This window comes from Gordonia aichiensis (assembly GCF_039946255.1).
In the GTDB taxonomy this organism is placed as follows: domain Bacteria; phylum Actinomycetota; class Actinomycetes; order Mycobacteriales; family Mycobacteriaceae; genus Gordonia; species Gordonia aichiensis_A.
In genome coordinates this window covers 1-52,411 of sequence record NZ_JBCDWL010000028.1, presented here as the reverse complement: position 1 = coordinate 52,411, position 52,411 = coordinate 1, and the positions used below count along the sequence as shown (strand labels likewise).

The following is a 52,411-nucleotide window of genomic DNA, read 5'->3' as shown; positions in this document are numbered from 1 at the left end:
CGCCTCACCCTGAACACCGACACCAGCCCAACGACGGAGGTAGCCACAGACGACCTGATGCAACTTCCCGCCTGATCACCAACGAAGGATCAGAAACGAGTTACACCACTACCAGGGACTTGACCCTGGAATCGACACCCACAAAGACACGCTGCACGTTGCAGTCATCTCCGCGGTCGGCGGCGAGGTAGCCGACCGCGAGTTCCCGGCGACCTCGGGCGGCTATCGGGCGGTGACCGAGTTTCTCGACAGTCATGACGTCGGTGTGGTCGGGGTGGAATGCACCAGCAGCTACGGACGGGGAATCACCAGCGCGCTCCAAGCGACAGGCTTGTCGGTGGCGGAAGTGTACGGCGCCCGTAAGGACACGAAACGCATCAAGGGCAAGTCCGATCCGCTCGATGCCGTCGCCGCAGCCCGCGCGGTCCTGGCCGACGACGGCATCGCGACCCCGAAGGACGAACGAACCAACATGGTCCGCACCCTGCATCTGGCACGGCGTTCGGGTGTGAAAGCCCGTACCGCGGCGATCAATCAAATCAAAGCGATCCTCATCGGCGCACCGGTCACCCTGCGTGAAAAGTACAGTGGCACAACAGTATCGACGCTCGTCAAGGCACTGGTGTCGTGTCGTCCTAACGCCCACACCGACCCGATTGTCGTCACGGCGTTGTCGGCACTGAAGGCCCTGGCCAAGCGGGTGCAGTTCCTCGACGAACAAGACCGTGACCTCACCGGCCAGATCGATGCTCTGGTCAACCAGATGAATCCAGCGTTGCGTGCGGCCTACGGCGTCGGCCCGGACACTGCCGCCCAACTGATCATCACCGCCGGGCCCAACCCGCAGCGCCTGCGCAGCGAAGCCTCCTTCGCCGCTTTGTGCGGAGCGGCGCCGGTGCCGGCCTCCTCGGGCAAGACCACCCGTCACCGCCTCTCTCGCGGCGGGGATCGAGCGGCGAACAACGCGCTGCACCGGATCGCGCTGGTCCGCATGTCCAGCCACCGACCCACCCGGGAGTATGTCCAGCGACAACTCGCCAGTGGCCTGTCGAAGAAGGAGATCCTCCGCAAACTCAAACGTGCGATCGCCCGTGAGATGTTCAAACTCCTGACCCGCGTCCTCGAGATCGACGACTACAGCGACCTGCGACCGACGCGCCAGGCTAAGAACCTCACGCTCACCGCAGCAGCCGGCCACTTCGGTACCTGGCCGAACGACATCTCACGCCTCGAACGCGGCCTCAAACGCGACGACACCCTCGCCGACGCCTACCGCCAATGGCTCACCGACGCCGCTTGACAACAATAGGAGCATCATCGACGGGGCGTGTAGATCTCGGCTGAACACACAGCTGATGGATCCGGTCGCAGCAGCCCTGGATCGAGCCAGTTCTAACCAGCCTCCTGATCCCGATATGTGTCGAGGCGGATCGATCGCTCGCCGACCACGCTCCAATCGCTGGAACCGGCACTGAAGACCGTATGTCCGGCAAGCCTCGATTTGACGGTGGCAGCGGCGACTGCGGCGTTTCTAAATTTCCTTCCCGACAGCTTGCGATGCCCAGGAATATCTCCAAGCGTGATCTGGCCCGTTGCCGGGTCGAATGTCGCCGAAATATCGACCTCGTTCAAAGTCACCTTCACTCCGCCATCAGCGCAGTTCACATTTACCCGGCCCGGCGCAGATGGTTCCGACCCGGCTGCCGCGGAGAGTTGCGATGCCGCCTTCGGTGATGCTGGAAGCTGTGACGGACGTACTGGCTGTGACTGCTCGGTCTCGGTCGAACGACGGTCGTCCAGTGACGGAGCCTTCGCAGCTGCACCCAGCCTGAGCTTGTGCCAGGCGCCTTCGGCCGACGTCCACTGAGTAGTACTGATCGACTCGACCGGCTGGTCGCGACCGTCTCTGCTCGTATTGAATAGAAAGAAACTCGGTGATGCCTTGGTGACGTCCACCAGCACACGCACCCCGTTCGGATGTCCTTTGGTGTGCCCCCTGACTCCGGCGACAGAGACTGTGCGCTGCACCCCATCGCGCCCCGTCACTGCGAAAGCGGCACCATTGCGCCTCATCTTGCCGCCGCGTGCTGCGACAGCCACCCTCACAGCCGCGGTCAACGGATCGTCTTCGTCAGCCTCGATGGGATCGATCCCACGTTGACCGCCACTCGACGCGACCGGCTTCGAAATGCTCCGATGGGTCGGAGATGCTGCCGCGCTGAGCCGTCCGCCCAGTTGGGTCCATATGGCCTTCATCCGGGGAAACTGGAGATCCCCCAGAAGAGTAGCCGACTCCAATTGACTGGAGAGATCAAATACAAGCACCTCGCGATCACCGAACCGGTCCACGGCTCGCGCGAGCGCAGACAGTGCTTCGATTCGCTCAGACCGCGTTGTCTCACGTCCTCCGGCACCGACCAGTTGGCCGCCGATACGCATCCAGTTCAATTGAGGCATCCCGCCGCGCAGCGCCTCCTCCGCCTCCATGTCAGGAAGCACCTCGCGCAATTCATTCCAGAGCGGGACGCCTTCGTACTCATCGACAACGTCGAGAATCGCGTCACGGATCGACCAGTCATCGGAGGCAGCGAGCATCACCCCCTTGTCGCCGACCGCTTCAATCGCCGACAGCTCTGCATCCTCTCGGCTCCACTCCCTGATTCGGCCGACCGCATCATCGATATCGACATCGACGAATGTCGAAGCGACGACCTTGAGCGCGGTGATCCCCGCCGACTCGCTGACAACAGGGTCCTCGACCGTGCCGTTCACGTACAGATAGATGATCATGCCCGGGCGCAAGGAGCCCGCAGGGCCCACGATGCGGCCCAGACGATGCCGCATCTCGTCGTCATCCTGCGCCGGAGAGACGACGATTCCGAGACCCGCAGCGGGAACGTCGACATCTTCCAATGTCAATTGAGAGGTCGAGAGGATATCGAGATCGAAGGCTCTGAACCGCTCGACAGCGTCACGGGCCGGGTGATTCACCAGAATCGATGCAGCTTTCAAACCCGCCGATGCTGCGGCCCGCTGCGCCTCCTGCGCGCTGCCGTCGTCGTTCGTGAAGACGAGAGCCTGTGCACGCGATCCGGACTCCAGCCCGGAATAGAGCTGCTCCAATGCAGAGATCTTGGCTTGACACCCAGCCAACACCTGACGGCGACGACGTTCGGCGCGAACGTACTCTTTCGCGTACACCGATGCCTGACCAGACTCTACGTCCGACGCAAGTTGGCAGGCCGTCGGGTAGACGCCATGCGAGAGATCTGCACCCGAATCGCGAAGTTTCGCCTCCGCAGCCCCAACTCTCTGATTCGCGACCGCGTACTCTTCGCGTTCATGCTTCGTGAAGCCGACCCCGGCCGTGACAACCGCAACCGGCGACAGAACTCGTTCGTCAATTGCCATTTCATACGTACAGCCGATGATCTCGGCACCGAACATGGGCGGGATCGGAGGCAGTCGCGGATTGTCGCTCCAATGAATGCTGGATGTGAGTCCTAGTCGCTCCTTGAACGCACCGACCGCTGCAGTCAGACCAGAGACGTCAGTGGCACTCAGACGTTGAACTTCGTCGACGATCACGAGCCCACGCGGCCCTATCAGGGAATGCCCACTGCGGACACACGCTGAATGCATGATCACCAGACCGGCGTCCGAACGCAGACTATGCGTCGCCGTCACCATCCCGAAGGCGACGCCGGGAAATGCGCCCGTCACGGCGGCGCTCCAGTGACCGACCATCTCCTCACTCGGCACCACGATCAGCGAAGGCAGTCCTCGAACACGTGCGTCCGCGATCGCTGCGAGTCCGACTTCGGTCTTACCCGCACCAGTCACTGCGGACACCATCCCGGTCCGCCCCTGCGATAGCCACCTCTGCAAGGCACGCACCTGCCACGTGTGCAGAACCCTCCGCAATCCGAGTGCATCGGAGAACGACTCCGCACTCTTCAATGCCCAGCGTGACACCATGCCGTCCACGGGCTCGAAGAGTCGCGCGTGCGCAGAGAGCACCCGTTCGACAGTATCGGCGCTGGTACGGACTTCAATGGCCAGATCGGAGGACGACATCGATCCACGATCTTCGAGCACATCCATCAATGCACTCGTCAGTGCCTCAGTCACTACGACTCCTGTCACCGCCGTCGGATAGGTTCTAGTGGGATTAGATCAGGAGACACCGACACTGGAGGCAGCACCCGATGAAAGCCGAGGCTCAAGAAGTCCGCGCACTGTTCGAGCGCGAGCAGTGTCTGAAGGTCCCGGTGTTCCAGCGCCCCTACGTCTGGAGTCGCGCGCGCAACTGGGAGCCGCTCTGGGAGGACATCACCAACGTCGCAGACAGCCTCGTCGACGACTCAAATGCCGCGCCCCACTTCCTCGGAGCCGTAGTCCTCGACGGCACTGAGAAAGACAACGACGACATTCGGGTCTGGCAGATCATCGACGGTCAGCAACGGATCACCACCCTTCAGGTGGTCCTCTGCGCGATACGCGACGCACTCTCGAACGCTGGCGCTCCGCGTAAGTACGTGCGGACGCTCGAGAAGCTGACAGTGAACGAAGACCAGTTGTCCGATGCCCCTTTCGCCGGCTATAAGGTGTGGCCGACGTTCCGTGACAGGACTCCGTTTCGAAGCATCGTCGACAACTCACCCAAGCCCGACCTCGAGTCAGGTCTTCTCGACGCATATGAGTACTTCCACGATGCCGCGTTCACCTGGCTCGCCGAAGTTGATCTGGCCGACGATCACATCGACGCCCTGGTCAAAGCGATGCGCAAGGGTTTGCAGCTTGTCGTCATCGAACTCACAGACACCGACAACGCCCAGGTGATCTTCGAGAGCCTCAATGACCGCGGAACTCCGCTTCTGCCAAGCGATCTGGTGAAGAACTCACTCTTTCAATCGCTGGAGTCACGGGAGGCCGACGTCGAGCAGGTCTGGGAGGTGTACTGGCAGAGGCTCGAAACGCCGTACTGGCAGCAAGAGATCCGTCAGGGACGTCTCATCCGATCCCGCCTCGACGCGTTCTTCTCTCACTACCTCACCATGCGTACCGGCACCGAGGTTCTCAGCGGAGCATTGTTCACCCGCTTCAAGGATCTGACTCGGGGAATGTCACGCGACGATCTGATCGATCTCACCCGCAGCATCGCGGAGGCTAGCGACCGCTACCGAACAATTGTCACGCCGTCGGCAGCGTACGACCACAGCCGTCTGATGGCGGTCGCCGAGTCACTGGACACGAGCGTCGTCGCACCGATCGTCCTGTTCCTCGATACCCACGCCGACTCCGACGACCGCGTCGCGGCGTATGGGTACATCGAGTCGTGGCTGGTGAGACGTGCGGTCCTGCGGTCAACGAGCAAGAACTACAACCGAATGTTGCTCGACTTGCTGCAGGCTCTTCGGCGATCGTCCAAACCGTACGCCCCACAGGTCGAGGACTTCTTCCTGTCAAACACCTCAGAGTCCGGACGGTGGCCCACCGACGACGAGATTCACCACGCCCTCGTGCGCACGCCGATCTACAAGAGCTTGACCAGGGCACGGGTGCGACTTGTGCTCAGCGGATGTGAGGCGGGCCTACGCGGAGCCGACTCGTCGATGCCCGAATCCGTCGACGTCGCGCTTCTCGCCGACAGCGGTACCGCACAGATCACCGATACCGTTCGAGGCTCAATCGGAAATCTCACTCTCGTGCGGTCGCCTCGCCCGCGCAAGCTGTCGACCACCTCCGACTGGCGGGAACGTAGACCACTGCTGTTCGACCCGGAGCTCGCGATTTCGCAGGACCTGCCGGCGTTGCTGTCCGACGTCACAGTGTCGAGCCGAGGTGGATCGCTCGCGGAATCCTTCTGCCGCCGTTGGCCTCACCCCGTGGGGGCGGGCGCCCACGCGGAACATCCGAACGACGAACCCGAGACGACGCAGTCCACAGTCATCGCTGAGCCGCACGCATCAGCTCCCCCGGAGCAGAGCCCGGTCGTTGGAATGCTTCACCACTACTTCTCAGGGCTTCCAGTCGGCACCGTCGCGCGGCTGGACTCCATGTTCGAGAATCAGACGATCGCACCCTCGGAAGGAGAGCTGCAGACCCTGCGACAGTCGCCCCCGCCGGAATATGCGGTGATCGAGATGGCCGACACCACGTTCATCGAGAAGGTTTCGCGAACGCCTCTCACCGGTCCTCCGCCGATCGCGACCGATGCCCCTTCGCAATCGCCTGGAGAGCCTGGAGCCCCGATTATCGCAGCCGTGGTCCCCGGCCCTCGACATTCACGGAGCCGCACCGTACATGCGGGGACACTCACCGACCTACTCAGGGGCGGCTTGCTCGTCGACGGCGACGAAGTCCACCATGAACAGCGACGAAAGGGCCTGCGCCATTCCGCACGGGTGGCCGCAGACGGCACCTTGCGCATGGGCGGCCGCAGCTATTCGAGCCCGTCCACTGCCCTCGTCGATGCCACTGGAACCAGCAGAAACGGCTGGACTGACTGGATCGTCACGCGGACCGGAGAAAGCCTCGCCGACCTGCGAGACCAACTGCACCGCTGACCTCCCGCCTCACTCCGGAACCACCAATCCGGTGAGTCTCGGCACCAACCAAAGTCCCGAACGGCCCATGCCTGCGGCCTCGGTGAACTGCGGATCGCAGGCCACCGTCTCGACGGCGGCGAGCCTGATTCCTCGGACCGCGACACCGTCCCAACCGGCGGGATATCGGTAGCCGAACTCTGCGGCGAGCAGTTGCCCGAATGTCGGCTTGGTGACACCGATCCCCTCGCCCGAAGGCGTGCGCAGGGCGAAGATCGGCACCTCCATGTCGTCCGACAGTCGCTCGAACACGGCGTCGACCTCGGATCCCGGCTCCAGCGACCTGAGCGCATTCGCCACATCCGCACCTGCCGCATCCATGTGGAGAGGTCGGCGGTCCTCGACGTCGTCGCCGATCATCTCGACCGCCGCCGTGTACTGCGTGCCCTGCTTGCTATTCTTCCGTTCGCGCTGCCGGTTCGCTCGCCGATCATCGAACCAGCTGTACCGGCTGGGGAGGTCGATGACCGAGATGTCCTCGCGCGCGCGGCTCATCGCCACGTACCGGAGGTGCACCGAGTCCCAAGGGTCGGTCCCTTCAGGTTCGTAGCCCCGGTGCACGAAGAACACCCGATCGAACTCAAGGCCCTTCGCGCGATGCACCGTGGACACTACGACGTTCGCGGTGTCCGGTTGAGTGAGGGTGAGTGGAACGGCTCCCGACCGGATGCGATTGCGGAGTCGCCCGAGGTCGAGTTGGTGCATCGACCGCGATGTTCCCGCTGCACCCTTCAACAGGTACCACGCGTTCTCGCGCAGGTCTCCTTCGAGCCGATGCTCCACGGCGGACTCGACGTCGGATCGACCGACACTGGGGCCCGGAAGATCCTGAAGGACATCCGTCAGCCAGGCAGCGGCACCATAGCTTCGGGCCGGGCGCCGGACCACATGTCTCACACCAGCTTTCGCGAGCAGTCGCGAAACGTGGAGCACCTCGCCATTGGTCTGGCACAGCACCGCGGTGGTTCCCTCGCCTGCCCCCAAGAAGCTCCAGTTCCGCACCACTCCGGAGTGCGGCAGGGTGTCAGTGAAAGCACCGAGCACCGAGTCGGCTCGGTCACCGGTCGATTCCTCTCGCAGTTGATCGCCGATACCGACCACTCGCCTCGGGAAGTCCCCGGTCGCGCGATAGCTCTTCTCCAACGCGACAAGCCCGGCATTGAGATCCCCAGTCAAGGCCGCGAAGAACTCCTCCGAACGGCACTTGCTCTGGGAGCTCTCGAGCGTGAAGTCATAGATCCCCTGCAGTGGATCGCCCAACGCGGTGAACCCCACCTCAGAGTCCTCGCGATGCAGTCGCTTCAGGAGTTCCAGCACCATCTCTGCACGATCGCCCACAAGATCCTGGACCTCGTCGAGGATCACGTGCCGGATACCGCCAACGCCTTCGAGCTCACCCTCGTGGTCGCGGATCAGCCGAGTCGCCTGCCGGATCCGGCTGTCGAAGTCGCCGAATGGCTCTTGATCATTCTCGATCAGCACGTACGACGCGAACGAGTCGAAGGTTCGCACATTGCACTCGGCCATCTCGTGGCCCTCGATACGCGAGCGGACGGCATGCACAGCCGCACGTGAGAAGCTCAGGACCATCAATTCGGTCGACGACGACAGCATCTCCTCCTCCGCCAAGTAGCGCAGGCGGGCGGCGACCACCTCGGTCTTGCCCTGGCCCGCACCGGCTATGACCAGTCGCCTCGCGTCCGCAGGCGCCTCCGCCACCGCGAGCTGCGCGGCATCCAGATCGAGGCTCACCGTTCACCGACCATGTCTGTGAGAGCACCTGTGTACGTGACCGCCATGCGTTCGCGAGCACGCGAACCGGCGACGTACAGAACACTGCGGACCTTCTTCAACTCGTCTCGACGGCGCTCTCCGACCGCCTTCTTGACGAAGGCGGGTGGGAACTCCGCATCGCCGAGACGTGCGAGAACGACGCCTCGGTACTCGAGTCCTTTCGCGCGGTGCATCGTCATCACCCGGACGACGTCTCCCATCTTCTCTTCGGCTGTGTTGGGTCCCACCACTGCGGCCTCGACGCCTGCCGACACCAGTGCGTCGGCAATGGCGGTCACGAAGCGCTGTTCGTAGGCGAACACCGCGATGTCGGCCGCGCCGAGGCCGTCCTGTCGCCACTGCCGCACGATCGCCGCGACACCCTCGTTCTCGTCATGCAGCGTCTGAAATCCGTGGGCCTCCGGCTCGGGACCACCGAACACCGACCGCGCACCCTGCAGCGAATCGCCCTCGGTATCGAGATCATCGACCTCCGGGTCCGCGACCCGAATAGTCCAGCGAAGGATCTCGCGGCTCGTCCGGTAGTTGATCGTCAGCCTGCGCGACCTTCCGCGCGTCTCGATGCCGTACCGCGACAACGGCGCGGGCCTGCCGTAGATCCGCTGGTGGGCGTCGCCGACGATGAACAGATCGTCGGTGCCGCTCTCGATCAGCGCACGCAACATCTTCCAGTGCGCGGGATGCAGGTCCTGCGCCTCGTCCACGACGGCGTGTCGATAGTCGAAGAGCGTCCGCAGCGACGGGTCCGCTGCCAGGGCAGTCGCCGCACGGGCCGCCAGCTCGGTGTACGTCATCAGCCGTTCGGCACGCATCAGCCGCTGGAACTGCTCGACGGCCCCCCAGATGTCGGCTCGCTGCCGCCGACTCAGGCGCTGTGACCGTCCGCTGCGTGCCACCCGCAGGTAGCTCGCCTCGTCGCCGATCGCGTTCCCGAGGACGACCAGCGACCACTCGTCGGCTAGGAATCCCGGCTCCCAGTCGTCCGTGCACGACTGCGCCGCACCTCGCCAGAGCTCCAAGACTCGATCATGCGTGTCGGACACGAGCGTGGACTCGGCGACCTGCCGCCGCCCGGCGTCAGTGGCGGTAAGCACCGCCCGCGCGACCGAGTCGATGTTCTGCACGTCGACTCGGTCGGTGATCGACTCGCCCGCCAACTCCACGAGCTGCGCCTCGATGGCCCGGATCAGGTTGCGCGTGTAGGTGGTGAGCAGCACCTTGGCCGTACTGCCGGAGCCGTCCAGGCGCTCGGCGAGATGACGTGCCCGATGGATCGCGGTGACCGTCTTGCCGGTCCCCGCGCCGCCGGTGACGCGGAAGGGTCCGTTCCATCCGTCGTGGTAGACGAGGCGCCGCTGGAGCGGGTGCAGCCACACGCGCCACGCCGCGAGATCACCTTCCAGTACAGCACGCAGCTCGTCCTCGTTCCCCGCCGCGGCGGCGGTGAAACTGAGCCGGGAGATCGGCCTGCGGAGGGCGGCGGCCACATCGTCGACGTCGACGGGCCCGGTGTCGGCCATGCCGTAGTCCTGCCACACCTCGTCCGGATCTTTGCCGAAGGCCAGGTCCAAAACTGCGCTGCCCTGGGTCCCGGGCAGCGCCTCGGCGATGGCCAGGAACGACTCCTCACCGGGGACCTCGGTCAGGCGCTTCGCCACTTCGGGTGCGACGCCGAAGCGTTCCAGGTCCTTCTGTCTGACGGCCGCGGGAAGGTAGGCAGGCGCATCGCCTTCGTCCGCAGCAGGCTCCGCATTGACCAATGCGGCCTCCAGATCGGCGGGCTTGTACAACTCGGCGGCGCCGGTCTTCGGATTCACCTCCAGCTTCAACGAGTTCGCGACCTCGTAGGCGTCGTCGTGCGAGCGCACCGCCACCAGTGACAGGAATTCCGTGTCGCCGTCGACGCCGGACGTCACGAGCACGGCGCGGTAGTGATCGTTCACCCTGGCGGTGCGCACGTAGCTCGGCGCGCCCTTGGGGTGCTTGAGGTCCAGACCCGGGGTGTTCGGCTCGCGCTGGAGCCGCACCATGAAGTTCAGGACTTTGTTGCGGACACTGCCGTCGAGCTTTCCGTAGGAATCCTCGAACTCCTTATGCATGAGGACCTTAGTCTCCATTGCGGCCTCCGCTCATCTCGGTTTCGATCTCCCCGGCGACCACCTGTGGATCGCTCTCCGTGTCGACGTGCGCCACCCGCCATCCGTTCCTGCCCAGCCAATCGTCGCGCTCGTCGTCCTCGTCGATCACGACCGCGACGTGCTCCGATTCCCAAGCCAACTCGACCTGCCACACCGAGTCGTCCGGTCCCACTTCCATACCGGGCTCCGGCACGCCGATCTTTCGTTCGGCGAGTGCCTTCACGACGCCGTCCAAAGTGGGATCGGTGTACTTACGCACCAGGTCCCATTCGGGAGACGCCCGGAAATCGAAGTCGGTCCGCTCCTGTCGCCCGCTTGCAAGCGGGATCGGCGCTGCCGCGAAGTCCGGTAGCGACCGCACGGTCCACACCGCGGACATGCGCCTGGGCAGCAATGACCCGTAGTGGGGCGAGGCCACGAACTGCAGCACGTTGGACCATCGCAGCCAGCCGCGCCACCGTTCGTCGTGATCACCGCCGCCGACCTCCGAGGCAGAGTCGTCGAGGACCGTCAAAACGCCCAGGGTCGCTTCGAAGTCGGTTGGGTCAGCACAGATGAACAGCGGTATCCCGCTCAATCCGTGTCTGGGCACCACGACGACCGAGCCCGCCGGATCCGAGGTGACGGTCTGGCCGGACGCCAGGGCGACGAGGGTGTCTCCGAGTTCGGCAGGCGAGGTCATGGTGAAGGCCGCCGTGCCGTGTTTGGGAGCCGGGTCGACCATGCCGAGGACGAGTGCCTGAGCTCCCTCGCCCCACACGGCGGCATCGGGATCGGCGACATAGTCCAGGAGGAAGTCGATCGGATTGCCCCACATCGAGCGGAGCCGCTTGTCCGCGACGGTCTCGCTCGCCGTGTTCTTGAGGTGCTGGTGGACCATGTCGGCGACGACGGCCTTGGCCGAGGCCTTCTCGAAGGCGGCCACGTCCTCCCAGGTGATGGACCAGACCCGCTTGTCGCCGCGCCGAAGGGCGTCGCGTTTCACCGCGTCGTCGGCGGTGCGATTGTGCTGGACGCTCGCGTGGAACTGCTTGCCGTCCAGGTAGATCGCGACGTCGGCAGTCTGGGCATCCACTCTGGTCAGAAGGAAGTCGGGTTCGGTCGCGACGCCGTTCTCGACGAGCTGCACCAGCGGCCGCATCCGCCAACGGCGCAGTTCGCCGCCGGGACCGGGGAGCCGGATGTCGAGCTCCTCGCCCTTGGCTCCGAGCGACACCTCGAATGACGCACCGTCCATCCCGGCGAGGTGGGATTTGAAGGCGTCGCGGAACCGGACCTCCAGTTCGCTCAGCTGGACCGAGCCGATGTCGATCGCGGCGACGGTACCGACCGGCTCCACCTCCCAGTCGGACAGAAACTGATCGAGAAGACGCAGCGCCGCTTCGCGGCTCGCGTGCTCCATCTCTCGTGGCGGGAGCGCGCCGTACAGGCATCGGTGGCACGCGGCGCGCTCCTCGGTGCGGCAAGGGCAGGCTGCCAGCGTGTCGCGCGCGAGGGTCAGGATGTGTCGGAGGCGGTCGGGATCGCCGAACCGGTCGAGGTAGCCGGTACCCCCGGGAACGGTGTCGTGCAGCACCAGGAAGCGTCGGACACCGCCACCGGAGTCGGTCATGCTAGACGCGACCACCGACAGGTGTTGAGGGTCGCCGCCGAAGTCCTTGCGCAGACCGAGCAGCAGGGCGCCCTTGAACGAGGTGGACGTCGACTCGAAGTGCAGGAGCGATACGGGCAGCAGAAGTCGCACCGCCTGGGTACGCAGTTCATGGCTGAGCAGCAGCTTGACCCATTGCTCGTCGGTGCCTCGACGGGTGGCGCAGTATCCGCGGTGGCGGACGTCTGCGGTCAGGGCCGATGAGGAAGCGACCACTCCGCAGTGTGCACACGTGGTGAAACCGGGCGCGGTGCGAGTCTCCCCTGCCACCACGAGCTCTTCACCGGGTTGATCGCCGAGCCCGGTGTTGACGGTGCGGACGGTGGCCGTTCGCGCGTACTCGGCGCCGAAGGCGTGATCCTTCAGCCGCCAGGCACGGTCGATGGCCTGCGGTTCGATGTCGACGCCGGTGACGGTGCCGAAGAAGGTGCGGGTTCGATCATCGGCGTCCTCGTCGATGAGGACATCGTCGAGACGGTGGACCGCCGAGACCTTCCGCAGTTCGAGGACGCGGTGGACGGCGCCGGAGTCCGCGGCCGAGCCGGAACCGCATCGCGGGCACGCCGTGATCGGGCCGGAGTCGGCGGCGCCCCATCCGCAGTCGGGGCACAGGCGAGTGGGACGCCAGTGCGGTCTGCTCGGCGGCCCCACGTCGACGGCGTCGACGATGACGCGTTTGCCGCCCGCGTAGAACGCCGCGCCCGGAGCGAGCTCGGTGAGTGCGTTGGCGCTGCCGCGCTCGTATGTGAGGTCCAGTGCCTCGGTCTGCGGCTTGTTCCCGGTTCCGGTGTCGGCCGTCCACCAGAGGTGTACGTCGAGTGTGGTGGCATCGTCGAGCAGGTTGTAGTTAGGCAGCAGGCCGACGCCGGACAGGCCGGTCAGTGTCTCGATCCGGCCGCGTTCGTAAAGTTGATCGCCCAGCGCCTTGTACTCGCCCGCACAGCGTTTGCGGTCCTCACGTTCGTTTTCGTCGAGGTGCCCGTGTTTGTCGAGCTCCTCGATGGTCTTGGCCAGCTGATTGCGCCTGGTCCGCAGGACGTCGGACTCCTCGGCCCACTGGGCGGCGGTCTGGCCGATCCGCTCGCGCATTCCGTGAGCGGCGAAGTCGCGGAGTCGATCGGCGGAGTCGACGGAGACGTGCTCGCCGAACAGTGCGAGGAACTCCGTCACCAGCGAGTCGGCGGCGGTGCTGCATGCGTCCACCACCGAGCGGAGCCACCGGCCGTCGGACAGCCCTCCTTCCAGACATTCGGTGAGACGCGGCGGCATGGGCTGCGCCACGGTGATCGCACCGGTCGACAGTCTGTCGAGGCAGTAGGCGAAGTACTGACGCTGGAGCAGTTCGGTGGCGTCGAGGTAGGCACCGGGCGGCAGCACCTCCCCGGCCAGGAGGTGTTCGGGCCGGGCGAAATAGTATAGGTCTCGCGGCGAGGTCGGCACGGCCGCGAGAATGAAGGCGTTTCCAGTGGACCGGCCCGCTCGTCCGACGCGCTGCAGGTAGTTGGCAGTGGAGCGCGGCAGAGACGCGAGCGCGACGGTGCTGAGGTCGCCGATGTCGATGCCGAGTTCGAGTGTGGGTGTGCAGGCAAGGATGTTCGGGTCGGTGGCCGAACCGCCGACCTTGAAACGGGCCTCCACCTGTTCCCGTTCGTCACGGCTCAGCAGGCCGGTGTGCTCGGCGCTGACGATGCGGCGGATGCGTCCACTGCGATACATGGTGCGGTAGAAGTTGACGTCCTCCACATCGCTCGGCGTGAGGGTTCCGACGCACCGCATGCGCGGGCACCGCGCCCCGTCCCAGGTGCGGGCGCGTTCCGCGGTTGTCGGCTGAACGTGATGGCAGACGGGGCATTCCATTCGCGCGACGTCTTCGGTGTGCAACACGATCCGACGCGGGTCGAGTCCGTACAGGCGGGCGCCGCGGTTGCCGCTGCGTCGCCGGAGCGGCCCGGCGGCTCCGGCGAGGTCGTCGATCACGGCGAGCAGGAGGGCGCGGGCCTCGGCCGCGGTCACGTCAAGGCAGCGCCTGGTCCAGTCGGTGAGCCATGATTCACCCTTGGGCTGCAGGGACTGCAGGTCGCTGTTCCCCGCCTGACCGGTGGTGTAGAAGCTCGGCGCCGGGCGGGTGTTGGGGAACTTGGGCATGCCGTCGGCGCTTCCGCCCCAGATCGACCACCGGTTGCCCTCCTCGGCCAGATAGGTGTGCAACCACGGGTGCAGGATGCCGCCGTTGGTCCGCAGGTGCTCCAGGAGGCCGAGCAGCCACGGCCGGTAGCGGGCTGTCTCGGGTGGCGAGAGCACGCTCAGCTGCGGGAGGTTCTGGTGAATCTCCCGACTGTGCACCGCGAACAGGTCGAGGTCCACGACGATGTCGGCGGCCAACGCCGAGGTGAGCTCGAGAGTGCGACCGGTGCGCGAGGAGAGGCCGAGTTCCAGGTGGGACTGGAATGCCAGCCGTGTGGTGAGCAGGTCGCGGAGCCGGCCATCGGAGTCATGGTCGAGCCAGTCCGCGTCGGTGGCCAGGCGGCGCACGAAGTCGGGCGGCGTGATCGCGTACAGATCGGCAGTCGAGGTGGAGTCGGCGAGGCGCTGCGCGGCGTCGGCGAGGGTGGTCGGGCCGTCCTCGGCGGCGGCGAACAGCGCCGAGCGGAAGTTGAACGCGAAGGCGCGACCCTCGATGAACGCGGCCCGGTGTGCAGCGTCCTGGACGGAGTCGGTGAAGACCAGGGTCTTCTTCTCGTCGGGCGCCAGAACGCCCGAGCCGAACACGGTGGTCAGACCCACGCTCAGCAGGGTCGCCACACTCGATCCCATGAAGCGGACGGCGTTCCGGGCGCCGCACGAGGGGCAGACCTGTCGGACCGCGTCCTCGTCCGAGTCCGACATGTGCACGGGGAGACTGTGTTCGCCGGGCGCGGTCAGGATCTCGAGTGTCTCGGTGTCGAGGTGCCGGATGTCGGTCTCGTCGTCGCGGGCCGCCAGCAGCGCGCGAGTCTTGGCGCGCTGGGTTCCGCGGGCAATGTTGCGCCAGACGGTCAGTGCCTCGTCTGACAGGCTGTCGCCGAGTTCGGTGGTCGCGGCCATCCATCCGGCTCGGCCGCAGACACGGCAGTAGACGGCAGGGAGACGTCGGCCGGTATCGGCGGGTCCGTCGTGCCACCAGCCGAACTCCGGCCTGTCGGTCAGTGTCCGCATCATGCGGGTGATCTCACGCACCCAGGTCTGAACCTGCACGTTGACGAGCGGCCGGACGGCTCCGCGGTCGTCCCGGACCCGCGCCACCGACAGCAGCGCAAGGAACCGCAACAGCGCCGCGCGAACCTCCTCGGGTGCGGTGGTGTTGTGGACGCCCCACGGAAGGACACCCGCCTGGGCGATGGCGATCACCGCGTCTCCGATGGTGCGCGGTTCCCCGCCCAGCGCCTCGATGGCGACCCTGGTGAGGAAGTGCTTGCGGAGACCTTCACCGATCGTGACGGGATCGGTGAAGTCCAGACCCGTCGCACCGCCGGTTCCCAACACTGTTCGGGCGAGCGGCACCCACGACTGCGGGTCGTCCGATTCGGGCAGGGGCGCGGCCAGGATCTCCTCCACGGTGGGGATCTCCAAGGCGAAGTCGACTTCGGGTACCACGGCGGTGGCGGTGAGCGAGGTCTCCCCGACTATCGAGTCCGGGCCGAACGGCGTGCCGAACACGGTTTCGGCGAAGCGGCGGAGTTCGTCGGTTCCCGAGCCGCCGCCCAAGGTCGCGGAGGTTGCGACGGGAGTGACGCGTCCCATCGGGCGACCGTCGCCTGCGACACCGATCTTGGCCCCCAGCCGGCGGATGAGCATGGCGACGTCGGTGCCTTGCGCGCCGTCGTAGGTATGGAACTCGTCGAGGACCAGGTACTGGAGACTGGTCGCTGCGCCCACCCACAGCGGGGTGTCTGCGGTGCGCAGCAGCAGTAGATCGAGCATCCGATAGTTGGTCAGCAGAATGTCGGGCGGGTTCTCGCGCAGGGTCTCGCGGTGGTCGGTCAATGCGTGCGGTGTGGACCGGCGGCGCTTGCCGTGGCCGCCGATATAGACCCCGGCGGTGACGTCGGCGAGGCGAGGATCGTCGTGGAGGTACTCGGCCAGGCGGCGTGCCTGGTCGGTCACCAGTGCGTTCATCGGGTACAGGATGATCGCCTTGACGCCCGTCTCGCCGCGGGCGCTCGCCCGGCGGGCGTGGTCCAGCAATGGGATCAGGAACGACTCGGTCTTGCCCGACCCGGTCCCGGTGGTGACGACGGTGGGCTGAGCCGCGCTCCGGGCCGTCGAAAGCCGCTCGAACGCCTCGGCCTGATGCTGGAACGGACGGAACCCCTTCGGGATCCAGTCCAGCGGCGACACCCAGCCCGTCCCAACGGGCTGATAAGGCGTGCGGATCTTCAGGTACGGACCGCGAAAGATGCCCGAGGACGGATCAGCCAAGAAGTCCCGCAGAACGCACTGCGCGTTCGGGTCGGCGAGTGCGAAGGTGGTCGACAGGTACTCGACGATCGAACTGCGGGTCTCGTCGGCCAGCAGTGACGGGAACGTGGACGATGACGTCATTCGCCGCGCAGCCTCGCTTCGAAGTCCGCGTAGGCGGCACGCATCTCGGCTTCGCGATCGGGTTTGTAGAACCACGGCTGATCGTGATCCTCGTCAGGCTCGAAGGGCGTGTAGCGGTCCAGGAGGTCGCCGCTGTCGGAACCGTCCATCCACGCCTGCAGCAGTTTGAAGTCGTCCTTGCGCTGCCGAACGCCGTGCGCGTGATGGTCCTTCGCGATCTTGCGGCCGTCGGCGTCGAAGTACATCTCGTACTCGTACTTCCTCAGGACCGGGAATTGAGCGCGGAACATCAGGGCGAGGTGTTCGGCGGTGAGGCCCAGCATCAGAGCCGCCAGCGCATCGATCTCGACCAGCGCGGCCCGACGTTCGAACTCGGTGCGCAGGGGTGTCTGCATGGTCCACTCCGAGTCGGCGACGGCCAGGCCGCGGGTGTACGGCGCAAAGAGACTTGTCCAGCCGTCCGCGCCGAACTCGTTTTCGTACAATCCCTCCCACAGCGGCGCGAAATCGCGGGTCAAGCAATTGAGACGGAGGGTACGGAGCAGGAGGCGGCGTGCGGCTGGGTGGTCGACCGGTGCGGGGAAACGATCGACCAACTCGGCTTGAACGTCAGACTTGCCGCTTACTTTCACTAGATAGTCGAATGGCAGCGATGCCCAAAGACCGGCAGTCGCAGCGGTCTGCCACATATGGGAGGACACGCCTGAGTCCGACTCGTATTTACAGGGGCTAGCACATGTACATACGGTCAACGAGTTGACCGTATGTACATGTGCTACACCCGGAACCACAAGCGCCGCATGAAGAGACCGCTCCAGCCCTGGTTGCGTCATCCTTCGCCACGCCACCCGCCAATAGTCGGTGGCGGGACGATCGCCCCACTGCGGGATTCCGGCGTCGTACGTGTCGCGGTCGCATGCGCGCTGGTAGTTGGTGCGCGGGATCACCTGTTCGGGGAGGGCTTCGAGGTCCCAGGTGGTGTAATCGCTGTTGTTCTTGCAGTTCTCGTTCGGCTCCCGCGCGAACGGCGTTGCGACCGTGAAATGAGGTCCTTGGAGAATGACCTCGGACCAGTTCTCAGAGAACTCAGTCCGCCACTCGAAGTATCCTTCTTTCTTTCCCTTGTCCTCATCAAAGCATCGCGTCCACCGGTAATCAAGATCACTCAGGCGTCGCCCCTGCGCAGATATGCGCCCCAAAACTTCCACATGCTCGCGGGTCAGCGGGCGAACGAGCCGCGCTTCCAGCGCTTTCGTTCCGGGCGGGTCGAACAATTGCGCCCACTCCGCGAGTCGCTCCTCGTCCACGACGACAACCCGCGATTGATGTGGCCTGACATCCCAACCACCAGAAACGAATTGGATCGACGGGATAGTTCCTCGACCGTCATCGCTCAGCGACGGGTCAACGGTTCCGACATCCTGTAGGTACGCCATCTGCAAGAAATTCGCCTCTCGCGGACCGCCATATACGTGAACCCCGAATATCGCCTTGTCGTTGACCTCCTCGAACAAGAACAAGCCATTGAGAAACTGCCAATGCCGTCGCAGTCGCCGATAGGTCTCATCCCGCAGCCTGCCAGCCTTCGGGTCCGTGAAGTGGCTTTCCGGATGCAGCAATCCACAGACACCTTCTGGCGCCATCTGCCGCCATGTGCGCTCCATGAAGTTGGTATACAAGTTGGTCTGAATACCTGTCAGAATAGGATGCTCGACAGCCGAGCCCAAAGCCCCAGCGGTACCCGCCCACTCGGCCAGATCGGAGAGGTATGACTCGCGCCGCCCAGCATCGTCGAGTTGCTGTGCCCGCCGAGCCTTGAACACCTTGTCCGGAATCTTCTCCTGCAGAATGAAGAACGGATCGTGCTCGGCCAACGTGACGTCGTCCTTCCAGGTCGGCCGCACCCACGGCGGGTTGCCGACTTGGAGGTCGAAGCCACCGCGTTGGAAGATAGACGCGAAGTCGAGTTCCCAATGGAAGAAGCCCTGCCGCTGCGCGATCTCCCGGGCGGTTCCCAACCACTCGTGTCGCATCAGCAGGCTCGGGATGGAACGCATGCCGGAGAACTCGCGGTCCTGATCGTCGATCTGGGCGAGTTCATCAAACCCTTCGGCCAAGTCGGTGAACATGCCCTGACCGTCGTGCACCTTGGTGACTCCGGCCGCGCCCAGCAGTTCTTCCAGGGTGCCGATCCACTCGTCCATAGTCGGCGGCGTCGCTGGCTCTGAATCATCGCCCTCGCCCGTCACAGGCCAGAACCACAGAGCGCACCAGGCGTCCATCGCCAACCGCAGCCGCTCGTACGGCCCCTCCGGGTCGTGAAGCTCCTCCTCCACCCGTTTGCGGTCGACGGCATCCCCGGTCGATGAGATATCGGCGCCCCAGACGTCGATCTGTCGGGAGATCTGTTGTTCGCTGATCTCCAAGCGCCGCAGCACCAGCGCCCACAAGCGTTCGACGCGTGTGGCTAATGCACGTAGGCGGGCCAACTGTTTGGCGTTGGGCTTCGTGGTGACCTCTTTCCGCCACTCCCGCAGGGCGGCGGCCTGTTCCGATACGAGTTCTTTGGCCTGCTTGGCGTCAGCGACCGCGGCCCAGCCGGCGGCGGGGAGCAGGAAGTGGTGGATCTCGCCCTCGCCGATCGGTCCTTCGGTGAGCGGACGGTCGGTCGGCGGCGTCTTGAGCCAGCTCTTCTTGGCCCGCCCGAGCGAAGTGAAATCGTAGGTGGCCCGGCGGGCACCGATGAGCGAGTTGCCCCGCCGTAGGTGAAGGCCGAACCACGGCGCGTGCAGGCCTGTGTGCATCACGTTGAGCCACAGCGATACCTCGGCGAGCTCCACTGCCGTCGCGTTGAGGTCGACGCCGTAGGCGCGATGCAGCGCGAGGTAGGCTTTCACCTTCTGCAGTTCGCCGGTGTAGTCCTCCGGCTGGATACGCTCACCGAGCTCGTCCTGAGCGCGGGTCAGATATTCGGCGGCCAGCTGGTTGATGGCCTCGTTCAGGAAGGCGCCGCTGCCCAGGGCCGGCTCGCAGATCCGATACTCGAGGATGTCGGCGGCCGTGGTGTCGTCGGTGATGAGCTCGGCCAGCGCGTGCTTCACCACGCATCTGGTCAGTACCTCGGGGGTGTAGTAGGAGGCGCTGCGTTGGCGGTCCCGGCCGGACAGCCGGAAGACGAAACTTCCCTTGGGATGGCGGACGATGTCCTTGCGGCCGGTGAGCCGGTCTTCGCGCCAGACGATGTCGGCGTCGTCGTACTCGCCCGAGCGGCTCGACGGCACCAGCCACGAGCCCTTGTCGGCGTCACCGCCCTTGGCGACCTCGACCATGTCGTCGTCGGCGATCAGACCGGAATACGACATGAGCCCCTCGTAGACGGCGCCGAGCTGGTTGATCCCGAGCTGGGCGTAGGAGATGTAGCCCCGCTGAGTGCCCTTCCGCTTGGACGGCTTGGAAAGGAGCAACAGGTTGAGCACCTCTTGCATGACCCGGTTACTGATGCGGAGGTCGGCGCCGTCGATCAGCGGTGTCCGGGCCGGGTCGAACAGGTCGGAGCGGAGCGGCTCGAAGACCAGACCGTCACTCTCGCTTAGTCCCGCGTTGTGGCCGGTGTTCACCAACCGGAACAGTCGGTCGAGCGAATCATGCAGGTGCGTGCCGCCATCGGAGCGCCCGGTCAGGGGCACCTGGACCAACTCGCGCAGACGGTCGAGTCCGTAGCCCGACTCGTACTCGGGTGCCCCCGCGGGCAGCACTCCCAGCTCCTGGCGTGCCTCGGCGAAGAGCAGGAACAGGATTCGGTACAGGAATCGCAGCGACTGGGTGGTGAGATCGCGAGGCAGTTCCGGGTCGCCCTCCACCGGAAGGCCTCGGGCGCGCCGGTTGTCGAGGACCTCGTTCGCGATCTTCTCGATGGAGATCCGCAGACCCTCGCGGAGGTCCTCGCTGACGCCGACGGCGTGCTTCTCCGAGTCTTCGGTGTAGCGGTCCAGTCCCGCCTTGCCGTCCTCGTCGGGCAGCAGGGCGTCCGACGACCAGAGTCCCGCGTGGTAGGCGAGTTCGCCGGTGGCCTTGACGTCGCGGCGGTCGAGTGCGGTCGCGACGTCGAATCCGAGGTACCGTCCCTCCGACCAGCGAGCCGCGTCGGTCAGGAGCGCTGTCCCACCCGCCACCACGAGCGCGTAGCGCGGCGGGTCGTCGCTGATGAACAGCTGTGTGAGGGACTCGGTGACGCCGTTCAGCGTCTCGGTCTTCTCGCTTGTCAGATGCAGCAGGAGCGGCTCCATGAGTTCGGCGTCCGTGCTGCACAGTGCATCGGTGCTCTCGGCAGGAACGGCCTGCAGCACATGCAGTGAATCGGTACCGGAAGCGCCTTGGAATCGTCCCAGCAGGGGTACGTCGATCGGAGTCTCAGCCTGTGCGGTCCGGAGCGTCTGAGCCCCTACCGACAGCCCGACCGCGTCGAGCAGTGCGGTGTGGAGCTCGGTGACCCGGCGCGTGTAATCCTGGCTCGCTGCGTCCGGAAGGTCGCCGAGAGATTTGAGATAGTCGCTCGACAGTGACGCGAGCCCGCGGACCGGCGTCGCCTTGTCTTGCGCCGCGAGTTCTTTCCAGTGTTTGTTCAGGTCCCGGAGTCGGGCCGGGAACACCTCGGAGAGCCAGTGCTCCGAGAGGAAGTCGTTGACGTTGTGGATCGAGTCGAACATCGGTCAATGACCTGCTTTCGGGACGATGACTCCGACGACCCGGACGAACGGGTCTCCGGAGGCTGCGACGGAGTCGATGATCGCACTCCAGTCCTTGGTGGTGTTCTCGACGACCTCCAGGTGAGAGTTCTTGCGACTGCCTGCCTCGGTGACGACGGCCAGCGCGGTCTGCTCCCATGCTTTGAGGTTCGCCCGGTAACGCTCCACACGGTCGAGGAGGTCGGACTCGAACACGTCTCGCCGGCCGCGGATGTGGTCGACGGCGGCGTCGATCGCCGCTGGGACCAACGCCTGGAGCCCGGTGATGTCCTGAGGTCCCGGATTGGTGGCGTTCTCGTTCAGCCCGGCGGCGGTGACCACGTCGTCGAAGTCCAGGACTTCGGGATCTGCGGGCAGGCCGCGCACGGCGCCCCAGTGCGCGATCGCCGGGCGGCCCGCGTCGTTGGACCACACCGCCTGGGTGAGGAAATGCGGCTCGCTCACGTCGCCGACAACCAAGGGGACCTCGTTGCGGCCGAGCCGCGCGACCGCCCGGTCGCCGGCCCAGTCGAGGACGGGATGGACTGGCGCCAGGAAGCCGACGTCGGGCCACGACGTCTTCTCCTCCTTCTGCGCCTTGGCGAGCCGTTGGTGAGCCAAGTCGGTGCTGCCGGTGAGGCGGAGCCGCTTCTCGATCCCTTGTTCGGTCAGGTAGTCCGGGGGAAGGTCGCGGAAACGGGTGACGAGGTCGTCGGGCGGGACGAAGGCGATGAGGTCGTTGTCGGCGTCGCGGTGCACGTCGAGTGCATGCGAGCCCTTCTCGGCGGCGAGGTCGGCGAGCTCCTCGGTCAGGAAGTCGTCATCGTCATTGAAGAACGAAAGGTGCGGTGCGGTCTCCGGTGCGTCGTCGGAGGCGTGGGTGCCGCCCTCGACGATGAGGCGTGCGAACGGGTTGAGGGCCTGCGGCTCGGCGGCCGGGATCGCGTCGTCGAGGTCCTGGCCCGACCGGATGGCCTCCATGACGGTCTCCTCCTCGATCTTCGCGTCGTGCAGATCCAGGAGCACCTGGGCGTCGCCGAGCGCGCGGTTGGCCTCGTCCTCCTTCTGCAGGAGTTTGGTGACCACATTCAGATCGTCCGTGACGTCCTCGTCGGAGGTAAGGGCCAGCGCCGTGACCTGCGGAGGCTCTAGCTGGCCATAGCGGTCGATGCGGCCGTTACGCTGCTGAATGCGGATGAACGACCATGGCAGGTCGTAGTGCACCAGGTGGTGGCACTCCTTGTGCAGGTTCAATCCCTCGGAGGCCATGTCGGAGGTCACCAGGACGCGGACCGGTGAGGTGCTCTGTCCGAACGCCTCGACGACGGCCTGCACCTTCTCATCGGGCAGTCCTGCGTGCAGGGTCTCCACCGCGAGGAGTCCGTTGACGGCCTTGGCAGGGAACTTCAGTCGCTGCCGGAGCTCGTCCTGCAGCCATCCGAGCGTGTCGATGCGTTCGGAGAAGACCACCACGCGCATGTCGGAGCCCTTGCCGACACCGATCGCCTTCAGGTGCTTCTCCAGCGCGGTGAGCTTGGCGGGGGTGGACTCCTCCGCAGCTGCGGCGAGACGGTCGAGCTCGGTGAGTGCGACGGACTCGCGGTCGGCGGGGTCGTCGATGGTCTGCAGTCGGCGGCCGATGCTGGTGCGCAACGCTTTCGGTGACGACAGGAACGCCTTGTACAGGGTCCACGGGAACAGTTGACTGCCCTTGCCGACCACCACGCGGTCGGTCTTCGGGTGCAGCCAGGTGTGCTCCAGTTCGCGCAGCACCTCGAGTTCCGCCGGGTTCGGTTCGACGCCGATCACCTCGGGCCGGAGCCGTTCCCGCCATTTGTGGGCCACGTCGAGCTTCACGTCGGGCGAGTTGCGGTGCCGGCGGACGTAAAGGTGTGCAATGTCCTTGGCCTCGTAGTCGTCCGGGTCGGCGATAGCGGTGGGATCGAGCAGATTGATCAGTTCGGCGAACGACTTCTGCTTGCCGTTGTGCGGTGTGGCGCTGGCGAGGATCAGGGCATCGGTCTGCGCGGCCAAGAGCCGGGCGAGTTCGTTGTTCTGCGTGTTCCGATTGATCAGGTTGTGGCACTCGTCGATCACCACCGCGTCCCAATGGTGCTCCTTGAGGTGATGCTTGTACCGCGCCGGATTCTTGAGCGTGTCGATGGAGACGATGACGCGCTTGTAGTAACCGAACGGGTTGCGGGAGCTCGGCAGGGTCTGCTTCACCTTCTGGATGCCCGCCGAGTCGAGCCGGATCAACGGGATCGCGAATCGCGTCCACAGCTCCTGCTGGAACTGTTCCAGGACCGCCCGCGGAGTGACGACGAGGATGCGGTCGCCGCGGCCGCGGCGGATGAGCTCCGAGAGCAGGATGCCGATCTCCAGCGTCTTGCCCAGGCCCACCGCGTCGCCGATGAGGATACGCGGTTGCAGGTTCTGCAGTGCCTGGGCCGCGGGCCGCAGCTGATAGTCCATGCGATCGAGCAGGGCTCGATGCCCCACTGCGATACGGGTGTCGGCCGCGGGCAGAGGGCTCGACCGGCGCACCGACTCCAGCCACAGCCGGGTCCGACGGAAGCCGGGGGAGCCGTCGACCACCAGCCGCCCGTCGCGCGGGTCCAGGCGGTCGACGGTGTCCAGATCGGGGTGATGGAAGAACACCGCGTCGCGATCGCGAACGAGTTCGCTGACTCCTCGTACCTCCACACGGGTGCCGTCGAGGGCCGTCGTGCGGACCGACCGGACGATCCACTCCTCATCGCGAATGACTACCCGTTCACCCGCAGCGATGTCTGCCACTGCACTCCTTCGCCGATCGCACTTCGTTCGAGCCTAAGCCTTCTGGAGGAACCCACTGAACAGGCCCGCGGACTCCTCCCCCGGTTCGTGAGTGCCGAACAGGAGCGCACGATCGAGGAGAGTGTTGTTGAGCTCGCACGACGTCTCGGGAGCCAGGACGCAGGCGTGACACGCGGCCATGTTGAGCGCGTCGGTTCCCGACGCCTCGGTCTCGATGCACACCGGGTCGGACGAGCACCACGACAGACGGGTCAGACCCTCGCGCACAGCGGCGGCGAACCGTTCCGGGTCGGCCTGGGACGCGACGCCTCCGAGGCTGCCCGCCGAGTCGCTGCTCGCGGTGTAGATCAGGACGCCAGCCATGTCGTCATCGACGAACAGCCGCTCACGCAGCGACGACGCAGGATAGCCGGCGTCGAGGGAGAGTTGGTCGATCAACACGTGCGCGAAGGTGTGGAGCGCGACTTTGACGATGTCGACAGTGATCGGATCGCGTTTGAATACAGCCGCTTGCCTGTTCGCCGCCTGCTGGAGTCGCTTCTGGCGGTCGGTCGCGAAATCGTCGGCCGCCCATGCTCGGAGCCGTTCGCGATCCATCGCGACGAAGATCCCTTCGCCGATGACCTCGATCGCGGGCAGCCAGTACGTCGGCTCGCTCGACAGGGTGCACAGGCGGTCCGGGTCGGATTCTCCGCTGAGCCGCGAAAAGCCGAACAGGGCGCGGACCTCGCGGAGTCGGGTGACCTTGCGCAGATCGGTGAAGAGGTCCGGGACCTCGACGTCGAAGTCACCGTCCGTGACGATCCGGTGGCAGACGAAGTCTGGTTCGTCGTCGGAGGCGTCGCGGCCGTCCATGAGGGCGCGGAACTCCTGACGGCGGAGGTCGTCCTCTCCGATGACGTCACCGTTCTCCTCGCCTCGACGACGTTCGACTTCTGCGATGATCCGCTCCACGCTGAACTTGCCGCGCGACTGTTTGGCGATGTTGCGCAGCAGGGCGTCGTTGACCGCCTCCGGGTCCTCCAACGCCGCCCAGTGCTTGTTGACGAACTTCGCGAGCGCCTCGGAGTACGGGGGGATCGAGATCGCCGAGCGGACCGCGGGAAACCATACGTTGGACGCGCCTCGTTGGAGGACGCGAGGAATCTCGGCACAGGCCTCGCCGTGGTCCGGTCCGAGCCAGGGCCGGTGCCCCTTGCACGAGGTCACGTCGCGCATTGCGAACGCCTGGGTCGCACCCTCCAGCGAGCGCTTGCGGACGCCGCAGCTGCATTCGAGGACCAGGTCGTCCAGGGAGGACGTCCTGCCGAGAGAGAGCATCTTCATCTCGTGCTTCGTATCGCCGTCACTGCTGCCGCCGCTGTTGCGGTGCAGCCAGGCGAAGAACGGGAACTCGTCGATGTGTCCGTTCGCGCACGCGGTGATCAGCCTGAACGGAGACAGGGAGACGCCGTTGCGACCGCGACCCGCTTCGCATCTGCAGTTGGACGAGTTCCAGTCACCGCCGAGCTGGTGCGGGGTGCCGATACGCCTGCACCCCGGGCAGATCTGGGTCCGTGGGAACCGAATCACCGGAACGTCACGCTTTCCGCCGGCCGGTGGGGTGCGCAATGCCTGCACCCCGAGCGATCTGGCCAGACGGGGCTCACTGACCTCGGGTGCGCGGTCTTCGTTCCAGTGGTCGAGTCCGACGATCATGAAGCTCGATGTCTCGGACGGAAAGAGCCCGCCGATTCCGTAGGTGCTGACCAGCTGGGTGCGGCGCGCTTTGGCGTCTGCAGTGCTCATGAGTTCCTCTTCATAGCGATCTGGTACAGGCTGCTCTCCGCATCCACGTCGCGAAGGCTCTGCATGGTGGGCCAGGGAACCTCCAGCTGGGAGTAACCGATCTCGTCGTTGACCAACGCGTCCTCGGGTCGGATCATCAGTGCGGCTTCGAGGTTCTTGTTCTGGTATTTCATCCCCTCGCGCTCCTCCCCGGCGTCGGCCCACACCTTGAGGAGCTCGGAGAGCTCGTTGTCGGTGTCCTCGGCCTCATTGTCGTCGACCCTCTCGACGCGGCGGACGATCAGGTCGACGATCTTGGTCAGGTCGTCCCAGCTCTCGTTCGCCAGGTGTGCAGCGGTGTTCGGTGTCATCTGCGAGATGAGGAGCCGAGCCATGGCGATGAGCACCCCGTGCAGCCCACGGTCGCGTGCGCGGGCCGCGAATGGAGTGGCGCTGGTCGCCTCGACAGCACGGTAAAGCGCCTGGTGAAATGGCCGGAAGCTCTCGTAGTGGGATCGGTCCCGCGACCTCGCCGAGTTGAAGACGGTGACGACGAGTCCGGGATGCTGTCGGCCCACGCGGCTGGTGGCCTGAATGTACTCGGCGCTGGCCTGCGGTTGACCCATGACGACCATGAGGCCCAGGCGGTCGATGTCGACGCCCACGGAGATCATGTTGGTCGCCAGCACCACGTCGTCCGGGTGGTCGCCGAAGCGACGCTCCAACGACTTGAGATGCCCCGGGATCTCCGACGACGGGACTCGGCTGGTGAGCTCGTTGATCTGCTTGATATCGCGACGCTGTGTGCCGTTCCGGCCGGCGACCACCCCGAGACGTTCGCGAACGTCGCCTTCCACCTGAAGGTTCGCGCTGCCGAGCACGCGGAGGCTGTTGAAGTAGCCGAGCAGCGTCCAGTAGGGGTCACGGGCGGTATCGGCGCCGGGTGTGTCCTGGGCCGCCTGCAGGAGAGCCGAGTAGACCCGCACCATCAACGTGGCGTGCGATGTGCCGGACGCCATCACTCCGACGTACTGCCGGGTTCCGAGCTCGTCCCGCGTCGAGGGTTCGGCGAAGAACGAGGAGTCGGGATCGATGCCCGGCGGCGGAAAGAGTGCGGTTCCGCGATCGAACACGGCTCGGATCTGCCTGTCGGCGCGGCGGATGGTCGCTGTCGAGGCGATGACCTTGGCTCGGGCACGGCCGGAGTCGTCGTCGAGCGAGGTGATCGCGCATGCTGCATCGACCGCAGTCTCGTAAAGTCCCACCATCGATCCGAGCGGGCCGGAGATGAGGTGCAACTCATCCTGAATGATGAGTTCCGGCGGGAGCCCACTGTCGCGTGCGAACAGTTTGCCGACGTTCTCGTTCCACGCCATCATCGCGAATTTGTCGACGGTTCCCAGAACCAGCTCCGGTCGGTCCCGATAGATATCCTCATCGATCACGTGGACCGGAAGGCCGTCTCGGAAGTCGCACGTGGGGGTGTCGCAGGCGATCCGGAGGTACGCCTCCGGCCGGGTGATGACCTTGTAGTTCTCATGATCCATCAGGGTGCCGCACCACGGACACTGCCTGATCTGCACGGGATTCTTATCGGCGATGTCCTCGCCGCGCGCCAGCTTCCGGAGTGAGGTCTTGGCCTCGGAGAGCGAGTTGGGAGTTGCGCCCGACCCCACCCAGAGCCCGATGGAGAAGCGTCGTTCGCCGAGGTCGCCGTTGTCCTTGCGGACAGTCTCCAGCGAACACATCAGCATGGACGCTCGCTCGAACTGCTGGATGGTCAGCAGGCGCAGCGTGTAGCGCATGATGACGGCGACGCCGATCGCCGCCGAGTTCCGGATACGGCGCAGCACGATGACGAACGCGACCAGTCCTAGGTACGCCTCGGTCTTACCGCCGCCGGTGGGAAACCACAGCAGATCGGCGAGGTCACGGTCGGAATGGGCAGGGTCGGTGATACCTGGGAGGTTGAGCAGCACGTAGGCGATCTGGAACGGCCGCCAGGCCGCCTCCGTTCCGTCCGTCAGCTCACCGGGACGCGCGCCACCACGAACCCAATCCTGGCGAGCACGCTGCAACTGCATCGCCCGATTGGCCAGACGGAAGGCCCGCAGCGCCTGTGCGTCATTCTCGAGCAGCTCGATTCCCGCATCGATGCGAGTCGCCGCCGTTCGCATCTCCCGAATGTGGGAGACCGCGACAGTTGCCAACTCGTCGCCCTCGACCTGCGCGGCACCGCTGGCGATGTCGCCTTCGAGCGCGTCGATCCAGGTGCGGTACGTCGCGGTAAGGCCGCGCAGGTTGGTCGTGATCGTCTCGACCGGCGCGTCTGCGAGTGTGGACATCCGCAGATCGACTCCGTCGAGCGCGCCGGGCCGCGCACGGTGAACGTCGTGCGTCGGGATGAAGGCCGTCGACACTCGGGCGATGGCGCCGTCGACGACGTCTCCCGGCTTCCATGTGGCCGAGCATCCGTGGCCGGCCGCGAAGGAGTAGGCGTGCCGGTACAGGAGGGCTGCGCTGTCCAGGTCTGGGTCTGTTCCGAGGTTCATCGGTGCCTGGCGGTCGACGATGTCCGCGTGTTGCGTGGCAACTTCCAGACCCGCCTGAAACCAGGCCATGCCGTCGCGCAGATCGCCCTTCACCGACTGGTGGGTGTTGTTGAGGGCCACCGTTATTGTGACGGCATCGTCGCGCACCGGGCGCACGAGGCAGTACAGTTGCAGCCCGGCGGCAACCTCGTGGCGAGTGATCCCCGGTGTCGCCAGACCGATCGTGAACGCAGTTGCAGGCAACGGGATTCGACGCCAGTTACCGGCCGCGCCGTCGTCGCCCACCGATTGCTCATATCGCGCGGCCGACGGCGTGATCGTGACGGCGTTCGCTGATGCGCGGACCGACAGTGTCATGCCCATCGACGATGGGAAGCGCATCCGCGCCTCTGCCACCGGGCTGCCCTCGTCGGCCTCCGAATCGGCCTCGGCTCCGCCGACGTCTGCCGCGGACGACTGCGCCTCGGCGTCGGCGTCGGCAGAACTCTCCGGCCGCGGCCACAACGCGCCGACGATGTATCGGTTCAGGGGGGCCTCCCCGATCTCCTCGTCCTCCCCGCCGGCCGGACCGACCAGATCGTCGACGAGCGCGTCCACCATCTTGTCGCGGAAGCGGTACTTCTCGTCGAGTGTCGGATCTGTCATCGCACTTCCTCCATCGCATCCCATTGAGGTCTTGCCATTCCCACGATTCGCGGCACGAGCCAGAAGCCTCCCGGTCCCACACCTGCTTGCTCGGTCATTCGAGGGTCGCCCGCCGTGGTCTCCACCGAGACCAGCAGCAGGTCGGCGAGTTCGGCCGGCCACACGCCGCGCCTAACATTGAAAAGCCGTGCGAACGCCGTTCCGAACTCCTCGTTCGTGACACCGATGGGCTCGCCGTCGAGTAGGAGTGCGTACACCGGGAAGTCGAGGTCGCTGCGTTCGACGTCGAGTTCTGCCGTCACCGAGCTCCCCGGCACCGCGTCGGTCAGAACACGTTGGATGTCTGCTGCACTCTTCGCACCGGATCCGGTCGGGCGGCCGGTGTACACGTCGGATTGAGTGAACTCGATGGCGCAGGCACGGGTCTTGGGCCGCCGCCCCGTTCGCTCTTGAAGCCGCCCCGGGAGCCAGTGGAATTCCCGAATACTCGTCCACGATCGGACGAGCTCGATCACCTCCAGGTGGTCCCGAGCCCTGGTCAACGCAACGTAATCGCGCCTGATACGCGCCCATGAATCCTCGTACCGATCGGTCGAAGCCTTGACGATGAACACGTTGTCGAACTCGAGTCCCTTGGCACGGTGGATCGTCGAGACGACGATCGACGCGTCGTCCGGCGCGGTCAACGTGAGCGGCACGCTGCCGGACCTCACGCGGTTAGCCACGCGCCGCAAGTTGATCTGATATCGGTTGCGCGAGAATCCTTCCGTCGACTTCAGCAGCGTCCAGCGGCAGTCGACCGATTCGTGTGTACCACCGACCTGCGCGGCGAGCGCCGCTTCGACGTCCGACTGCGCGGCGGTCGGGCCCGGCAGCGGCGCCAGAGCCTTACCGAGCCACGGCGCAGCTCCGACGTGCTGTGCAGGTCGCCGAACACTGTGCCGAACTCCCTGGCTCGACATCGCCCGTGACACCCGGAGTACTTCCGCGTTGCTCTGGCAGAGGATCGCCGACCGCCCGGTGAACGAACGGACGAACGTCCAGTCGTCGATGCCGCGCCTTGAAGGCAACGATGCCTTGAACGTCTCGACAAGCTGTGTGGCCGCTGACGGGTCGGTCTCGCTGCGCAACTGCACACCGAGGTCGAGAACGCGCAGGCAATCGGTCCCGCGGGCACGGTAGTGGTGGTCCAGACTCACCGATTCGAGACGGTAACCGTCTCTGAGCCGGGTGAAGAACGTCTCGGACGACGTCGAGCTCTCGGATTCGTCGAGGACGAAGTCATAAATCCCCTGCAACGGATCCCCGAGAACGGTAAGGCCCGCATCGACGGGCAGAGCGTCGAGAATCGCCAGCACGAAGTCCGCCCGGTCGCCCACCAGGTCCTGCGCCTCATCGATGATGAGGTGACGCAGATCTGCGACCGCGGCCGGGGCCTCCGCTGCGGCTCGCAATGCTGCACCTGCCTGTCGAATCCGGGCGCCATAGGATCCCGTCGGCTCCTCGTCGAGGTCGAGAAGCAATTCCGAAGCGAACGAGTCGAAGGTGCGGACGTTGACGTCGGCAAGGTCTCGGTCGGCGAGCCTGCTTCGAATCGCGTGCACCGCGGCGCGCGAGAAGCTGAGAACAAGGACTTCCGTCGACGCCGAGATCCCGCCGTCGAGCAGGCTGACGAGCCGCGCCGCGACGACTTCGGTCTTCCCCTGCCCTGCGCCTGCAGTTACAAGGAGTCGCTCGTCGCATTCCGCGTCGACGACCCTGCGCTGCGACGGATCCAACTTCACTTGATCAACACCTGTCTGCTCGATTGCCGTCGGACGACCCGCCGGACTTCACTGTCCCGTTTCCGGAAGTTCGGCCATCGCGTCCGCCGGAGGTACCGGTCTGTTCTACCCGTGGGGTACGACATACGCCGCGATACAGCGAATCGGCATCGATGCGCCGGAGGAGCGACTGAGCTCGACATGCGTGCTGTGAACCACAGTGCGGACTATACCGCTCGGATCAGACAGTTCGGATTGTCACGACGCGTCGATTAACACATGTCAATCATTAAGCGTCAGAAGGTCATTCGTTCCTATGAATCATTCGGATGCACGACCTGCGCGATCCGATCGGCGGAATCGTGGACATCCTCGTGCTCCCAGATCCGCATCACGGTCCACCCTGCTGCGGTCAGCAGCCTGTCGGTGTCTCGATCCCTCGTCCGGTTCGTCTCCACCTTCGCCGCCCAGTACTCGGCGTTCGTCTTGGCGACGGTGAAGTGCTCCGGGCACCCATGCCAGAAGCAGCCGTCGACGAAGATCGCGATCTTCTTGCGGGGGAAGACGATGTCGGCGCGCCTTCGTACACCCTTCATCGGGGCGCGGTCGACGAAGTAGCGCAGTCCCCTACGATGCAGCTCCGACCGCAGCCTCAACTCCGGGCCGGTGTCCCGGCTCCGGTTCGACTGCATCGATCGTCGAACCGCCTCCGACGACGCCCATGACTTCGCCACCCTTCGATGATCCCACTCGTTCCGGCGCTCCGACGGCCTTGGTAGGCGTGTCCCATCGAACGCCTCCGCGCACCACCACCGAGTCTTTGATCCTCAGCTGTCTCTCGAGATCTGGTGACACCCAGTAGTCGGCACGGGCAGCGAAGAACGCTTCACTCAGCTCGACGTCGATGCCCAAGAGCCACGAAAGAAGGTGGACGCCGAGTCGGGGTGGGACCGCATTGCCGATCTGCTGCGCCACATCTCGTCCGTCCCACGGGTAGTCCCATGGAAAAGTCTGGAGACGACCGGCCTCTTCAGCGTAGAACCTGCGTTCAGTTTGACCGTCGCCAAAGAGGATTCGGTTCCGAAAGATCTTGCCGGTGACAGTGAATGCGGGGTGATCATGACCTCGTTCACCGCGATCCCTCGGATTTCCGCCCTTGCCGTAGTTTGATCTGACGGTGAAGGGCATATCCCATCCGAGTGCCTCCCCCATACTGGTCCATCTCGCTCGATCGACCGACGACTCGCTTCGGGATCCGTGACTATGTGCGGTGCGGACATACTTCTGGTGGGTCGGGTCCGGAAACTGCACCTTCTTCGACGCCATGCCCCACCGAGCGGCGAGTACAGCACGCCGCCGTGTCTGTGGAACGCCGAACTCCTCTGTGCAGAGAACGTCGACGTCGACCCCGTATCCCTTGCTCTCCAGAACAGCCTGCATCGCCTCCCACACAGGCTTCACCGCAGGAACCTGCTCGAGCATGATCGCCTCGTACGGACGTCCTGCGTCCAGCGCCTTCAGCGCCCAGATCAACGGCTGGAGCACGAGCCCCGTGCGCGGATCGAACTCTGGATCCGCGGTTCGTTGTTCGAGCCACTGCAGAACTTCATCCATTCGCCCTGCCCCGAGCATCTGGACGAGCGCTACCACCTGATCCAGCGCCCGCCGCCCGTGGCCGTTCCCGGCAACGGTAAAAGTCTGACACGGCGGTCCGCCGGTGAGGACGTTGATGGTCTCAGTGAAATCGTCTGGCTGCCAACGGGTCACGTCAGCGAGGATCGAGCTCAGACCGGCGGCTTCGCGAGTGTCGACCGCGGATTCGTCGAACTCGATCCCGATTGCGGGAACACCGATCCAGTGCGCCGCGACATCTAAGCCACCTGGACCGGCGAACAGATCGACGATCATCGGCAAGTCCACCGGGGGCAGTGGGCCAGCCTTCGGATCGATCACCTTCGTAGGGTAGCCGGCAAGCAGTCCAGCGCTCAAGTCGCGGAAAGCGCTGAAACATCCCTATGGCTGACGCAGCGCCCGTCCCCCTCACTCCCCCTCGGCACTCCACTTCTCACGCACGACCATCCCCGGCATCTTCTTCAGTCTCACCGGTTCGACGGGAACGATGTCGCTGTCGTCGCCCTCGCCGATGGGGTCGCGCTCGACGGTCGACTCCTCGTAGTCGGCTTCGCCGGAGGCGACGGCGTCGGCCACCTCACCCGACTCCTGTACGTAGGTCATGCCCAGGTATTTGCGCCAGGTGTTGTCGTCGAGCGGGGTCACGTCGTCGTCGGCGGCAGCAGCCTCGGCAGCACACACCTGATCCATCAGGGCGATGGCACGTCGACGCAGATCGTCCTCGATGCTCTCGGCGGCGTGCTTGCGGAACGGGATGTCCACCCGGTACAGCGACGGACTCACAGCGGCGACGGGGAAACCGACGCCGGCGAGGCGCTCGAAGATCTTCTGCACCAGGGCCAAGGCCGGCTGCGTGGTGACGATGCCGTCGAGAACGCTGGCGCGCTCGCGTTCACGCTCGGCGGCCTTGGCGGCCTCCCACTCGTCGATCTGGCGGTCGAGGTCGGCATGCTCACCGCCGAGGACGCCGGGCGTCCGGTACGAGACCTTGTCGATGAAGCTCTGCGCCACGTCGTCGATGTCGAAGGCACCGGTCGCCGAGTCGGCGGCGATCCGCGCGTGGAAGAGGACCTGTAGCAGCAGGTCGCCGAGTTCGGAGCGCAGTTCGTCGGCCGTGCCGCGATCGATGGAGTCGAGCAGCTCGTAGACCTCCTCGAGGAGATAGCGGCGCAGCGAATCGTGCGTCTGCCGCCGCTCCCACGGCCCCGTGCGCCGCAGCCGGTCCATCAGCTCGACGGCCTTGAGGAGCTTGCCGCCGGGCAGGGTGCTTCCTTCGATGACGTCCTCGCCCCACTTGAGGCGTTCGACGACGGCGGGATGCTCACGGTTGGAGCTGACCAGAGTCTTGTTCGGGTCGTCGGGCACCAGGCCGATGATCTCGTAGGAAGGCAGCTGCCACAGGAGCGACGGGTGCACCTCCTCGGTCACCGTCACCGGCTTGGCCAGCAGCGCCACCGCACCTGCTGGTATCAGGTCCGGTCGCGATGCGTCGAGCAGGACCACGGTCATGGAAGCTCCTCCGGGCTGAAGCGGGTGTCGACCTCGACATTAACGCGTCATCGGTCGGCGCCTGCGCGGCACGCTCACCGAACACTTCGTGTCGCCCGTTAACCCGCAAATTGATGCGAGATCGTGTCAGTTCACTGATCAGTCGTCGACCGGCCGACCGACGACGACCGGCATCACCGAACGGGACGATCCTCCTGCAGGATCTCGACGATCGCGTTCTGCCCGAGCCGTCGCGCATTGTCCTGCACCGTTCGCCCGTTCGCATCCCGAATGTCCGGGTCGGCGCCGGCGTCGAGCAGCGCGCGCACCGTCTCCTGGTATCGCCCGGAGCCGTCGCCGTACACGACCGCCTCCTGCAGTGCCGTCCAACCGGGCGTGTTGACATGGTCGACGTCGACGCCCGCCTCGATCAGACGCCGGACCGTGGTGACCGATCCGTGCTCAGCCGCCGGGATCAGCGCGGTCCCGCCGAATCGGTTGACGCTGCGCACGTCGGCCCCGTGCCGCAGGGTCATCTCGAGGATGTCGTCGTATCCCTCGGCGCCGGCGTACAGGTAGGCCGAATCCTGCATGTCGTCCTTTGCGTTCACGTCGGCGCCGGCGTCGATCAACGCTCCGGCCGCCGCGACGGCCCGATTCTTGGTCGCAACGACCACCGGGGTCCGACCGTCGGCGCCGCGCGCCTCGATCTGTGCACCGCGACCGAGCAGGTCGCGGACAGCCGCGGCGTCGTCGGACGCGGCGGCTTTCAACAGCGCGCCGTTGAGCGAGGGGTCGGCGCGCACAGCGCTCGACGACGGTGCGGCGACCGCCGTCGACCGCGCGACGGCACTCGACGACGGTGCCGCTTCAGTGCGCTCTGCGGTACAGCCCGCCGTCGCAGCGACGGCCGCGAGTACTGCGGCCACCAGGGCTCGACGGTGCATCGCAGTCCTCATCGAACCGCGGCCTGGGCATCGAAAGTCATTTCTCCAGAGTGCCAGCGGCCCGCCCGGCAAAGCGAATGAGCACGACCGGCAGGCCCGTCCAGGTATCGCCAATGCCGGGCCGGGCCGGGACCCACGTGGATAAGTTGGAGGCAGCCGTCCTTCGCGGGACGACGCCGAGCGGGTCGGGGCCGGCCGCATCAGCACACCTGCCCACCCAGGCCAGAAGTCGACCACCGGGCTCCGCGAGCGCCGAAGTCCCGACTGCAGAGGAGATCGCCACCATGACGCAAGACCAGACCATCCAGGCACTGAGCGAGGAGACCCGGACCTTCGCGCCGTCGGCGGAGTTCGCCGCCCAGGCCAACGTGACCTCCGAGGCCTACGACCGCGCCGCCGCCGACCACGCCGGGTTCTGGGGCGAGGCCGCCCAGCGGATCACCTGGGCCGAGCCGTACACCGAGGTCCTCGACTGGTCGGGTGCCCCGCACGCCAAGTGGTTCGTCGGCGGCAAGCTCAACGCCGCGTACAACTGCGTCGACCGCCACGTGGAGAACGGTCTGGGCGACCGCGTCGCCTACTACTTCGAGGGCGAGGGCGGCGACACCCGCACCATCACATACAAGGATCTGCAGGACGAGGTCTGCAAGGCCGCCAACGCGCTCATCGAGCTGGGCGTCAAGACCGGCGACCGCGTCGCCATCTACATGCCGATGATCCCCGAGACGGTGTTCGCGATGCTGGCGTGCGCGCGGATCGGCGCCCCGCACACGGTGATCTTCGGCGGCTTCTCGGCCCGCGCCATCGCCGACCGCGTCCAGGACTGCGGCGTCCAGGTCGTCATCACCGCCGACGGCGGCTACCGGCGCGGGAAGCCGTCGGCGCTCAAATCGGTGGTCGACGAGGCGATGGAGTCGTGCCCGGAGGTTCGCACGGTGCTCGTCGTCAAGCGCACCGGACAGGACGTGAACTGGACCGACGGCCGCGACCTGTGGTGGTCGGAGACCGTCGACCGCCAGTCCGCCGACCACACCCCCGAGGCCTTCGACGCCGAGCACCCGCTGTACGTCATGTACTCCTCGGGCACCACCGGCAAACCCAAGGGCATTCTGCACACCACCGGCGGCTACCTGGTCGGCACGTCGTACACGCACTGGGCCGTCTTCGACATCAAGCCCGAGACCGACGTCTACTGGACCGCCGCCGACATCGGCTGGGTCACCGGCCACTCGTACATCGTCTACGGTCCGCTGGCCAATGCGACGACGTCGATCATGTACGAGGGCACCCCCGACACCCCGCATCAGGGCCGCTGGTGGGAGATCATCCAGAAGTACAAGGCGACGATCCTGTACTGCGCACCGACCGCCATCCGCACCTTCATGAAGTGGGGTCGGCAGATCCCCGCCGAGTACGACCTGTCCTCGCTGCGGCTGATCGGCTCGGTGGGCGAGCCGATCAACCCGGAGGCGTGGATCTGGTACCGCGATCACATCGGCGGCGGCCGCACCCCGGTGGTCGACACCTGGTGGCAGACCGAGAACGGTCAGATCCTCATCAGCCCGCTGCCCGGTGTCACCGCGACGAAGCCGGGCGCGGCCATGCGGGCGCTGCCGGGCATCGAGGCCGACGTCTACAACGAGGAGGGCCAGCCCGTCGGCAACGGCGAGGGCGGCTACCTGGTGATCACCAAGCCGTGGCCCGCCATGCTGCGCACGCTGTGGGGCGACGACGAGCGCTTCCAGCGCACCTACTGGGACCGCTTCCCCGGCGTCTACTTCGCCGGCGACGGCGCCAAGCGCGACCAGGACGGCGACATCTGGGTGATCGGCCGCGTCGACGACGTCATGAACGTGTCCGGGCACCGGCTCTCGACCACCGAGATCGAATCGGCGCTGGTCTCCCACGACGCCGTCGCCGAGGCCGCGGTGGTCGGGGCGGCCGATGCCACCACCGGCCAGTCGATCGAGGCCTTCGTCATCCTGCGCGAGAGCGCACAGGGCGGCGGTCAGGGCATCGTCGACGAGCTGCGCAAGCATGTGCGCACCGAGATCGGCGCCATCGCCAGCCCGCGGTCGATCATGATCGTCGAAGAACTGCCCAAGACCCGTTCGGGCAAGATCATGCGACGCCTGCTGCGCGACATCGCCGAGAACCGCGAGCCCGGCGATTCGACGACGCTGGCCGACTCGTCGGTCGTCGACCGGATCCGCCAGGAGGTGTCGGGGACGTAGTCGCGGCGGGTCCGCTCACCCCGGAGCGGACGACTCCCCGCATGTCGCGGGCGTCGCTCCTCCGGGGCGAGCCGATCTCCCGACGTCAGGCGTCCGCTCAGTCGGTGTCGATGCCCAGCTTGTCGGCTGCGGCCTCGAACAGCGTCGCGCACACCTTCACCAGGTGTTCCACCGGATGCTCCTGACCGCTGAGCAGCCAGTCCACCAGCAGGTGGTTGACCGCGCCGACCAGAGCGACGGCCGTCGACTGTTCGACGACGCTGAGCTCACGACCGCCCTCGGCGGTCGACCAGACGGCGCGGACGACGTCGGCGAACTCGCTGAGCACCGCGTTGCGTCGCTGTTCCATCGCCGGTGAGACCCCGACCACCTCGATCAGGACCACGCGGGCGCGGCGGGGATCGGCGGTGAGGTACTCGACGAAGGCGCGCAGGCCCGCGCTCGTCACCGCGGCCACGCCGGGCTCGGTCACGGCCATCACCGCATCGAGGGTCAACTCGCGCATCTGCTCGGAGAGTTCGTCGTACAGTGCGGCCAGGCAGTCCTGCCTGTCGCCGAACGCCTCGTAGAAGTACCGCTCGGTCAGCGCGGCTGTCACGCAGATCTGTTTGACCGAGGTCGCCGCATAACCGGCCGTGCCGAAGTTCTCCAATGCGCTGCTCATCAGCGCCTCGCGCCGGAGCTGAACCCGCTCCTCGTGCGCGATTCCGGCGTACCGCCTGCCCATGCCGTCGTGCCTCCTTGCTCTACACGCACAAATCGTGGCATAGTCGTCACCACAAATTTGACATGATCGTATGTCACAGTGAATGGAGGTCCGGATGGCGAACGCATCTGAGCTGGTAGGAAGGGTTATCGCTGTCACCGGCGGCGCCCGCGGAATCGGGCGCGAGATCGCCTCCCAACTGGCGGCCGCCGGCGCCAAGGTCGCGATCGGCGACCTCGGCGACCACGCCGCAGCCACCGCCGCCGAACTGCCCGGACAGGTCCAGGGCTTCCCGCTCGACGTCACCGACTCGGCGTCGTTCCGCACCTTCCTCGAATCCGCCGAAACGGCATTCGGTCCCGTCGACGTCCTGGTGAACAACGCGGGCACCATGTGGGTCGGCCCCTTCGCCGACGAACCCGACTCGGCCACCGACCGGATGCTGGCGGTGAACCTGGGCGGCGTCATCCGCGGCGTGCGGGCCGCCGCCCCGGCGATGCGGATGCGCGGACGCGGCCACATCATCACCATCGCCTCGGCGGCCTCGCGGCTGGCCCCTCCGGGCGAGTCGACGTACGCGGCGACCAAGCACGGCGTCCTCGGATACCTCACCGGAGTGCGCGAGGAACTGCGCGGCAGCCGCGTGCAGATCTCGGTGATCATGCCCGGCGTCGTCGACACCGACCTCGCCGTCGGCACCACCACCGGCGCCGCCAAACTGCTGCAGCCCGCCGACGTGGCCCGCGCGGTGATCGAGATGATCGCCCGCCCCCGCTTCGAGGTCTCGATTCCCTCCTACGTCAGCCCGCTCACCCGCGTCGCCGGCGTGCTGCCGCAGTTCGCCCGCGACGCGGTGCTCAGAGCCCTCGTTCCCGACCAGGTCGCAGCCGTGCAGGGTAGCTCGGTGCGCTCGGACTACGAATCTCAGACCTTCCACTCCACCACCGAAGGAGACCGGCCATGACCGAATCCACGTCGCTGCTGCGGCCCATTCCCGAGTTCGACGGCGTCCACGAGGTGTGGCCGCGCGGCGACCGTCTCGAGGCGATCCGCTCGGCCGCCGAGAAGTATCACGACCGCTTCGTCGGCCAGGGCCAGGTCGAGGCCGTCCGCACCGTCGACATCGCGACCGCCCCGTACCCCGCCCGGTTCGCGTTCCAGGGCTACTCGGTCAACGTCAACCCGTTCATCAGCATCACCAACCGGATGATGGTGGTGCAGTTCGAGGGCTTCGACGGTGAGCTCAAGACCCTCGTGTGGGAGCCGACCGTGGCTGCCGGCTCGGCGCAGGCACCGTTCTACAACAAGATCCAGAAGTTCGGCGACGCACTGCGGGCCGGGCGGTTCTTCGTCAAGTACTACAACGACCCCGACGACGTCCTGCCCAGCCTGGGCCTGACCAACGAGGACGTCGACTACATCAGCTTCGATCACCTGCACGTGCAGGACGTCCGGATGATCATGGGTTCGGACAAGCCGCTACCGGGTGAGAGCGCCCCGCGCGAGCCGCTGTTCCCGAACGCGAAGCTGCTGGTGCACCGCAAGGAACTCGGCACCTTCGAGTCGATGCACCCGATGCAGTGGGCCTGGTACGTCGAGAACGGCATGGACGGCGTGCCGCAGGACCGGTTGGAGATCTTCGACGGCGACGTGGAACTGGGTGTCGGCGTGAGCCTGCTGTGGACGCCGGGCCACACCGACGGCAACCACTCGCTGTGCATCAACACCCCTGACGGGGTGTGGGTGCAGTCCGAGAACGGCATGGCGCCCGACAGCTGGCAGCCCGAGCACTCCAAGATCCCCGGCGTCAAGGCCCAGGCCGAGTTCTACGGCCGCGAGGTGGTCCTCAACTCCAACACCCTGGAGGACTCGGTAGACCAGTACGACTCGATGATCAAGGAGAAGACGATGGCCTCGCGGTCGGCGCGCGACCCGCGCTGGGTGCAGGTGATCCCGTCGTCCGAGTGCGTCGACTGGAAGCGTCAGTGGCCGGTGGTCCCGACCTACTCGCACGGCACGCTGAACTACGGGATGATCGCGGCGCCGAGCCGGGACTGACGCCTCAGCCGAGGACCGTCAGCACCGCTCGCAGCGCCGGATCTGTTTCGGCGCTGCGACGCCAGACGGTGTGCACCTCGCGGCGGGGCGCGTCGCGCAGTTCCCGGACGACGACGTCGTCGGGCACGGTGGGACGCGCCAGCCGCGGGATCAGTGCCACCACCTCCCCCGCCGACACCAGAGCCAGCTGCGTGCCGAAGTCGTCGACCGAATGCACCACGTCGGGGAGGGTCTCCGAGCCGGCGAAGAGCCGCTCGAACCACCGATGACAGACCGTCCCCACCGGGCTGGTGACCCAGCGGCAGCCGTCGAGTTCGGCGCGACCCACCGGTCCGCCGCCCCGCGCGAGCGGATGCGCCGCCGGGACGACGAGGTCGCCGACGTCAGCGTGCAGTCGGGCGCGCTCGAGCGAGTCGGGCACCGAGACGCTGACGCCGTCCGCGTCGTGCACCAACGCCAGGTCGGCGTTGCCCGATTCGACGGCGTACACCGCCGGCTCCGGATCGAGTTCGGAGATCTGGACCCGCACATCGGGGAACCGCTCGGCGAAACCGCGCAACGCCGGCGCCACCAGACCACGGATTCCGGTCGAGAACGCTGCGATCCTCACCACACCGCGGGGCGCGCCGCCGTCGACCGAGCGGGCCGCCGCCACCGACTTCTCGATCGCGTCGAGCACCTCGGGCGCGGTCTCGACCAGCGCCTGTCCGGCCGGCGTCAGCACCACCCGCCGGCCCGCGGGCGCCACCAGACGCACTCCCACCTGCGATTCGAGCCGTTTGATCTGCTGCGAAACGGCCGACGGCGTGTAGCCGAGTTCGGCGGCGGCGCGCGCCATCGTCCCCAGATCGGCGATCGCCCGCAGGGCTCGCAACGCCCCGACATCAATCATGAAGCTCTCCTAACGATTACTCACGATAACCCTTCGCTTGTCGTGATCGTTTCGGGCGACGACGATAGAACCCATGACCACCACGCCGCCCGACGCCCGCGCGCTCTTCGGAGCCAACCTCGTCGCCATGCCGACCCCGATGAATCCGGACGGCTCGCTCGACGACGCCGGCATCGTCGCCGCGGCCGAACATCTGACGCGGACCGGCTGCGACGGGATCGTCGTCGCGGGAACCACCGGGGAGGCACCGACCCTCGACGGCGACGAACTGCTGCACCTGCTGGCCCTGGTCCGCGAGGGCGCCGGCGCCGCCTGCAGGCTGGTGGTGGGAGTCGGCACCAACCACACCGCCAAGAGCGTGCAGACGGCACGCGCGGTGGCCGCGGCGGGCGCCGACGGGCTCCTCGTGGTGACGCCCTACTACTCGAAGCCGTCGCAGGCCGGGGTCGTGGCGCACTGCACGGCGATCGCCGACGCCACCGATCTGCCGGTGATGCTGTACGACATCCCCGGGCGCACCGGGCTCGCGATGAGCCGCGAGACGCTGGTCGAACTGTCGCGGCATCCGCGGATCCAGGCGGTCAAAGACGCCAAGGGCGATCTGTTCGAGGCGATGTCGGTGATGGCCGAGACCGGGATCGCGTACTACTGCGGCATCGACGAACTCAATCTCCCGTACCTCGCCGCCGGCGCGTCCGGCGTCGTGAGCGTGGTCGGCGCGGTGGTCGCCGACCGTCATCGGGAACTGATCGACGCCGTCGACGCAGGCGATCTGGCGACCGCGCGGGCCGTCAACGACGCCGTGCGTCCCCTCACCGCGACACTGATGAAGATCGCGCCCGGCGTCGTGACCGCCAAGACCGCGATGCGCGAGGTCGGGGTGATCGAGCATTCGAGCGTGCGCGCTCCGCTGCTGGCCGCGACCGACGCCGAGGTCGTCGCGGTCCGCGCCGCCCTGGCCGCCGTCGGACTGCTGCCGCCCGTGCTGGCGACGGCGTAACGCGACCCGGCCGACGTTTGGCGTGCACTTTTTGACCACCTGGTGGACAAAAGGTGCACGCGAGATCCGACGGTCGGCGCGGCTCACCGGTTCCCGGCCGCATAGGCCGCAGGCGAGATGCCGAGGGTCGCGGTGAAGTCACGCGTCAGGTGGGACTGGTCGGCGTAGCCGAGGTCGGCGGCCAGGGCCGCCCAGTCCACCGGACCGCCGTCGCGGACCGCGTCGGCCGCCTCGATCAGCCGGAACCGCCGGATCACCCACGTCGGCGAGACGCCGGCGCACGAGCCGAACATGCGCTGCAGGGTCCGCACGGTGATGCCGCCCAACGCGGCGAGCTCCTCCACTGTCCGGATGCTGCGGTCGGACTCCGCGGCGGCGGCGACCGCCGACACCTCCCGCGCTCGGGCGATGCGAGACGACGGCCGCGCAGCGAGCAGCCGGATCAGCTCATCACCGATCGGCCCGGCACGCCGCGCACCGAACTCGACGTCGGCCACGCGGACCGCCAGCGCGTCGTCGTCGACGGCCAAGACGTCGCCGACCGGCAGGTGGGTGTCGTTGAGGGCGTGCACGTCGTCGGACCACGCGCCGAAACCGCCGACGGTCGACTTCGCGGCGAAGTTCCAACCCGTACCCGACAGCACACGCACCGCGAGGTCGGTCGTGACGCCGTTGAACCGCGCAGCGAGCGGAAATGGACCCGACGGCGGATCGTCGCCGGGCGGCGGTGCGACGCCGACGCTGATGTTGACCGCCGGCGTCGCCAGGACCGGTTGTCGGTGCCGCTGGTTGTCGGACAGATCCCAGCGCACCGACCAGAACCAGTCGATCAGCCCCTCGAGCTCCGGCGGCGCCGGGTACCGGTCGAAGTCGACGACGGTGAACATGCGGCCCGGAGCCAGGATTCCGCGGGTGCCGCCGATCGGCGCAGGAGTCCCGACCCGCCGCTGTACTGAGTTCACCAGTCCACCGTAGGACCGACCTGCGACATTCGCGGGCGCGCTGTCGCAGATCTTCAAGACTCGGTGGCGGCGCGGCTTCTACCGTCGACGCATGGACACTTCACAATCGCTGCTCCGAGTGCTCGACCGCCTGGCAGACCTTCTCGACGCCGCCGCCGACACGCCGCCGACCGCCCCGACCCCGTGCGCCGACTTCGACTTCCAGACCTTGCGCGGCCACGTCGTCGGCTGGCTCACCGCGTTCACCGACGGTTACACGTCCGACGACAACGAGTGCAGCGACGCCGCCGCGGTGACGGTCGAGGGATCGGGAGCCGAGCAGGTCCGCGCGAACGCCGCCCGCCTCGCGCAGATTCTACCCGCCGCACTGGCGAACCCCGTGAGCATCGGCGGCGCCTCGATGCCCGGCGACATGGCCGCGTCGATGATCCTGTGGGAGTACCAGGTTCACGGCTGGGATCTGGCGCAGGCGGCGGGTCTGGGTTGGGCGCCCGACGCGGACGGACTCGAGGCCTCACTCGCGTTCGCGCCGACGATGCTCTCCCCGGACACCCAGGGCGAGGGCAAGATGTTCGGGCCGCCGGTCGACGTGCCCGAGACCGCGTCGCCGCTGGACCGGCTGGTGGGACTCACTGGCCGAGACCCGCGTCTGCGCTGAGGTCGGTGGGCGCCCGAGGTCTCGATACGCCGCCTCGCTGGCGCTCGGTGGCTACTCGACCAGCCTGATAGGCGTCCGCCCCGTTAGGCGCCCGAAGCACCTTTAGGGTGGTCGAGTAAGCGACCGAAGCGAAGCGCAGGACGCGCATCGAGACCCACGGGCGAGGGTCTCGATACGCCGCCTCGCTCCGCTCGGTGGCTACTCGACCAGCCTGAACGGCACCGCCCGCTCCACGGTCGACCAGCCTGAACGGCACCGTCGGCTCCGCCGACCGAAGGCCCCGCCGCACTATTTCACGGCCGCGTCGAGCGGGGCGATCGTCTGCAAGAAGGTCACCAGGTACTCGACGAGCTTCGTGTCGCGCAGGCGCGCCGAGCCGACGCCGCCCGTGCGCGGGATCGGGAGGGTGACCATGTGCGTCGCCGCACGATAACCGGCCGCCGAATACAGGCGCGCCAACCGGACCTGCTGACTGTCGAGCAGCAGCATCGGGGCGATGCGAATCGACTGTCCGGCCACCCCGACCTCGGTGATCCCGCGTTCCCGACACCGCAGGCGCAGTCGCGCGATGGCGGCGAGTCGCTGAGTCTCCACGGGCGGTTCGCCGTAGCGGTCGACCAACTCGCTCATCACCTCGTCGACGTCGTCGTCGCTCGCAGCCGACGCCAGCTTGCGGTAGGCCTCGAGCCGCAGTCGGTCGGCCTCCACGTACTCGACGGGGATGTGCGCGTCGACGGGCAGATCGATGCGGACCTCGAGGTTCTCCTGCGCGTCGACCGGCTTGCCGTCGGCGGCGGCGCGATACGCCTCCACCGCCTCACCGACCAGCCGCACATACAGGTCGAACCCCACGCCGGCGACGTGACCGGACTGCTCGGCGCCCAGCACATTGCCCGCACCGCGCAGCTCCAGGTCTTTGAGCGCGACGGCCATGCCCGCGCCGAGCTCGTTGTTCTGCGCGATCGTCGCGAGGCGGTCGTACGCGGTCTCGGTGAGCGGTTTCTCACCGCTGTACAGCAGGTACGCGTACCCGCGTTCGCGGCTGCGGCCGACGCGTCCGCGCAGTTGATGCAGCTGCGACAGACCGAAGTTCTCGGCGCGGTCGACGATCAGCGTGTTGGCATTGGAGATGTCCAGCCCGGTCTCGATGATCGTGGTGCACACCAGGATGTCGTACTCGCGGTCCCAGAACCCCTGGACCGTCTGCTCCAACTGCTCCTCGCCCATCTGCCCGTGCGCGACCACCACGCGCGCCTCCGGCACCATGTTCGCGATGTGCTTGGCCGTCTTGTCGATGGTCGAGACCCGGTTGTGCACGTAGAACACCTGGCCGTCGCGGAGCAGTTCGCGGCGGATGGCCGCGGCCACCTGCTTGTCGGAGTGCGCGCCCACATAGGTCAGGACGGGGTGGCGTTCCTCGGGCGGGGTCAGGATCGTCGACATCTCGCGGATGCCCGCCATCGACATCTCCAAGGTGCGCGGGATCGGCGTCGCCGACATGGTGAGCACGTCGACGTGCGTCCGCAACGCCTTGATGTGCTCCTTGTGCTCGACGCCGAACCGCTGCTCCTCGTCGACGATCACCAGCCCGAGGTCCTTCCAGCGCACCCCCGTCTGCAGCAGCCGGTGGGTGCCGATGACGACGTCCACCTCGCCGGTGGCCATCTGCGCGAGGATCTCCTTGGATTCGGCCGGATCGGTGAAGCGCGACAATCCTCGCACGGTGACCGGGAACCCGTCCATCCGTTCGGTGAAGGTCTGCAGGTGCTGCCCGGCGAGGATGGTAGTCGGGACCAGCACCGCCACCTGCTTGCCGTCCTGCACCGCCTTGAACGCGGCGCGCACCGCGATCTCGGTCTTGCCGTAGCCGACGTCGCCGACCACGACGCGGTCCATCGGAACCGGCTTCTCCATGTCGGCCTTGACCTCGCCGATCACCGTCATCTGATCGACGGTCTCGGTGTAGTCGAAGGCGTCCTCCATCTCGCGCTGCCACGGCGTGTCGGGGCTGAACGCGAAACCGGGGGCCGCGTGTCGCGCCGCATACAGCTGCACCAGTTCACCGGCGATCTCGCGGACGGCCTTGCGTGCCTTCTTCTTGGTGTTGGCCCAGTCGGAGCCGCCGAGTTTGCTCAAGCTCGGCTGCTCGCCGCCGACGTAGCGCGACAGCTGGTCCAGTGAGTCCATCGGGACGAACAGACGGTCGCCCGGCTGCCCTCGTTTGCCCGGCGCATACTCGATGACCAGGTACTCGCGGCGTGCACCGGACACCGTCCGCTCGATCATCTCGACGAACTTGCCGATGCCGTGCTGATCGTGGACGACCAGGTCGCCCGCGGTCAGCGCGAGCGGATCGACCTGGTTGCGGCGCTTGGCAGGCAGTCTGCGGCCGTCCTTGGCGCCGACCACCCGGGCACCGGTGATGTCGGCCTCGGTGGCGATGACCAGGCCGACCGACGGACACACCAGCCCGCGGCGCAGCGTCCCGTGGTACACGCCGACGGCATCGTCGGGCAGTTCCTGCCCCGATTCCATGAGCCGCGCGGGGACCTCGGCCTCCCCGAGCCGGTCGACGAAACGCATGGCGGTGCCGCGGCCGGCCGCCACCAGTGCGGCATGACCGCCGGAGGCGACCTGCGCGCGCAGCGAGTTCATCAGCGCGGCGAGCTCGTCGGGATGACCGTGCGGGGCCGGGCCCGGTTCCAGATCGAGTTCGAGCTCGGCCCCCGAACCCGTCGACAGCGGGCTCATCGTCCACCATGACCGCCCGGCGTCGACGGCGGCCTGCTGGACTGCGTCGACGCCGCGGTAGGCGCTCGCCGACAGGTCGATCGACGGCTCCCCCGCCGCGACGGGCGCGGCCGCGCCGAGGGCCGCCGCGTTCCACGACGCCTCCAGGAACTCCGCTCCGGTGCGTGCGAGGTCGACGGCGCGGGTGCGGACCTTCTCCGGGTCGAGCACCAGCACCCGGGTGCCCTCGGGCATCACTTCGGTGAGCATCTCCATCTGCCCGTCGACCAGCGCCGGGATCAGCGCCTCCATCCCCTCGACCGGGATGCCCTCGGCGAGCTTGGTGAGCATCTCGCGCAGTGTCTCGTCGACGGTGCCCTCGGCAAGGTGTGCGGCACGATCGCGGACCTGGGCGGTCAGCACGAGTTCGCGGCACGGGTGGATCTGCACCACCGAGGTGTCGATCTCGGGCTGAGTGCGCTGGTCGGCGACCGAGAACGCGCGGATGTCGGTGATCTCGTCGCCCCAGAACTCGACGCGGACCGGGTAGTCGGCGGTAGTCGGGAAGACGTCGAGAATGCCGCCGCGGACCGCGAACTCACCGCGGGCGCCGACCATGTCGACGCGCTCGTACGCCATCTCGACGAGCTGCTCGATGAGCGCGTCGAAGTCGGCCTCGACCCCCTCGTACAGGGTGACCGCGCGCATGGCGCCGAGCCCCGGCGCCATCGGCTGCACCAGCGACCGCACGGTCGCCACCACCACGCGCAGCGGCGCGACGGCCGGGTCGGCCAGGCGCGACAGGACGGCCAGGCGCGCGCCGACCGTGTCTGCGCTCGGCGAGAGCCGCTCGTGCGGCAGCGTCTCCCACGACGGGAACTGCCCGACCACCGGGGTGCCGTTGGCGCCGGCCGGGAGCAGTTCGGCCAGCTCAGCGGTCAGGTCGTCGGCTTCGCGACCGTTGGCGGTCACCACCAGAACCGGGGCGTCGGACAGCGTCGCCAACTGCGCGACCACCAGCGGGCGTGCCGCATCCGGTGCCGTGATGTCGAGACGGGACTGCCCCGCCCGCTCCCGGATCAGCCCGAAGGCGGCGTCGCGGAATGCGAACGGGGCGAGCCCGGACAGCGCCGGCCTCGGGGGTGTCGCGGGCCCCGAGGCGGCGGGCTGGGTGGGCGCTGACGCAGAAGGGGTGGTCACTCCCTAGATTCTAGGCAACCCCTCCGACATCGAAGAGCGCTGCTCCCAGCGGCCTCGACGAGCTCGCACCCGGCACGATCGCGTACACCGCGGAGCCGATCGGCGTGGTCCACACGTTCAGATCGTCGTGCTCGGCCAGACGCTGCTGCACGGGGACGAACTGAGTGACCGGATCCCGCTGGTAGGTCGCGAAGAGGAGCCCGCTGTTAGACGTGTCGTCCGACCCCGGCTCGGGCGGATCGTCGTAGTTGTATCCGCGCCGCAGGAACTGCTCGACGTCGGACCGCCGGTGCGCCCGGGCGATGTGCGACGACGCCGGAATCACCGGAATGCCCCCGCGGGTGGCCTGGAAGTCGGGGGCGTCGAACTCGTCGGTACCGGTGAGCGGGGAGCCGGTGTCGAGGGTGCGGCCGGTGGACAGTTCACGGCCGCGCCGGTCCAGCGCCTCCCACGTGTCCATGTTCATCGCGATCCGACGCAGCACCAGGGAGGTTCCGCCGGCCATCCACGGCTGCTCGGAGCCGTCGTTCCACAACAGTCGGTCGAAGGTGTCAGAGGCCGGCTGTACTGTTCCGTCCACCTGGCCGAAGAGGTTCCGCATGGTGCCCCGGGCCATGCCGGGGCTGTTGCGGAAGCCGCGCTGCACCCAGCGGACCCGGGCGCTGCGTCGCACCGAGGCGGTCAGCATCCGGGTGGCGTGCGCCAGCGTCACCGGATCGTCAGCGCAGACCTGCAGCAGCAGATCGGTCTGGCCCCAGCGGGGGTCGAGGCGGTCGATGGAGAAGGCGGGCAGCGGTGCCAGCCACGCCGGGCGGTGCGGTGCCAGCGCGGGTGCCCGGAACACGCGGTCGCCGAGGCCGACGGTCACGGTGAGGTGGCTCGGCAGGGCGGCCAGCTCGGGTTCGGTGTCCGACAGGCTGGGTGCGCCCTGGGTGAGGCGCGCCGCGTCCTGCGTCCACAGGCGAAGGACGCCTGCGAGAGTGTCGACGTTCCCCGGGTCGACGAGGTCGAGGCCGATGAACTGTGCGTGTGCCTGTGCGTCGGTGGTGATCCCGGACTGGTGCGTTCCGTAGAACGGGGTGGTGCCGCTGCCCGCGGCGGGCGCCGGCGAGAGTATCTCTCGGCCGGCACCCACCGCGGCGGCGCCCACGCCGAGCCCTGCGAGACCGGCGCCGCCGGCCAGAAGGGTTCGACGTGAGACGCGTCCAGTCCGCTCCGAGGTCACTGGTGCGAGCCGGAGTGCTCCGGCTCGCCCGGGTTGTAGTTCTCCTGGTTGCCGTCGAAGTCACGCGCGAGCGCGTCGAACTCCGCCGTCGATCCATCGGCGAACCGCAACGTGAACGGCACCTTCTGACCGGTGGTGATCGGCTTGGGAATCCCCATCAGCATGAGGTGCTCTCCGCCGGGGACCATCGTCATGGAGCCCTTGGCGGGGACGACGAAGCCGCCGTCCTTCTGCCGCATGACGGTGCCGCCGGTGCCGTTGTCGACGACCTCGTGCATCTCGGTGCTGCGGGCGTCGTCGGTGTGCGCGGAGGTCACGCGGATCTCCCGGTCGGACGAGTTGTGCAGGACGCCGAAGGCGGCGGTCATGCCGGTGTCCGCGGCCTTGACCCACTGGTCGGACACGGTGATCGCCTCGGCGTCGGTGGCCTGCGCTGCGTCATTGCTCGAGCAGGCGACGAGGGCGGTCAGGGTCAGCGTCGCGGCGGCGCCGGCGACGACGGTTCGGAGGAGGGTACGGCGTGATGCCATGAGAAGTTCTCATTTCTTGCAGAGTCTGATCTCCCGACGGCCGTGAGCGGCGGTCGGGGTGAAGGGAATGACGAGATCAGTTCGGCAAGGGCGGACCGCGCACGCCGGCCGCCGCCACCATCGGGGACGGACGAAGCCGTGCGTCGTCACCGCGGCGGTACCCGACGACGACGGTTTCGCGCACCGCCGGCGCGGCGACCGCCAGCAGCAGGCTGCGGGTGACGAGGGCGGTCAGTGCCCGGCCGAGTCGTTCGGCCGTGAACAGGACGGCGGCGGCCGCGGGCACGACGAGCACGTGCCACGCCAGCATCAGCGGCCCCGGCGCCATGTCGTGTCCGAGGTGCCCGTCCATCACCGACAGGACGACGTGTGCGCCGACCTGCCCGCCCACCAGCGCCGCGAGCGAACCCGTCGCCGAGATGCGGTTGCGCCCGACGGCTCGGGACCGTTCCACCGAGCGGATCTGCCCCGCGCGAACGAAGCCGACGCCCAGGGCGAGCGCTGCGAGCACGAGAAGTTGAGTCGACGACGGAATGTGACCGCCGCCGAGCGAGTGGGCCGCGAGGCCGAGAATCAGCGAGACCACCGCCGCCAACAGGCCGTGCGCGGTCGCGGAGACCTGCGCGCCCATCGGCGTCGGACGAATCAGCACACCGCCGACTTTACTACCGGCTGTCGTAGGAACTGAAATGGCGACGACCGGGTCACGGCGTGCCCGAGGTCGGCGCCGCCTCGCCGTCGAGGCCGACGTCGAGGTCGGTCGCCTTCAGGGTGTAACGCATGTAGACGCATCCGATCCATCGGCCGAACTTCCGGCCCACACCGCTGGTCCGACCGATCTCCTCGAAGCCCACCTTGCCGTGCAGCTTGACCGACTCCGGGACCTCGTCGGAGATGACGGCCATGACGGTGCGCGTCACCGCCGGGTCGGCGGCGTCGAGCAATGCTCGGAGCAGACGGCTGCCGATCCCCCGCCCAGCCGCCTCGGGCCGCAGATAGATGCTGTCCTCGGCGGTCCAGGCCCACCCGGCCTTGCCCCGATAGACGCCGAGGTAGGCGTAGCCGAGCACGACCGAGCCGCCGGTCTGCGCGTCGGGGTCCTCGGCGTCGGTGTCCTCGACAACGAGGAACGGCCGGCCCGCGACAGTGATCGACGACAGCTTCGCTCGCCACTCGTCGACGGTCAAGGGGACCAGGTCGAAGGTTGCGACCGAGTTCTCGACGTAATAGCGATAAATGTCGGATATGGCCTGGCAGTCGTCGATCGCGGCGGGACGGATGCTCAGCATGGGGTGATTCTGCCGCACGCCGGGCCGACTAGGCTTCCATGGTGGCCAATTCCAACCAGGACCCGGTCGAGGTCGTCGACGAGAGCAAGCTGAAGGGCGGGCTCAAACCTCGGCACCTCATCATGATGAGCCTCGGCTCAGCGATCGGCGCCGGTCTGTTCGTCGGGTCCGGGCAGGGCATCGCCCTGGCGGGCCCGGCCGCGCTGCTCGCCTACGCCATCATCGGACTCATCATCGTCTCGGTGATGCGGATGCTGGGAGAGTTGGCCGCCGCCGACCCCAACCCCGGCGCCTTCTCCTACTACGTCGGCAAGGCGCTCGGCCCGGGCGCCGGGTTCATGATGGGCTGGCTGTGGTGGATACAGATGACCGTGGTGGTCGCGGCCGAATCGTTGGCCGCGGCCGAGGGGCTGTACGCGCTGATCGGAGTTCTGCCGGCCTGGGCGTGGTCGCTGGTGTTCATGGTCGTGTTCAGCATCCTGAACCTCAGCGGTGTGTCGAACTTCGGTGAACTCGAGTTCTGGCTCGCCCTGATCAAGATCGTCTTCATCGTCATGTTCCTGGTGATCGGGATGGCGTACCTGTTCGGCTGGACCGCCGAGCCGTCACCGGGCCTGAGCAATGCAGGAGACTTCCTGCCCCACGGGGTCGGCGGCGTCGCCGCGGCACTGCTGGTGGTGGCGTTCGCGTTCGGCGGCATCGAGATCATCGCCGTCGCCGCCGCGGAGACCGACGATCCGGGGCCGAGCGTCTCGAAGTCGATCCGCACCATCGTCTGGCGGATCCTGGTGTTCTACGTCGGTTCGGTGGCGGTCATCATGCTCGTTCTGCCGGCCGACGACCCGCGCATTCGGACCTCACCCTTCGTGGGTGTGCTCGAGGAGATCGGCCTCCCGGCGGTCGCGACCACGATGGGCGCGATCATCGTGATCGCCCTGCTGTCGTCGATGAACGTCAACCTTTACGGCGCCTCGCGCATGTTGTTCTCGCTGTCGGTGCGCGGCATGGCGCCGAAGGCGGCTGCGCAGACGCGTGCGAACGGCGTTCCCGCGCCCGCGGTGCTCGCCAGTATCGTGGTCGGCTTCCTCACGGTGCCAGCCACCTACCTGTGGGGCAGCCAGGTCCTCGATCGGCTGCTGTCGGTCGTCGGATCCACGCTGCTGGTCACGTGGCTGGCCATCGTCTGCGCCCAGTTGGTGCTCCGTCGCCGTGCCGACCGCGCGGGCACCCACCTGCCGATGAGGATGTGGGCATACCCGTACCTGTCGTGGCTGACACTGGTCGCCCTGATCGCGATCGTCATTCTCGGCCTCACCACCGACACCGTTCGCAATCAGGTGATCTCCACCGGAGTCCTCGTCGTCGTGCTCTGGGCGATCGGTTCGTTCATCGACCGTCGTCGACGGGATCGGTCAGTTTCGGGTGCACTGTAGTCGACGCCGACTCCTTGTACTCGGCGTCGACGAGCACGGGTTCCGGGTCGAGCCGCGTCAGTCCGTTCCAGCACAGGTTCACCAGATGCGCGGCGACCACTTCCTTCGGCGGCTCCCGGACGTCCAACCACCACTGCGCGGTCACCGACACCATTCCGACGAGCGCCTGCGCATACAGGGGCGCGAGAGCGGGGTCGAACCCTCGCCGTTCGAAGTCGCCGGCGAGGATGTGCTCCACCTGGCTGATCGCGTCGTTCAGCAGGCTTGAGTAGCGGGTGGAGGAATGATCAAGACCTGTGGATCTGGGAGGGCGTGCCTTCCCGCAGAATGATCCCGGTAGTCACTTGATCAAGTCAGCGTTGCAGCGCTGGCGGAAAGGCACGCCTCATGCTCACGGTAGTCAAC

At 66.9% G+C, this 52,411-nt stretch carries 29 protein-coding genes and 2 pseudogenes; 8 read left to right on the top strand and 23 right to left on the bottom strand.

The features are described 5' to 3' along the window. Positions 1-88 precede the first annotated feature (88 nt). Positions 89-1,300, top strand: coding sequence for an IS110 family transposase (locus tag AAFO60_RS20585; RefSeq protein ID WP_347958112.1), 1,212 nt, complete (start codon positions 89-91; stop codon positions 1,298-1,300). A gap of 92 nt (positions 1,301-1,392) precedes the next feature. Here AAFO60_RS20585 and AAFO60_RS20580 read toward each other — a convergent pair whose 3' ends face one another. Next, on the bottom strand, positions 1,393-4,131 hold the full coding sequence (locus tag AAFO60_RS20580; protein ID WP_347958110.1) for a DEAD/DEAH box helicase: 2,739 nt from the start codon (positions 4,129-4,131) through the stop codon (positions 1,393-1,395). 77 nt (positions 4,132-4,208) lie between these two features. Here AAFO60_RS20580 and AAFO60_RS20575 point away from each other — a divergent pair, with 77 nt between their 5' ends. Beyond that, positions 4,209-6,569, top strand: coding sequence for a GmrSD restriction endonuclease domain-containing protein (locus tag AAFO60_RS20575; protein ID WP_347958109.1), 2,361 nt, complete (start codon positions 4,209-4,211; stop codon positions 6,567-6,569). A 9-nt stretch (positions 6,570-6,578) separates the two neighbouring features. Here AAFO60_RS20575 and AAFO60_RS20570 read toward each other — a convergent pair whose 3' ends face one another. The 13 genes and pseudogenes from AAFO60_RS20570 to AAFO60_RS20510 all read right to left on the bottom strand — a co-directional run bounded on the left by AAFO60_RS20570 (position 6,579) and on the right by AAFO60_RS20510 (position 35,089). Continuing rightward, positions 6,579-7,103: a hypothetical protein gene (locus tag AAFO60_RS20570; protein WP_347958113.1), complete on the bottom strand. Its 525-nt coding sequence runs from the start codon at positions 7,101-7,103 to the stop codon at positions 6,579-6,581. 30 nt (positions 7,104-7,133) lie between these two features. Next, a pseudogene (locus AAFO60_RS20565) lies at positions 7,134-8,327 on the bottom strand (UvrD-helicase domain-containing protein); the annotation flags it as partial. Positions 8,328-8,356: 29 nt separating this feature from the next. Continuing rightward, complete coding sequence (locus tag AAFO60_RS20560) at positions 8,357-10,519, bottom strand: UvrD-helicase domain-containing protein (RefSeq protein ID WP_347958108.1); 2,163 nt, start codon at positions 10,517-10,519, stop codon at positions 8,357-8,359. Then, positions 10,509-16,772, bottom strand: a complete 6,264-nt coding sequence (locus tag AAFO60_RS20555) for a DEAD/DEAH box helicase (RefSeq protein ID WP_347958107.1) — start codon at positions 16,770-16,772, stop codon at positions 10,509-10,511. The genes AAFO60_RS20560 and AAFO60_RS20555 overlap by 11 nt, the downstream gene beginning before the upstream one ends. Then, on the bottom strand, positions 16,769-21,478 hold the full coding sequence (locus AAFO60_RS20550) for an Eco57I restriction-modification methylase domain-containing protein (RefSeq protein ID WP_347958106.1): 4,710 nt from the start codon (positions 21,476-21,478) through the stop codon (positions 16,769-16,771). Before AAFO60_RS20550 ends, AAFO60_RS20555 begins: the two co-directional genes overlap by 4 nt. A 3-nt stretch (positions 21,479-21,481) precedes the next feature. Then, positions 21,482-24,295 carry a DEAD/DEAH box helicase gene (locus AAFO60_RS20545; protein WP_347958105.1) on the bottom strand — a complete coding sequence of 938 codons (2,814 nt, stop codon included), beginning with the start codon at positions 24,293-24,295 and terminating at the stop codon, positions 21,482-21,484. Between the two features lie 33 nt (positions 24,296-24,328). Next, on the bottom strand, positions 24,329-26,083 hold the full coding sequence (locus AAFO60_RS20540; RefSeq protein ID WP_347958104.1) for a DUF1998 domain-containing protein: 1,755 nt from the start codon (positions 26,081-26,083) through the stop codon (positions 24,329-24,331). After that, a complete protein-coding gene (locus AAFO60_RS20535; protein ID WP_347958103.1) occupies positions 26,080-29,259 on the bottom strand; it encodes a helicase-related protein in 3,180 nt (1,059 codons plus the stop codon). Before AAFO60_RS20535 ends, AAFO60_RS20540 begins: the two co-directional genes overlap by 4 nt. Beyond that, positions 29,256-31,043: an ATP-dependent helicase gene (locus AAFO60_RS20530; RefSeq protein ID WP_347958102.1), complete on the bottom strand. Its 1,788-nt coding sequence runs from the start codon at positions 31,041-31,043 to the stop codon at positions 29,256-29,258. The genes AAFO60_RS20535 and AAFO60_RS20530 overlap by 4 nt, the downstream gene beginning before the upstream one ends. A gap of 293 nt (positions 31,044-31,336) precedes the next feature. Beyond that, the gene (locus AAFO60_RS20525) at positions 31,337-31,714 is read right to left on the bottom strand and encodes a very short patch repair endonuclease (protein ID WP_347958101.1); all 378 of its coding nucleotides are present in this window, start codon (positions 31,712-31,714) and stop codon (positions 31,337-31,339) included. Further along, the gene (locus AAFO60_RS20520) at positions 31,650-32,975 is read right to left on the bottom strand and encodes a DNA cytosine methyltransferase (RefSeq protein ID WP_347958100.1); all 1,326 of its coding nucleotides are present in this window, start codon (positions 32,973-32,975) and stop codon (positions 31,650-31,652) included. The genes AAFO60_RS20525 and AAFO60_RS20520 overlap by 65 nt, the downstream gene beginning before the upstream one ends. A gap of 87 nt (positions 32,976-33,062) precedes the next feature. Further along, complete coding sequence (locus AAFO60_RS20515) at positions 33,063-34,163, bottom strand: MazG family protein (protein ID WP_347958099.1); 1,101 nt, start codon at positions 34,161-34,163, stop codon at positions 33,063-33,065. A gap of 173 nt (positions 34,164-34,336) precedes the next feature. Next, complete coding sequence (locus AAFO60_RS20510; protein WP_347958098.1) at positions 34,337-35,089, bottom strand: ankyrin repeat domain-containing protein; 753 nt, start codon at positions 35,087-35,089, stop codon at positions 34,337-34,339. Positions 35,090-35,373: 284 nt separating this feature from the next. Between AAFO60_RS20510 and acs the strand changes: the two genes are divergently transcribed. After that, a complete protein-coding gene (acs, locus tag AAFO60_RS20505; RefSeq protein ID WP_347958097.1) occupies positions 35,374-37,323 on the top strand; it encodes an acetate--CoA ligase in 1,950 nt (649 codons plus the stop codon). Between the two features lie 97 nt (positions 37,324-37,420). Here the strand turns inward: acs and AAFO60_RS20500 are convergent, their stop codons facing one another. Next, the gene (locus tag AAFO60_RS20500; protein ID WP_347958096.1) at positions 37,421-38,050 is read right to left on the bottom strand and encodes a TetR/AcrR family transcriptional regulator; all 630 of its coding nucleotides are present in this window, start codon (positions 38,048-38,050) and stop codon (positions 37,421-37,423) included. Positions 38,051-38,144: 94 nt separating this feature from the next. On the opposite strand from AAFO60_RS20500, the gene AAFO60_RS20495 reads away from it, so the two are divergent. Both AAFO60_RS20495 and AAFO60_RS20490 read left to right on the top strand, forming a co-directional pair. Then, the gene (locus AAFO60_RS20495) at positions 38,145-38,993 is read left to right on the top strand and encodes an SDR family oxidoreductase (protein ID WP_347958095.1); all 849 of its coding nucleotides are present in this window, start codon (positions 38,145-38,147) and stop codon (positions 38,991-38,993) included. Beyond that, on the top strand, positions 38,990-40,087 hold the full coding sequence (locus AAFO60_RS20490; protein WP_347958094.1) for a hypothetical protein: 1,098 nt from the start codon (positions 38,990-38,992) through the stop codon (positions 40,085-40,087). Before AAFO60_RS20495 ends, AAFO60_RS20490 begins: the two co-directional genes overlap by 4 nt. Positions 40,088-40,091: 4 nt before the next feature. Here AAFO60_RS20490 and AAFO60_RS20485 read toward each other — a convergent pair whose 3' ends face one another. Beyond that, a complete protein-coding gene (locus AAFO60_RS20485) occupies positions 40,092-40,979 on the bottom strand; it encodes a LysR family transcriptional regulator (protein WP_347958093.1) in 888 nt (295 codons plus the stop codon). 73 nt (positions 40,980-41,052) lie between these two features. Here AAFO60_RS20485 and dapA point away from each other — a divergent pair, with 73 nt between their 5' ends. Next, positions 41,053-41,979, top strand: coding sequence for a 4-hydroxy-tetrahydrodipicolinate synthase (gene dapA / locus AAFO60_RS20480; RefSeq protein WP_347958092.1), 927 nt, complete (start codon positions 41,053-41,055; stop codon positions 41,977-41,979). Positions 41,980-42,062: 83 nt separating this feature from the next. On the opposite strand, the gene AAFO60_RS20475 is transcribed toward dapA, so the two are convergent. After that, the gene (locus AAFO60_RS20475) at positions 42,063-42,941 is read right to left on the bottom strand and encodes a helix-turn-helix domain-containing protein (protein ID WP_347958091.1); all 879 of its coding nucleotides are present in this window, start codon (positions 42,939-42,941) and stop codon (positions 42,063-42,065) included. A 91-nt stretch (positions 42,942-43,032) separates the two neighbouring features. Here AAFO60_RS20475 and AAFO60_RS20470 point away from each other — a divergent pair, with 91 nt between their 5' ends. Then, on the top strand, positions 43,033-43,599 hold the full coding sequence (locus tag AAFO60_RS20470; RefSeq protein WP_347958090.1) for a TIGR03086 family metal-binding protein: 567 nt from the start codon (positions 43,033-43,035) through the stop codon (positions 43,597-43,599). A 288-nt stretch (positions 43,600-43,887) separates the two neighbouring features. Here AAFO60_RS20470 and mfd read toward each other — a convergent pair whose 3' ends face one another. From mfd to AAFO60_RS20445, 5 genes are all read right to left on the bottom strand, one after another. Beyond that, on the bottom strand, positions 43,888-47,457 hold the full coding sequence (mfd, locus tag AAFO60_RS20465) for a transcription-repair coupling factor (protein ID WP_347958111.1): 3,570 nt from the start codon (positions 47,455-47,457) through the stop codon (positions 43,888-43,890). An 82-nt stretch (positions 47,458-47,539) separates the two neighbouring features. Next, positions 47,540-48,754 (bottom strand): Dyp-type peroxidase, encoded by a 1,215-nt coding sequence (locus tag AAFO60_RS20460; RefSeq protein WP_347958089.1) that lies wholly within the window; start codon positions 48,752-48,754, stop codon positions 47,540-47,542. Further along, complete coding sequence (locus AAFO60_RS20455; RefSeq protein WP_347958088.1) at positions 48,751-49,284, bottom strand: copper chaperone PCu(A)C; 534 nt, start codon at positions 49,282-49,284, stop codon at positions 48,751-48,753. The genes AAFO60_RS20460 and AAFO60_RS20455 overlap by 4 nt, the downstream gene beginning before the upstream one ends. A 76-nt stretch (positions 49,285-49,360) precedes the next feature. Continuing rightward, positions 49,361-49,936: a hypothetical protein gene (locus AAFO60_RS20450; protein ID WP_347958087.1), complete on the bottom strand. Its 576-nt coding sequence runs from the start codon at positions 49,934-49,936 to the stop codon at positions 49,361-49,363. 52 nt (positions 49,937-49,988) lie between these two features. After that, positions 49,989-50,573 carry a GNAT family N-acetyltransferase gene (locus AAFO60_RS20445; RefSeq protein WP_347958086.1) on the bottom strand — a complete coding sequence of 195 codons (585 nt, stop codon included), beginning with the start codon at positions 50,571-50,573 and terminating at the stop codon, positions 49,989-49,991. Between the two features lie 38 nt (positions 50,574-50,611). On the opposite strand from AAFO60_RS20445, the gene AAFO60_RS20440 reads away from it, so the two are divergent. Next, on the top strand, positions 50,612-52,006 hold the full coding sequence (locus AAFO60_RS20440) for an amino acid permease (RefSeq protein WP_347958085.1): 1,395 nt from the start codon (positions 50,612-50,614) through the stop codon (positions 52,004-52,006). Here AAFO60_RS20440 and AAFO60_RS20435 read toward each other — a convergent pair. Then, positions 51,960-52,280 (bottom strand): annotated as a pseudogene (locus AAFO60_RS20435) (TetR/AcrR family transcriptional regulator); the annotation flags it as partial. The gene AAFO60_RS20440 and the pseudogene AAFO60_RS20435 overlap by 47 nt on opposite strands. Positions 52,281-52,411 lie beyond the last annotated feature (131 nt).

Coding starts and splice junctions, on each gene's coding strand:
- AAFO60_RS20575 (WP_347958109.1), top strand. CDS start 4,209: ATGAAAGCCGAGGCTCAAGAAGTCCGCGCACTGTTCGAGCGCGAGCAG.
- AAFO60_RS20570 (WP_347958113.1), bottom strand. CDS start 7,103: ATGAGCCGCGCGCGCGAGGACATCTCGGTCATCGACCTCCCCAGCCGG.
- AAFO60_RS20560 (WP_347958108.1), bottom strand. CDS start 10,519: ATGGAGACTAAGGTCCTCATGCATAAGGAGTTCGAGGATTCCTACGGA.
- AAFO60_RS20555 (WP_347958107.1), bottom strand. CDS start 16,772: ATGACGTCATCGTCCACGTTCCCGTCACTGCTGGCCGACGAGACCCGC.
- AAFO60_RS20550 (WP_347958106.1), bottom strand. CDS start 21,478: ATGTTCGACTCGATCCACAACGTCAACGACTTCCTCTCGGAGCACTGG.
- AAFO60_RS20540 (WP_347958104.1), bottom strand. CDS start 26,083: ATGAGCACTGCAGACGCCAAAGCGCGCCGCACCCAGCTGGTCAGCACC.
- AAFO60_RS20535 (WP_347958103.1), bottom strand. CDS start 29,259: ATGACAGATCCGACACTCGACGAGAAGTACCGCTTCCGCGACAAGATG.
- AAFO60_RS20525 (WP_347958101.1), bottom strand. CDS start 31,714: ATGCAGTCGAACCGGAGCCGGGACACCGGCCCGGAGTTGAGGCTGCGG.
- AAFO60_RS20515 (WP_347958099.1), bottom strand. CDS start 34,163: ATGACCGTGGTCCTGCTCGACGCATCGCGACCGGACCTGATACCAGCA.
- AAFO60_RS20510 (WP_347958098.1), bottom strand. CDS start 35,089: ATGCACCGTCGAGCCCTGGTGGCCGCAGTACTCGCGGCCGTCGCTGCG.
- acs (WP_347958097.1), top strand. CDS start 35,374: ATGACGCAAGACCAGACCATCCAGGCACTGAGCGAGGAGACCCGGACC.
- AAFO60_RS20500 (WP_347958096.1), bottom strand. CDS start 38,050: ATGGGCAGGCGGTACGCCGGAATCGCGCACGAGGAGCGGGTTCAGCTC.
- AAFO60_RS20495 (WP_347958095.1), top strand. CDS start 38,145: ATGGCGAACGCATCTGAGCTGGTAGGAAGGGTTATCGCTGTCACCGGC.
- AAFO60_RS20490 (WP_347958094.1), top strand. CDS start 38,990: ATGACCGAATCCACGTCGCTGCTGCGGCCCATTCCCGAGTTCGACGGC.
- AAFO60_RS20485 (WP_347958093.1), bottom strand. CDS start 40,979: ATGATTGATGTCGGGGCGTTGCGAGCCCTGCGGGCGATCGCCGATCTG.
- dapA (WP_347958092.1), top strand. CDS start 41,053: ATGACCACCACGCCGCCCGACGCCCGCGCGCTCTTCGGAGCCAACCTC.
- AAFO60_RS20470 (WP_347958090.1), top strand. CDS start 43,033: ATGGACACTTCACAATCGCTGCTCCGAGTGCTCGACCGCCTGGCAGAC.
- AAFO60_RS20455 (WP_347958088.1), bottom strand. CDS start 49,284: ATGGCATCACGCCGTACCCTCCTCCGAACCGTCGTCGCCGGCGCCGCC.
- AAFO60_RS20445 (WP_347958086.1), bottom strand. CDS start 50,573: ATGCTGAGCATCCGTCCCGCCGCGATCGACGACTGCCAGGCCATATCC.
- AAFO60_RS20440 (WP_347958085.1), top strand. CDS start 50,612: ATGGTGGCCAATTCCAACCAGGACCCGGTCGAGGTCGTCGACGAGAGC.